Here is a 57671-nt window from a genome sequence, read left to right as displayed (position 1 = left end):
ACTCAAAACCGATAGCGATTAGGGCACCAAAGGTCAGGGTAATCAAGGTCGCGTCGATACCTAATGACAGATAGCGATTTAACACCTGAATACTGTATAACGATGAGGCCAATGCCAAAAAGTTAATGAAAAATGAACAGGCCGTCAGTTCGATAGCCAGGCTTGGGTATGCCCGTAAGCGTTGCCAAAATACGTCCACTAAATCCTCACAGGGATACGATTGATAACTAGGTATCAACGAATTAAATTGAGTAACATCCAACTGACTGTGTTAGCGCTTAACTAGAATTAAGCGCTAACAGCGCTGCCGTTTAGCATCGATAGGCTGTCAGATCATAACAGCCCATCGCATTAAGCTTAAGAGACCGCAATAATCATATCGTCCGGCGCGATATCAGCGTAATCCAATGTAGGTATCTCCGCCAGCTCAATCAGACCCGAGCCGTCGCTACCTTGAGCGGTATCCGCATCGAAATACACATGAGATTCACTACCGTTAGATACTACTAAGAATGCGCCACCGGTATGATTCCCAGACGTCATCGCCGCTTCCAGTTCATCCAACTGGCCGGCGATACCGGTACCGAAATCAAACACACCGGGATCAAATGCTACTTTATATAGGTCGCTATCAGGCTTATCAGCCAACTGACTCAATGTGGTGGTCAAATCTGTTGCAAAGCTCTGTGAGGCTGCAACTAACGGGCCGCTTAAACCACCAAAGCCTGCTGAGACAAAGCCAATCTGATCGCTGCCTGCAGTAAAGTCCTGTAGTACATCAGAACCTTCAGTAGGCGACTCATAGCGAAATAGATCTGCGCCAGCACCACCCAGCAAGACATCACCTCCTTCACCACCGGTAATCTGATCGGCTTCATCGCCGCCGCGAATAACATCATCACCCGCCAGACCATAGAGTATATCGGTACCACCGAAGCCATCCAGCGCATCACCACTGCCACTACCGACAACTTCATCTGCACCAGCACCCGCTGTATCATCATTGGTGATAGTCACATCGGCTGACCCAATTGCGATAACATTGCTATCTGTACTGGTGATTGTTGCGGTTAATAGTTCATCTACCTCAACCACCGCATCCTGATCAATCAGAATGGAGAATGAAACCGAAGTTACACCGACACCAAAGCTGACACTGCCAGTAGGTAATGTGTTGCCATCTATATCTGTCGCCACAATAGCCGCTAGACCTGAGCCGGTAACCGCCCAGTTGACGATTGTCGGTGCGTCACTAGTCGTGCGAGTAACATCGAAGAACACTTCAGTAGTGCCAACTCCTGTACCTTCCGTCACTACCGCTCTACGCGCAGCAATAGAAATACCATTGTCGTCATCCCGAATCACACCACTAACCGGCGAGCTATCGACGTTGGCTTCCGCTGAAGATAGAGTGACGATAAAGGCTTCGTCAGTCTCGACCGTATCATCGCCTTGCGCATTCAACGTCAGCAGTTGTGAGCTAACTCCAGCAGCCATAACAAACGTGCCAGTTAAAGGCGCAACAAAATCATTAGCATCCACCGCACCGCTGATCACGTATTGCACCGTTATTGCGCTATCGATCGGCCCTGAACGCAGCACCCGGAAAGAGAATGCCGCTTGCTCACCCGTTTCACCTTCCGCTCTATCATTATCTACAGCGATTAATACCACACCCACATCGTCGGTTTCGATAATACTACTGGCAGAATCGGCAATCGGATTGATAGAAACACCGGCGCCCGGATTCAGCAATTCAACATCAAACTGCTCATCCAGTTCGGTCGCAGTATCACCACTAACCTCTACGGTCACTATGACAGTGTCCTGACCTATGCCGAAATTAACGGTACCGTTCGGTAACGTACCACCGAAGTCATCGGCATCTGCCTGACTACCCCCGGAACCCACCACCCGCCAACCGATATCCGCAACCAGATCCAATTCGCCGGTACGAGTAACTGCGAAGCTGTAGTTGAGCGTGCCACTATCGCCTTCCACCTGGCTAGCATTCTGCGCGGCAACCGACACATGGTTATCATCGTTACGAATAACACCGTCCGCCGAGGTATTGATCAGATCCGCGCCAACATTATTCGACAATACCACTTCAAATTCTTGGTCAAAGCCAATGGTACTATCGCCTGCTACATTCAGAGTAATGGTTTTAACCGTTTCGCCATCAGCAAAAATCAGGCTACCAGAGGGGAAAACTTCACCGACAAAGTCACTGGCATTAGCCGGATAACTTCCCTTACCACCTACCTGCCAGTCCACTGAAGCAACGCCGGTACTCAAACCAAGCCGTTCAACCTGCAAGGTATATAGCGTTGTCTCGCCCGGCTGTCCTTCATACTTATCTGCATCCGTAGCGGTAATTCGCAGACCTGTATCGTCATTCGCAATCGTAGTTTCAGCACTGCCTTCCAGAAGAGTAGCGTTTTGAGGGTCAGACAATACCACCGAGAAGGTTTCATCATCTTCACCTACCGTATCCCCGATCACAGTAACCGTGATGGTCGCAGTGGTATCACCCACTCCGAAGCCGACCGCACCGGTCGGCAACAGACCGCCAAAGTCGAGCGCTGTCGCTGGCGTCGCGCCGCTATTAACCACGCTCCACAACGCGCTACTAGCGATACTAGTATCACCACTGCGAGTAACGGTGAAGCTAAACTGCTGTTCCTGGCCTTCGTTTGTTTCTGACAATGACGCCTGATTAGCACTGATACTCAGTACTGCATCATCATTCAGCACCGTCGCCGTCGCCGGGCTACCGATGACGGTCGAGCCTGTCGCCGGATTCTCCAATGTTACGCTGAAAGTCTCGTCGTATTCACCCTCGGTATCGCCCTTCACTGCAACACTGAAGGTTTGGCTGGTCTCACCATCAGCAAAACTGACCGAACCGGTCGTGGCAACAAATTCGTTGCTATCTAACGCATAACTACCGGAACCTGCAGCAGACCACTCCACCGAGGTGGCCCCAAGATCGGTACCGGTCCGGTTAACCTGGAAGGTATAAACGACCGTGCCGCTATCCCCTTCAATTTTACTGTTATCGATTGCAACCACCGCTAGCTGGTCGTCATCATCCTGAATCGTACCGGTCAGATCGTTACTGGTAATATCGGCATGGGCCGATACAGCATCAAGGTGTAATTGAAAAGACTCATTACCTTCATACTGGCCATCATTTTCGATAGCCAAGGTGATGGTTTTACTGGTTTCCCCAACCGCGAACAGGACATTGCCACTCGGCAAACCGCCATTACTGGTCAGTACATCCTGTCCCGTAACAAAATCAGCCAATCCGGCAGTTCCAGCTACAGCAGTCCAATTTACAGAGGTTGATACGGAAGTATCACCACTGCGAGTTAGAGTAAAAGTGATTTCATTGCCATCGCCTTCTGTGACCGTACTGGTCGCGAGTGACAAAGCCACATCCACATCATCATTGCGAATAACGCCGGCCGCGTTCGCTGCACCACTATCGATGGTACTGCCCTGCCCCGGATTAGTTAACTCAACCGAAAAGGTTTCATCATTTTCTAGCACCCGATCACCGATCGTATTCACAAAGATCGTGGCGCTACCTTGGCCATCGATAAAGCTAACTGTACCGCTGATTGCTGCGAAATCACCAGCATTCGTGGTGCCATGTACTATCTGCCAATCAACGCTCGAAGTACCATCCACAGAGCCGTTCCGGGTTACGGTAAAGCTGTAAACGCCCTGACTACCAGTCCCTTCAGCGGCATCGGAGGAGAGACTTACAATCGCCATCTGATCATCATCATTGATGATGGTTTGTTCGATGCTTTGAGTCGTAAAACTATGCTGCCCTGTACCTGCTGGGGCATTCAAACCTATGGTAAAGGTTTCATCCAATTCCAGCAGGTTATCGCCATTAAGGGTAACGGTAATATCTTGACTGGTTTCACCATCGCCAAAGCTCAAACTACCATTCGGCAGCAGTGAACCGGCGAAGTCAGCCGCTTCTGCTGCATTGACGCCACTACCTGTCACTCCCCAGCCCACTGTCGCGGCGCTCAAGCCACCACTGCGGCTGATTCGGAAGGTGAAACTCGCCGCAGCATCGCCCTCTTCGGTAGGCGCACTGATCACTTCAAGATTCCATAAAGTGTCGTCACTGGTGATCTCACCGGTGGCATCAGCTACTACGATATCCGCGCCAGCTGAAGCATTACTCAAGCTCACCGTAAAGTCTTCATCGGCTTCGATACTGTCATCGCCACTCACTGTGATGCTAATGATCTCTTCATTATCATTCGCATTAAAGTGCAGAGAGCCTGATGGTAGGGTACCGCCGAAGTCGGCCGCATCCAAGTCGCCTAATCCAGCTACTGCCCAATCAACATCAGTCGCCAATGATTCATTACCCGTACGGGTAACTCGGAAGGTATAAACGGTACTATCGCCGTCCTGACCTTCGGCTTTACTAGAATCTAAAGTTTCGATCCGCAGTGACGCTTCATCATCGGTAATCAGTGCATCGGCGCTATCATTGGTAAACACCACCCCATCGGAACTAGTCAGCGTTAGACGGAAATCTTCATTGGCTTCACCGCGATCATCGCCGGTCACCGGCACCAGTATAGTCTGAGTAGTATCACTCGGATTAAAGGTTACAGTGCCGGTCAGCGCATCAAAATCATCCGTACTGGCAGCATTCGCTCCAAAGCCTGCAACAGTCCAGGTTAACGTCTGTGTACCGGTCACATCACCCGTGCGAGTAACGTCAAAGGCAAAGTTAGTTGTAGCCCCAGTATCACCTTCAGATTGAGTGACTGGTGCCGCAACACTAAAGACCACATCGTCGGCCAAGATACTGCCACTGGCAGTCGCCGTGGTAATAGTTGCTCCAGCACTCGGGTTTGATAATGTGACATCAAAACCTTCAATCAACTCAGCTGTTAGATCTCCACTTACCAATACCGTAAAGGTTTCACTATTCTGTCCAGCAGGAATAGTCCAGGTTCCGCTTGGCAAGGTACCACCAAAATCTGCACCATCAGCCGGGTTAGCACCCGACCCAGTGACCGCATAATCGCCTGTCGCTGCATCTCCGTTATAGCCGGTACGGGTCACTGTAAAGGTAAAGGCTGTAGTGCCATTATTACCCTCCGCAACACTTGCATCCGTTGCCGTAATAGCCAACGTCGAATCATCATTGGTAATCGTCGCATTCGCCGTAGCAGTATTAATATGCGCATCAGTTGCGTTAGAAAGTGTGATGGTAAAGCTTTCATCCGCCTCCACAACAGCATCAGCCACAACTTGTACCGTTATAATCTGGCTAGTTATTCCATCGGCAAAATTCAATGTGCCACTCGGCAAACCGCCGTTAGTGGTAAGAATATCCTGACCTGTTGCAAAATCTGCCGCCAGCGCACCCGAGAGCGCCCAATCCACTGAGGCTGTACCCGAGCTGCTGCCACTACGATTGACTGAAAAAGTAAAATCAGTAGTGCCGCTATGACCTTCCAATCCTGTCGCCTGATCGGTCAAGATATTTAACGTGGCATCATCATTTAAAATAGTTCCGACCACAGCATCGGTAGCAATATTATCACCTGCTGTACCGGCCCCTAAGGTAATGCTGACATTATAGGTCTCATCGGTTTCTGCAGTGATATCGCTGCTTGGATTAATGGTAATCGTTTTACTCAGCTCATTACCGGTAAAGGTCACCGAACCCGAGGGGAAACTGCCTCCAAAGTCGGCGGTATTCGCGGTATCCGTACTCACCGCCCAGTTAACGGTTTGATCCTGTACAGTTGCTTTAGTTCGGCTGATACTAAAGGTTTGGCCGACGCCATCTTCTTCACTTGAGGCAGCCAGCTGAGCGATACTGAAAACCGTATCATCGTTGGTGATAGTACCTTCGCCGACAAAATCAATCGCGTCATCGACACCAGCAAAGTTCGACAACTGTAAGTTAAAGTTTTCTGCGTCTTCTACCGTGACATCACCTACTACTTGGATGGTAACGGTTTTAGATGACTGCCCCGCGGTAAACACCAAGGAACCTGAAGTAGAACCGGTCACATCGGCAGCATCAGTTGTGCCATGTAACAGCTCATAATCCATAGTACTGGTACCCGATAAATCACCCGAACGGGTAACGGTAAAGGTCAGATTGGTAGTACCTGAATCTCCTTCATTAATCACAGCATCATTGATGCTGATGCCGGTATCGTCGGCCAAAATAGTCAAGTCGGCACTTGCAATACTGTGGCTATTGGTAATATCTGGATTGGGTGTAGTGAGAGTATCCTCAAAAAGCACAACCCGGAAAGCTTCATTATTTTCGGCAATGATATCGCCAGCAACCACTACACTGAACTGCTGGGTCAATTCGCCATCGGCGAAAGAAACGCTGCCGCTAGGCAGCCCGCTGTTCGTACCTAAAGAATCATCCGTGCTGAAGTCATCCCCATTGGCAGGATCACCACCGACGGCCTCTACTTTCCATTTCAGCGTAGCTGCTCGTGAATAACCCGTACTAGCTCGATCAACAGTAAAGGAATAGGTCTGGTTAGATCCGTCATCAGTCTCAACCAAGCTGGTACTGGCCGGGGTCAGCGTGTAGGTAGTGTCGTCATCGTAAAGGGTTCCGGCAAGATCCAGTGTCGTAGATTTTCCGCTGTAAGCATTATTCCAAGCACTTGTATTAGTCGCATAACTTTGGAAACGCACCGACGAACCAGCAGTATCGCCAGGGGTAGTTAAACGCAGGGTAAAGGTTTCGTTCACTTCTACAGAACTATCATCACCCAGAATATCAGCCAGAGAAATATTATAGGTAAAGCTATTACTATAGGCGTTGGCTTGAGCAGCTAAGGTAAAAGTACCCGTGAGTGTATCGAAATCACCATTAACGGCTGAACCATTGGTAATAATCTCATAGCCAACCTCTACATCATTATCCATCCGGCCTGCACGAACGACCGAAAATGCGAGTGGGTTACCTTCATAAGCATCAACATTCAGGTTAGTGTTATAACCGCCTGTATCGCTACCGTTAGTATCCCAGCCATCTATCCACAAGCGCACATCATCGTTTTTGATGGTGACCTGTTGTTGTATATAATTGCTTTCGGTACTGGTATCTAAATTGGCAGGGCCATAACCATTCTGCTCCGCAACTCCGCCGTAGACATCATAGAGCCAAGACTCAGCTTGATCCGCCTCCATCAGGCGGAACGTCAGGGTTTCATCATTCTCGACAAAGTCATCGCCGTTATAGGTGATGGTAATCTGCTTTTCTGTTTCGTTGTCCGCAAAATACACATTGCCATAGGTTGACCCACTGTTATATTCATAAGCTCTATTAACAGTGCCGTAATCCTTAATATCTCCATAATCGCTTCGATTAAGGTTACTGCCTGACAAGTACCAACCCACCGTTGACGAGTAATCCAGCGCATCACCCTGCTGATCAGTTCGGGTAATGGTGAAGGTTACCGTATTGCCGGTATTCTGATCATTATAAAGAGAATTGGCGGCGGTCCCTTCAAACACTGAAGTACTATCCACCGATAGAGTCAGAATCGGATCTGGTTCATTATCATATACCTGTGCTGTGTCGGTATAACCGGTTGACGCGGTCTCCAGGTCATGATTCACCTCACTAACATCAACATTGGTCGCATTCGACAAGATAATGGGCAGGTTTTCCTTCCAAGTTTCAGGCAGATTATCATCGATAGTCTGCACTGTAATCGTCTGGGTTGTCTCTCCATCGACAAATGTCAGGGTACCACCCCAGGTTAACGTCCCGGATACATAGGTTGCCGTACCATTACTTGGAACCGGATCGTTGACATCAGAAGGATCCAACTTATACCAGCTAGTTTCATCGCTGGTGTCTTCGTTGGTCGTTTCGTCACTCGGAAAAACAAGTGACCAATCCACGGTATCAGTCCCTCGTGCATCACCATCACGAGTAATTGTAAAGGTTAGCACGCCACCTTCTGTCACATCATTTACCGATGCATCAAAACGCGTGTCATCATTAGTAATATAACCAAAATTATATGGCGAACCTACTTGATCATCAGATGTATTAATACTACTTCCGCCAGACACGCCATCCAGATAAACATGGAAAATTTCATCATATTCGCCTAGGTCATCCGGTTTGGTGTAAATAGTGATATATCCCCATTCCTGACCATCAACAAAATTGACGGTCCCTGAGGCAAGCACTCCGCCACCAAGAGTACGAGCATCTGAACCATCGGCAAAATCGTCGGCACTGGCGTTACTATAATTGACTGCGCGCCATGTGACCCACGCATCACCAGCTGTCGCAACAGTTCTTTGGACTGCGAAAATATGGGCGACTAAATCATCACTTCCACCATCCGCTGAGGTATCGCCTTCTAGATGTGAAGAAAGAAGGGCATGGTTTCCTTCTGCAGTTACCTCTTTATCCAAAACACTAAATAAACCTTCATCTCGCTCAATAGAGCTATAAATATAATTCGTATTTGATGAAACACCATTACTTGAGCTGCTTACAGCCGTATTGTCATAGTAATAATTACTAGAATAATAAGTCCTGAAAAGCTGAGCACCGTCGGCTTGATCGGGATTATCATAGACGACATTAATTTCATCATAACCACTTGTTGCCGTTATTTTCGTATGAAACCACTGATCATCCTCAGCAACATCATCACCTGAGATAGTAACTGTAAATGTATCTGTCACTTGATTCGCAGAAAAGGAACCACTGCCTGAAGGGTAAACATTGCCTGAAAAATCATCAGTTCCCGCTGGATACTCAAAAGTATTTCCATCAGAAAGGTCATATACATAACCAGGTTGACCGGTCTCTGCATTGGTATTATTAGCTAACCAGGTATAACTTGTTGCACCACTAATATCACCTGTACGTGTCACTGTATAAGTATAAGTAGTTGAGCCACCAGCTACTGCTTCAGCCTTACTATAATCATCCACACTCAAGGTCAACATCGTATCATCGTTGACAATTGTACTGTCAAATGACGATGTACTGCCTATCGAGCTGCCCTCATTCGAATTACTGAGCTGAACACTGAACGTTTCATCATCCTCGACACTCCCCGCGCCAGTATCACCATGGGCATATACAGTAATAGTTTTCGAGGTTTCACCAGAATTAAAGGTCAAAGTATTACTAGGATTAATATTGGCGTTGCTGCCGTTACTGAAATCGCTTTGATCGGTAGTCCCATGGGCAACATCCCAATCGACCGTTGTGACTTGGTCGGTATTGCCTGTACGGGTGACGGTGTAGGTGTAGGCAACTCCAGTACTATGTCCAGCATCGCCTTCTATCAGTGAGGCTGTTCCAGCAGTGATATTCAGTTCAGCATCATCATTACGTACCACACCATCGGCACTCTCGGTAGTAATCGAGGTACCGGCAGAACTATTGGAAAGCGTAACACGAAGCGTTTCGTCGGCCTCGAGCAGATTGTCACTAACGACATTAATAGTAACGACTTTGCTAACCTCACCTGCAGTAAATGTTAGGCTTCCACTAGGCAACCCTCCGTTGTCACCTAGAATATCGCCACCTGCGTCAAACTCCGACGCTAAGAGTGGATCAGTGCCTCCCCCCACTCGCCAATCGACAGTGGATACCTGATCTGTATCCCCCGAACGCGTTACGGTGAAGGTGAAAGGAACTAGTGTTACCGCTGGCACACTAACATCGGCACCAGGTGTCGTTTGGTCAGCGACTTTCAAGGTGTAGGTCCCTTCGTAGCCACCACCCGCGTATGAAGCTGCAGATATAAAATAGATACCCGAAGTATCAGGCGTAAATGTTGTTTCGGCTGTATATTGGGGACTGCCCGAAAAAGTATCGGCTGAATAGCCTAAAGATGTACCGTCCTCAGCGTAGATCCCATCTATTCTAGGGGGAAGCAATGTATTACCACCACTTCCGGAACCTTCACTCCTAATCAGATAAGAATGCCCCTCCGTCAAATTAACTCGAAACCAATCCTTATCTCTCCAATCAAGGCCATCATCACCAATTTCCCCTTGATAATCGCCATCTGCCCCAACCGTAAATACTGAAGTGTTATCCTGAGGGATTTCACCAGAAGCAAGGGTAGTGTTCCCTTCATTTTTATCTGCAAGCAACGGTGTAATAGCCAAACTAGCATCGTCGTTAACCAATGTGGTTGTCGCAGAATTTGATCCTATAATCGAGTTGTTAGGTGCACCCGATAAAGTAACGGTTAGCGTCTCATCTGCCTCAACTGTTGAATCACCAGAGATCGAAACCGTAATGGTTGCTGAGTTCACGCCATCGGCAAAAGAGACCGTTCCGGACGGTACACTACCACCAACAAAATCATCGGCTGATAATCCAGATGCAGCCCAGTTCAATGTTCGCGCACCATCTAGCGATCCAGTACGCGTCACGCTAAAGGTGACATCATGATCGCTATTCGCCTCATCCAGGTTGGCGATATCGGCGCTGATATCGAACTGATCATCATCGCTGAGCAATAACATACTGTCTGTTTCATCACCGGACTGGATAGTGCCAGCTGTGGGCGTATAGAGCTCAATGGTTAAGGTTTCATCGGCCTCTAGCGTAGTATCACCCGCAACCGCCAGGCTGATGGTTTTGCTGATTTGGTTGTTAGCAAAACTCAAGGTACCGCTCGGAAGCCCTGCATTGGTTCCTAGCACATCTTGATTACCAACAAAATCCGCAGTCGTTAATCCTGTCGCACTTAATAAGCGCCAAAGTATATCCGTTGCACCACTGGTATCACCGGTCCGTTGGACCGTATATTCCACGGTGGTAGTACCACTTTCTCCCTCTGCCTGATCCACCGGAGCGGTGATTGCGTAGTTGATATCATCGTTTATAACCGTCGTTGTAGCATTGGCCGTAGAGATAAAACCGGTCGACTGATTGCTCAGCGTCAAGGTGAAGTCTTCGTCGTTTTCAGCCAGCGTATCGCCATTTACATCAACAGATACAGCCAAGATCGACTGCCCCGCCGCAAACGTTAACGTACCGCTCGGCAGGCTACCTATAATATCGCTGTCCACCGCACCATTGGCGCCGGTCATCACATAATCAACGGTAGCTTCGGCACTACTATCACCGCTACGGGTAACGTTAAAACTCACTTGAGTGGTGCTACTATTGCCTTCTGTGATAGTACTGTTAGCGGCGGCAACAGCAAAGCTTTGATCATCATTGCGAATCAAACCATCGGCGCTGTTATCAACTATCACTTGCGCGGTAGTATCGGTCAAGCGAGCATTAGCTATAGTGACTTGGAAGCCTTCGTGCTCTTCCACTGTTGTATCACCATTAACAATGACGTCTAGCGTTACGCTGGCTTCGTTGGCATTGAAATTTAGCGTACCACTCATCACACCAGTAAAATCACCGGCACTCGCAGCCGCATCAGCACCAGTCACCCCTGCGGCACCGGCTACCGACCAATCCACTAAGGCGGCATTAGAGATATCCCCCGCCCGGGTAACGGTATAGGTATAAGTTGTGGTGCCCGACTGCCCTTCCAGTTGATCGCTAGTCACGGCAATGATGGAAAAACCGGTATCATCGTTCTGAATTACACCGGCCGCCGATGGCGTGGTGATCTCATTGTTGCTGGTCGGGTTATCCAACACTACATTGAAGTTTTCGTTTTGCTCGACTTCGCCATCAGTCGCAACTCGCACTCGGATCTCTTGGCTCGTGATGCCCGCAGCAAAAGTTAAACTCCCAGACGGCAATCCGCCATTCGTAGTCAAACCATCCTGCGCAGCGCTGAAATCACCGATATTGGCATCGGCGAGACCGCCGGGCAATTCTACGCGCCAGTCGATAGTCCCCTCTACATTCGTATCGCCGGCACGTGTAACGGTAAATACATAATCGGTTTCACCAGTATCACCTTCGTCCAAGGTTGCATTGGTTGCCGTAATTGCAAACTCGCCATCGTCATTGGTTACCACGGTGAAAGCATTGTCAGTAATCAGTGCCGTGTTGGCGCCTGGATTGCTGAGCGTTACTGTCAGCGTTTCATCAGCTTCATTTTCCATATCACCTAATACGATGATACTGATGGTTTTAATCAATTCGTTCGCAGCAAAAGCCAAGCTGCCTGATAACGGTGAAGACCCGCTGACATCAGCAGCACTCAAGCCTGTCGCAGTCCAATCCACTGAGGTAGTTGAAGCGGTATCACCAGTACGAGTAACTGTGTACTCCAAAATATTTGTGGTGCCTGTGGCCCCTTCAAGAACGCTAACAGCACCTGCCGTAACCGTCAGTGCAATATCATCGGCAATAATACTACTGGTCGCCGCATCTACCTGAATATCAGCATTATTTGAAGCGTTACTCAAAGTCACCGTAAAGCTTTCAGTCGACTCGACAGTGGTATCACCAAGCGCTTGAACTGTGATCACTTGGCTGCTTTCATTAGCAGCAAAGTTAACCGTACCTGATAACGCGGAGAAATCGTTGACATCCGTCGCCCCGGTGATTGTCCAATCGGCGGTGGTAGTGCCTGACAAGTCGCCAGTACGGGTTACCGTAAAGGTATGGTTCTGACTCCCAGCATCATCCTCAATCAGGTCGACACTGGTAGCAGCAATTAATAGCCCGGTATCATTATCACGAATAATACCCGCCGCTGTCTCGGTCGCTAATTCTGTTCCTGCGCTGGCATTAGATAAGTTGACGTTAAAGCTTTCGTCATTCTCTTGTAATAGATCACCTAATACCGATACGGTAATAATCTTACTAGTTTCGCCTGAAGCAAAAGAAAGCGAGCCGCTGGGTAGGGCTCCGCCGACAAAATCTGTCGCTGCAGCTGGTGCACCACCACTACCCGCAACATTCCACTCAACGCTAGTAGCTTTGGCTAGATTACCCGTGCGTGTCACGGTAAAGGTAAAGTCACTACTCGTATCACCCTCGTTGTTGTCCGCACTGGTTGCGGTAATCGAAAGGCTATCGTCATCGTTGGAGACAACTACACTGGCCTGGTCTGCTGTAATGGTACTGCCGGCGCTGGGGGTTGCTAGCGTAACCGTCAAACCTTCATCAGTTTCTAGTATCCCATCCCCTTGTACTGCAACCTCAATGGTTTGACTAGCATCCGTTGGGTTAAACGTTACTGTGCCTGTTGGATAAACCCCTCCGACAAAGTCATCTGCAGATACGGATGCTCCGGAAAGTGCGTCGCTAACCGAAAAGTTAACCGTATCAGTGCCGCTTAGATCGCCACTACGCAACACCGTCAAACTAATCACAGTTGTGCCTGAGTCTCCTTCCTGCACGGTAGAACCAGGCTGCAGAGCAAAACTAGCATCATCGTTACGAATAACACCGGAAACGTTATTAAGGAGTATCTCCGTGCCTCCGGAAGCCCCACTCAACTGAATACTAAAGCCTTCATCAGCTTCGATAATTTCATCCAGACTGAGTGGAATAGTTACTAACTGGGTTTGTACACCGCGAAGAAAATCAATGGTGCCAGACGGCAGCACACCGCCATCGAAATCACTACTGTCCACTCCGTTAACGGAATCTGCAAGCAATGCCCAGTTCACAGAAGCAGACTGGGTTAAATCACCACTGCGACTGACGCTAAAACTCAACTGCGAAGTATCGCCAGGGTTACCTTCAGGACGGTCTAAATTTGTCGCCAGTAATGTCAGGCCCATATCATCATTCAAAATGGTACCGTTAGCTCGGTCAGTGGACAGCACTACTCCATCCTGTGCCGTAGTCAGTATCACCTGATAGCCTTGATTACTTTCTAATAGTTCATCGACACTCGGAGCGAAACTAACCAACCCTTGCGTATCACCGCTGTTAATAATCAAAGTGCCACTGGGCAATGTTCCGCCAAAGTCGCTGGCATCGACAGGCGAACCTCCGTTACCCACTACTTCCCAATCAAGTACAACGGCTGCATCCAGGTAACCGCCTCGGGTGACGATAAAGCTGTGTTGTTGCTCTTCACCTACAGTCGAGCCCTCTTTACGAATCGCATCCAGGCTGGCGATGACTATAGCAATATCATCTGGTGCTATCGTGCCTAACGCGGTGCCAATACCGATAATGGTGTTCTGAGTTTCAGGCACTAGATCGAAGCTAAAGTGCTCAATACCTTCAATTAAGCTATCACCTTCGAGGTCAACAAATACGCTTACACTGGCTTGCCCCGCAGCAAAGACAACACTACCCGACAGATCTTGCGCGGCTGCAAAGTCAGCCGTATTTACAGGACTCTCACCGTAGCCATTAATTTGATAGCCTACATTCGCAGCGCTTTCTATATCACCCTGGCGAGTCACCAGAAATTCTAGCTGCCCACCGGTATCGCTGCGATTTCCTTCAAGCACAGAACCGATGACCGCACTCACATCAAACGACATCTCATCAGTCAGAATCTCACCAAAGGCTTCGCCGTAGACAATAGACGCTCCAGCAGGCGGATTTTCCAACAACACTCCAAAAGCCTCATTCGGCTCAAAGGTCGCATCACCAGAGATACGTACCGTCACCGCTTTACTGGTTTCACCAGCGCCAAAGCTAACCGTCCCGCTCGGCATACCCCCGTTATCACCTAAGCCGTCCTGACCTGCTGTAAAATCTAACGCATCGGCCGATGACGCACCTAAGCCAATAAGACGAAAATCAATATCCATCGCCTGGTTTAAGCCTTCTGATCGCACCACATGGAACTGTACCAGCGCTTCACTACCGGTACCGCCCTCGACGAGCGTCATCACATCACCAATTAAACTGAAGCCTGAATCATCGTTAATCACAGTGATATCAGCGCTCGCCGTTCCCAGCGTCATATCGCTACCGGGGTTCGACAAAGAAACCGTCAGCGTTTCATCCGACTCAATATCCCGGTCGCCATCGATGATGATACTAATTTGCTGACTCAGTTCGCCAACAGCAAAATTCAGCATGCCTGACGGTATCACGCCACCATCAAAATCAGTGGCGTCCAAACCACTGGCACTCCAGTCAACCTGTGACGCCGATAACGATCCACTGCGACTCACCGTGAAAGTGACAACCTGACTGCTGCCCTCGTTGCCTTCGACAACAGATACCTGATCAGCAACGATCGATGCTAATGAATCGTCATCAATAACCCTTGTGGTATTGGAGCTGACTCCTCCTAGATTTAGATCATCACCGGGGTTACTGAGGGTAAAAACAATACTCTCATCTATCTCTATAGTTTTATCCCCAATCACCTCCAGAGTAACGGTTTTTGAGGACTCTCCCGCAGCAAAATTGACTGTACCACTCAAGGCCTGACCCACCGCAAAGTCACCAATATCAACGAGGCCTGTGACTGACCAGTCAACACTACTGGCTGTCAAAGTATTATCACGGCTCAGGGTGTAGGTCAGTACTTGAGAAGTACCCTCCGAACCTTCATCAATAGCGCTATGATCAACGCTCACGACAACTTCTCCATCGTCATTTACGACGGTTGTTGCGGCACTACTGACGGCTCCTAGATTAAGGTTGTCACCAGAGTTACTCAGTGAAACGACCAGATTCTCGGTTGCTTCAATAGTTTTATCGCCCAGCACCTCTAGTGTAATGGTTTTGCTGGTGTCCCCAACGGAAAAAGTAACAGTGCCGTTTAAGGCTTGGCCTCCAGCAAAATCCGCGGCATCCATTCCCGCAACGGACCAGTCCACGCTACTACTCGTCAAGGTATTGTCGCGACTGAGAGTGTAAGTCAGTACCTGGCTGGTACCCTCACGGCCTTCATCAATACTGCTTTGATCAACGCTAATAACAACTTCGCCATCATCATTTACGACGGTTGTTGCGGCACTGCTGGCGGTCCCTAGGTTGAGGTTGTCACCAGGATTACTCAGTGAAACGACCAGATTCTCGGTTGCTTCAATGGTTTTATCGCCCAGCACCTCTAGTGTAATGGTTTTGCTGGTGTCCCCAACGGCAAAAGTAACAGTGCCGTTTAAGGCCTGGCCTCCAGCAAAGTCCGCGGCATCCATCCCTGCAACGGACCAGTCCACGCTACTACTCGTCAAGGTATTGTCGCGACTGAGAGTGTAAGTCAGAATCTGGCTGGTACCGTCACGGCCTTCATCAATACTGCTTTGATCAACGCTAATAACAACTTCGCCATCATCATTTACGACGGCTGTTATGGCACTGCTGGCGGCCCCTAGGTTGAGGTTGTCACCAGGGTTACTCAGTGAAACGACCAGATTCTCGGTTGCTTCAATGGTTTTATCGCCCAGCACCTCTAGTGTAAAGGTTTTGCTGGTGTCCCCAACGGCAAAAGTAACAGTGCCGTTTAAGGCCTGGCCTCCAGCAAAATCCGCGGCATCCATTCCCTCAACGGACCAGTCCACGCTACTACTCGTCAAGGTATTGTCGCGACTGAGAGTGTAAGTCAGTACCTGGCTGGTACCGTCACGGCCTTCATCAATACTGCTTTGATCAACACTAATAACAACTTCGCCATCATCATTTACGACGGTTGTTGCGGCACTGCTGACGGTCCCTAGGTTGAGGTTGTCACCAGGGTTACTCAGTGAAACGACCAGATTCTCGGTTGTTTCAATGGTTTTATCGCCCAGCACCTCTAGTGTAATGGTTTTGCTGGTCTCCCCAACGGCAAAATTAACGGTGCCGTTTAAGGCTTGGCCTCCAACAAAACCCGCGGCATCCATACCCGCAACGGACCAATCGACACTACTACTCGTCAAGGCATTACCACGAGTTAGGGTGTAAGTCAGAATCTGGCTTGTACCTTCATTACCTTCATTAACCGAGTCTAGGTCAACACTGACTTGAACATTACTATCATCATTTAAAATAGTAGTATTAGCCTGTGGCTTCAAAATCACAAAATTAACATCGTTACTATCGATCGAAATTTGCAGCTGTTCAATCGATTCATTACTGCGATCGCCTGCAATATCAATCGTGATAGTTTTTTCACTCTCCCCCACAACAAAAGACAATGTTCCACCAGGAACGACTGCTCCAACAAAATCATCACTACTCAACCCTGATACGCTCCAAGACAAATCACCAGCGGCAATAGGGTTAGTTCTACTCACGACAAAACTAACAGTGGTAATCTCTCCATCAGAGCCCTCGACAACGCTAGCCACCATTGCACCAATGGAAAACCTACTCTCCAAATTCAGCGGAGTCGGAGGGAGTACTACATTTTGCGTTGGGCTAGTTAACGCAGTTAACTCCTGCGTAAGTAAAGTCGTTTCTGGGGTGCCCGAAGATTGTCCTCCGACATTATCTAGAGTGAGGCCTGTTACTTCAGGTCGAGGTAATGACGGGCTACTGCTGTCAGAAGAATCCCGTGTTAAGCCAGTTAACTCAGGGTGATTAAGTGGGTTAGGAGGTGTTGGAGGCTCATTAACATAGTCAACGCTCTCGCCTGCATTTGGCGAGTTTATACCTGGCAAACCAGATTTATCCGTCCCAGACTGTGATGGCTCATCACTATAGTCGGAGGCCTCGCGCAGTATTGGAGCAGGAAAGGACTGCAGCGCAGTATTAAAATCACTACCCACTTCATTCATCTGGTTAAAAATAGCATCCAGCAAGGTAGCAATAGACAGGCTTTCTGCAGGAATACCCGCAGCGATCGTTTTCAGTATTATTATTAACTCTTGGATCTGGTCTGCCGTCCATCCCTCTTGCAGCAATGTATCAAACGCTTCAGACATATCCAGCAACTGAATATTTGATGCATCTAAACTATCGATAGACTGAACTACCTTAACAATAACTTCTGAAATTTCGCTCTGCTGAGTCAAACTGTTCTGGTCTACCATGTCTATCACCTTGCTTATGACCGCTGTGCCCAGTGGTCCCAATATTATTGCCGCCTAACTTATTCCACACCCCAAGCCACATCGCTCGGCTTATACATCTAATGGGGCTTCATTGTTAAATCAACTGCGGCAGCCTGACTATCTCGGCTGCTTTTTACACCATTTATGGGCCTGATCAGTCGTTGTTCGCTAATGGTCGGAACGAGTTCTCTTTGAACAGATCTAGAGACATTCCACCAACTGCTCGCAACAGACGAAAAGCTGCAATTGACTCATCAACCTTTGCCTGCACTGCATCACTTTGTGCATTAATAATACTGGTTTCACCACTGAGGATATCAAGTAGAGAACGTTTACCCATATCCCGCTCTTTACGCGCCAATTCAAGAAATTTCATTGAAATAGCTGCCTGTTCGTCTAGTAAAGCCCCTCGGTTTTTTGCCGAATTCCAACTAACCCAAGCGTTTTCAACTTCTTCAACTGCCTGAACATAGGTATATTCAGCACGCTCTTGCGCTGACGCAAAACGATGGCTTGCGCTTCGCTGCGAACTCGACACCTTCATACCTAGGTTAAAGTTCCATCGTAGTTTCAATTCAGCTTTCACATCCTCTCGATTACCGAATGCTCCATCCAGCTCAGAGTAGTTATTCTGACCCAAGGAGAAATCTAACCTCGGCGATAGTTCGCTCAATCGCGCAACGTCTATTTGAGCTTTTTCGATGTCAGCCCGGCTCTTCGCCGCCTGGATGTCCGGGTTATGCTGGCGCAATAGGCTGACTGCATCTTGAAGGGTGTCCGGCATCACTGAATTAGACACCGTCAAGAAATCAAGTTGACCTGGGTCTACCGGCAATTGACCATAAACCGCCTGATAGCGACTCAATGCAATATCTAAACTACCTTGTGCAGCCACCCCTCGCGCTTGAGCGGAAGCTAATTGTGAACGGGCTTGTAAGCTATCGGCCGCATAACCTCTACCCGCTTCAATACGCGAACTTTCAAGCCTAGTCTGGCGTTTAATATTCCGAACAGATGCTTTAGAGAACTCGACAGTTTGCCGCGTTCTCACAACCTGAAGATGAGCCTCAACCGCCGCCAACAACAAATTCTGTTTCTGAAGGTCTCTTTCTTTATCTTCTTTGTAATAGACATTTTTTGCAGACTGAATACGACTATTGGTCAGACCAAAATCCCATACCAATTGTTTTAATTCTATCGATTGTTCAGTAGGTTCAAAGTCACCACTAGTACCCTGATCCCTTTCAATGTCATGCTTACCCTGAGATAGATTGACCGATAACTGTGGATACCAAGCACTTCGCTCAATATCAACACCCTCAGCAGAGGCTGCTACGTCAGCGTCAACCATTCTAATCAGTCTGTGCTGGCTCAAAACCGTTTCCAGTCGTTCAGCAAGCGTTTCAGCCTGCAGCCCTTCCGACATCATCCCCATCACAAGCAAAGCACTTAGCATTGAACTTCGAGCAGCATAAGACACACAAAATATCTTCATATGAGGAACCTCCATTTATTTATTATCTGATGTCCAGAAAAACTTAACATAGAAACATTGTACGAGACTTATACAATTGGAAGTATGATCAACGTCATCGAACAGAGACAATTAGGGCCAAATTACAAGTAAACATCTCAATTTGTGTAGCGATTTATATACACACCTAGCACCAAGCAGAAAATTCCTCTAGGCCTAGAGCACTATCACTCCACTATAGGTTTTAAGGACACGACTCAGAAGAATCGATCATCGTGTAATGTACATACTTGGGTTCAATCGATTACCTATACCGACTCTTGTAAGTATGGAGCTTTTCAGCGGGTACTGGCGGCGAAATCCCCTGTAGAAGAGCGTTGTGAAAAGGGTAAGAACCTCCTTTCCGAAATAACAATAACTGCTTGAGGGATTAAGCTGAAACGGAAGAGTTATGCAGTATTTTTGAGTAGAGGTTGTGGCGATCTGGGAATTCTATTGGGGTTGAACATTGAGAGTCTGACCAATCGCAAAGAGGAGATCGACGCTGCAATTCGTCTCTATAAGCTACTCAAAGCAACACTGGATCTAAACCTGGCAGAGCAGGAACTCAACTAAGCTGAGCTACTGAATAGCTTACCAAAAAATAAAGCCCGCTATTGCGGGCTTTATTCATCTGGAAGCGTGATTTTAGCAGATTCAACCTGAAGCACTTTCAGCTTCTCTGCCGCCAGTTGCATCTGTTTATATTCACCCGGGCTCCAGACAATCTTACGTTGACCGTAATCTATTTCGTAACGAACTCTTCCCAGAATATCCATGCCTAACAAGCCACTAAAGCCTGCACTACCACTGTTTTCGATGACGGCAGTGGATTGATTTTCAAAATCATAAGGGCCAACGCTTACCCTATCGAAAACCACTCTTTCGGTTTTAATCAGTCCACCACCCGCAACCTGGGCATAACTGCTATCCCGACTAATCGTATTCAGCGAAGCTATTGAATCCTGATGCAATACCGTCACTGAGGCTCCGGTATCCAACAGTAAGTTAAGTGTTCTTTTACGGCCACGCCAGTTTACTTCAACAGGAAGAATAACCTGACGCCCCCTAAGTGTTATAGCGGTCTCCATCTTAGCCAGTGTGGTTTCAAGTTTGCGCAGCTGTCGCTTTAGTTCTTGTCGCTTGCCAGCCAGATCGCGCATAGTTTTACGATCCTGCAGCTCTTGTTCGGTCAGCTGCTCTACGGCTATTGCTCTGGTGTCATTATGATCTCTGTAACGCGGGGGGATTTTATGCTGACTATCTACGTATATTTTTCGCCCATTACTATCTAAATAGGAAAATATCTCAGCACTAGCGCTTAAACTCAGCGCACATAACAAACTACAAATTAAACAACGCAGCATCATAACTTTATTCATTTTCGAGCTCCCTATTCAGGAAATTGGCATCCTGCCAGATGAGGTTCTAATTCAAAAAATGGTAGAACCCATTCATTACAAAAACAGCGACTATTGCAAAAAAAAGTAACATAAAACGCATGACCCAACAAAATGTACAGACCTTCTTAGACTTAGACTTTTTTTCTGCCACCTCAGCCTCCCGCTAGCTTTACGGTATAACCATGTTTTTCTAATAACTGTTTAAGCTTATCCCGATGATCTCCCTGAATTTCGATTACGCCATCCTTTAGTGAACCGCCGGTACCGCATTGCTGCTTTAGATTTTTCGCTAAGGCTTTAAGCTCTTTTTCAGCTAAAGGAACACCGGTAACGGTTGAAACTCCTTTACCCTTTCGACCGGACGTCTCACGGCGTATGCGAACAACTCCATCCAGCCCTTCTAATCGGGTCTGATCGGACAGCTGGTCACAAATGCAGCTGTCTACAGCTTCTTTACAACCTGAGCAAAGCGCTCCTTTCTCAGTGGAAAAAACCAGATTACTTAACTGATTACGCATCGACACGGATAGATACCTTTTATTTCAATCTTTACTTAATTAACAGACATACCACCTATCTGACGCGCCAGATAAGCCGCGTAATTGTCCGTCATTCCGCCTATAAAATCGAGTACCCGCATATAGGATGGATATAGACGCCAATCAGGTTCAGGGCTATGGATACCCATCAAACTAATTATCTTCTGACTTCGATAGCTTAGCTGATCACTCCCCTGCGTATGCTGTTCATAGGCAGCTTGGCAAAAAGCATCTAATAGAGATCCCAGAGTGGTGTAAGCCCCCACTTCAAGTTCAGCTTTACGGTTATCTGGAAACACCCTTTCACGGGCCAGGTTTTTTGCATTCTGTAAACCCGTCTGAACGCCTGGATCACCATCCGCCAGCAATTCCCCCTTATACTTCCCGCTCATGATCAACGGTAGATTAGCCATAAAGGCAGCGACTACAGACTCCACCATATTTTCCATCGCCATACCACGTAGCGCTGAAACTTTACGTCGAGCAGATGCCTGAGTAGAAAAGATCTCATCTTCATAGTTAAGATCACCACACATCTGCAACAAAATCGGTTTTATATCATTAAAGCCAAGAATGTTTAATTCGATAGCATCTTCAAGATCCAGAATTGCATAACAGATATCATCAGCTGCTTCGACCAAGAAAGCCAGAGGATGTCGACACCAGTAGTCTTCACCCAGCGGAATCAGGCCAAGCTCGCGCCCCAGTGCATTCAGTATTTCCCGCTCAGTGCCAAAACAACTGAACTTGCCCTTCTTCCCGGCCCGCTCAACCGTCCATGGATACTTTAAAAGTGTCCCAAGTGTTGGATAAGTTAACCGTAACCCTCCATCAAACAGGTGATTCTCAATTCGGGTAACCACTCGAAACCCTTGAGCATTACCCTCAAAAGTCTGCAAGTCCAACAATTCATCCGGCGTGAGTTCCTCAAGATAATGCGCAGGGGCTTTATGCTTGAACCAGTCACGGATCGCATACTCTCCCGCATGACCAAAAGGCGGATTGCCGATGTCATGGGCCAGGCAAGCAGATTGAACAATGGTTCCTAGATCATGGGGACTAATCCACTCAGGTAGCTGGTCCTGTAGCAATTCCCCCACACGAATACCCAGGCTACGGCCAAGGCTCCCCACTTCGATACTGTGAGTCAGACGGGTGTGAATATGGTCATTGAGTGCAAGAGGATGAACCTGGGTTTTTCGCCCAAGGCGGCGAAATGCACTAGAGAAAATAATTCGGTCATGATCTTTATGAAAATGACTGCGGCCTACCTCTTCAGGTGTCAGACTTTCATGGCCATAGCGCTTAGTTGTAAGAAGCTTATCCCACTGCATCATTGAGTTCCGGAATACTCTGTTTTTGTCAGTGTGAGGCATCAATTAAGGCAAATCAATCATTTAAATACTTGCTGTTAGATCCCCTAAAAAGAATACTAACGCAAGCAGCACTAGGCAGGGTTATTACCCTCTGCCTCTTTATTCAACATAACCAGAGAAATATCTTTATTGGTAAAGATAAAGCAACTCTCACAGTTACGACATTGATAGACTTGAGCAGCTGGCTTATTTAACAGTGGCTTTAAACTATGATGTGGCTCAGTGATGAGCTTGGACTCAATCAGAAATTTACAATCCCGACAGTGTGGATGCATGTAACCCCCCCACGAGCTAATGCCTAATCATCAAGAGTATAGGTTCATTCTCTTAAATACGCGCACCTTTCATACATTATATTTTTTTAATTAGCGTTAAAAATCAAATAAAGACGTTATTTTTGAATAGGTTAAATATTTATAATCGTTTAGATTTAAAACAAATATCTATATGTTTTTCAGTTTTATAGAATAATCAGTCATTTCACTGTTCCACTGTTAATGCGACAATTTGCCACATTCAGATCCTTTCCAGGATCGGTGACAATTCAATGCAAAGGAAATACGCATACATGGCACAACCTGAAGCTAAAAAAAGCACTTCCCAGTATCTCTATCTACTTCTTCTGGGAGGCTTTATTCTGGCGATCTGGCTGGGGGCATCCATGTTCAGCCTCCCGAATGAAGAAAGCCCAGGGTATACCAGTGACTGCGATCTAAGGCAGCAGAGTTGCAAAGTCGATATGGGAGAGGCCAGCCTCACCCTTGATATTCAGCCCCGTGAGATCCGCTCACTGACACCTTTGAGTTATCGAGTCAGCATAGAAGGAACAAACGCTAGCCAGGTAATGATAAACCTGCAAGGCAGCGAGATGTATATGGGTATTAACCAGACCGAACTTTCCCCAGTCGCAGGTAAACCTGGCGTATTTGAAGGCCAGGGAGAGTTAGCGGTCTGCACTACCGGGGAAATGAAGTGGCGATTAACGGTTTCAGCAAAAACCGAAGCCGGACAATTAAATACATGGTTTGAATTCAGAGCAAAATAATGGCAAATAACCTGACAACTCTCCGTAATCTGTTACTTCTGACGCTGGCACTATTGGGAGGAATTGTCACAGCCTACCTCCTCTCTCCACGCCCTAACACGTCAAACCAGTCGATGCTCCAGACACTGGGAGGTGATTTCACCTTGCAAGGCATTGACGGCGATGTATCCCTCCATGATTTCAACGGTAAAGTGGTGATGATCTATATTGGCTATACGAACTGCCCCGATGTCTGCCCTACCTCTCTGGCCATAATGTCCCAGGCAATAAAAAACATGGATACAGAGCAACAAAAACAGATTCAACCTATCTTCATCAGTGTCGACCCTGAACGAGACACTCCCGAAAGACTAGCGGAATACAGTAGTTTCTTTCACCCCTCAATTCTGGGTATCACTGGTAGTCGAGATAGCATCGACACTGTCGTCAGACAGTTTGGTTCGTTTTATCGAATGGTGGATATGAAGGACTCCGCAATGGGCTATGCGGTAGATCACTCATCCCGAATCTATCTGATCGACAAACAGGGAAAACTCAGTAAAACGGTGATGCATGGCACCATGCCCGATCAATTAGTTACTGAGATTGAAGCCCTGCTTTAAATAAATTATTTTTAACTTTCAAAGAACTGATACTTGAACAAATAAGGACCGTCATGAACAAAGTAATCACACTGATCGCCGCGCTTACACTGTCTGCTTCAGCTTTTGCCGAAGTTAAAGTTGACCAACCTTACGCCCGCGCTGTGCCACCAGGACAGCCAAATAGCGCTGCCTTTATGTCCCTGAAAAACAACAGTGACACAGAGGTTTCACTAGTATCAGCTTCCAGCTCTGTTTCTAAAGTTGCTGAGCTGCACGCCCACACCAATGAAAACGGTGTAATGAAAATGCGTCAGGTTCCACAGATAACCCTGAAAGGGAATCAACAAGTTGAGCTCAAACCCGGTGGCCTACATATCATGTTGATCGGTCTGAAGCAGAACCTGGTAAAAGGCGAAACTGTCGATCTAACACTAAATTTCAGCGACGGCAGCTCTAAATCATTGGATATTAATGTCAAAGATGTGATGTCGGGTATGGGTCAGATGAAAATGCACAATGGCATGCAGAAAAAAGCGCAAGATCAGTAAATAGCTACCCTAATATGATAAAACCGGCATTCGCCGGTTTTTTTTATTTGCCTATAATCTTTTTTACTTACCAACTAAAGAGAACCGATCAGAGGTAAGAGGCTCTATTCCGTAATAACTCTGGAACACCTTGATAAGGCTCGCTGGACGCTCAGGAACACCATTTGCAAGGTAGTTTTGCACTTGCCGGAATACATTCTCCTTAAATTCCTCACTGGCGCCGATATCACTACCTAGATTATCAGCACTGAAATGAAACTTATGACCTGCCGCTTCCGACAGCATCCATTCCAGAGCCTGAGGCTTAACCTCAACCTTTTCAAATTCTGCCTGCTCTTCGGCGGTTCGTCCATCTGGCTTATACCAGTAACCGAAATCTATCAGCTGACGTCGCTGCTCACCGGCAACACACCAGTGACTTATTTCGTGTAGTGCACTGGCAAAAAAACCATGTGCAAAAACAACTCGGTGCTGAGGAAACTCTGTATCAGCAGGAAGATAGACAGGCTCATCATCCCCCCGGACCAAAACCGTATTCAGTGTTTCACTGAATAAATCATTAAAGAGTCTCGTCAGGCTTTCAGTAGTACGTTCTGTCATAATTTATCTTTGATATTACTGCTGATATTTAACCCAGGTCTTTTGATTCAACCACCAGGTATCGCCACTATTTTGATCAACACGGGCTGCCACATAACCTTTCACGTCACCTTTTGCCGGCAATAGTTGCACCTCATAAGAAGAGATAGTGGGTGTTAATTCTTCCGCCAGAGGCTCCCAGCTATTTGCAGTAGATATCCAGCTCTCACCAGAAAAGCGATTGTAACGAATTAGTTTCCACTCTCCTTTTGCTGAATAACAGGTCGCCAGTTTAAATGGATCTCCGCCACCGAACTCAGGCGCAAGTTGCTGCAACTCAAGCAATTGCTGGTCAAGACGCTGCATCATTTCTGAAGTATCAGCAACCGGGGCCTGATTGACTTGTGTCGGGGATTGCTTCACCGCCTGGGCCAAGACTTGAAACTGAGTTAATAACAACTGTACCCGCTCAGCAACCGCGCTATTTTGGACCTTAAGCTCTAGAAACTGCTCTTGCAGCCGGGTAATACGCCCATTAAGCTGTTCAAACTGAGCAGCCTGATCAAAAGCAGCAACAGGCGCCACTACTGGCGTTTCGGGCATCGTAGCACTCTGATCAGGCTGAACTCCTGCAGCATTACAACCAGCTAATGTAAAGATACTCAGCAGAGCAAGCATCGCGATTCGGTTCACAGTTATACCCTTCATACAATTATCTTAAACCTATCCCTCAAACTTGTGCGCCCATTCTAGCGGATGCCCTCAGAGAGTAGAACCGCTTTCACCTCCGCCCTGATAAGAACCATAAAAAAGGGGAGCATATAGCTCCCCGTTTAAATCTTCAGCTATCTATCTCATCAGCTGTAATCCATGATGCCTGGATTACCCGCTACATTTTTTAGTTTAGGGGTATTGAGTTTATCAATACTCGCAACCTTTCGGTCACGCAGATGAGTTGCCACAACATCCCAGATATCAGCACCCTCTGAACGAGACCCCACCGTTGCCCAACCAGATACTTTATAACTTTTCGAGGCCTCAACCTTCTCACCGTTATCCAGGGTCATCTCGCTAATTCGCTTACCGATCGATTGAGTCGGATCACAGACATAATCGAATCCGCCCACCCGTACCATGTCTCCACCTGACTGCAGATACGGATCAGGATTGAATAGGTTATCAGCTACATCCTCCAGAATAAGCTTCAACTCCTCTCCTTTCATCTCCCGGACGTAGGTTTCCGGATAAGTCAGGCAGGTTTGATCCAGAACATGCTCCATCGTTACCATCTGACCTTTGAGTACGGTTGTGCCCCAGCGGAAACCAGGTGATAGAGAGATATGTGCATCATTCACATTACGTAATGCATCACAGATTACCTGATCAAAGGTGCCGTTAAAGTTACCTCGACGGAACATTAGTTCATCAGCCACCGCCAGTTCCTCACTTAACCAAGGCATATGCGGTGCTCGAATATCTTCGATTAATTTAGTCATTTGCGAATCAGCGGGAATCAGATCTGAGAACACTGGCAGCAAACGATAACGGAAATCCTGTACTTTGCCTGCACGAATATCCAGATCCATCACCCCGACAAACTTACCGTTGGAACCGACGTTACAAACCAGCGTCTTACCGCCATTATTTTTAACAATCGTTGGCGCAGGTATCCCGTCATGGGTATGGCCACCCAGAATCACATCGACTCCGCTGACCCTACGGGCCATTTCCAAATCTACGTCCATACCATTGTGAGAAATGACAATAACCGCATCCACTGATTCCGATCCACGAATTTCGTCTACCAGTTCCTGCAAGGAATCATCATAGATATCAAAGGTCCAATCAGGAATAAAGCGAGCCGGATTAGCAATTTTTGTCCGCGGGAAGCACTGTCCAATAACAGCTATACGTGCACCACCCATTTCACGAATGGTGTAAGGCTTAAATACACGACCCGAATCCTCATCATGGATATAATCATCCGCTCCTTCAAACAAAGCATCTTCCGTAATAAATACGTTCTGAGCCAGAAACTCACCATTAAAAGCTTTGATGTTTTTCAACACCTCTTCCTGATGATAAGTAAATTCCCAGTGACCCGTCATAATATCAACACCCAAATCATTGGAGGCTTCAACCATATCCATTCCCCGGGTCTTATATGCAGTTCCAGATCCCTGCCAGGTATCCCCGCCATCCAACAACAGGGTATTTTCACTGCCATAACTCTGCCGCAAACGATTTATCAGAGTCTTGATGTGAGCAAAGCCGCCGACCTTACCGTATTTCAGCGCTGCGCTATCGTAGTTAAGACTAGTAAACGCATGAGCTTCCAGTGAGTTAGCCCGAATTCCAAAATGATTTAGCAGTTTATCACCAACCAAATGAGGAGCATTTCCCCGTGCTCCACCGATACCCAAATTCACATTGGGCTCACGAAAATAGACCGGCATAAGCTGAGCGTGACAATCAGTAATATGCAGTAGTCTTACATTACCAAAACTCGGAACTTCGTAGAGCTCTGAAGACTGTTTCTTAGCAGCAAAACCTTGTAGCGGAAGCATTCCGGCTGCACCAGCCAGCCCCATCAACTGGGCAAATTCACGGCGTGACATTGACATAGCTAATACCTGAATAGATACAGATTAAGTTCTGCGGCCTAGTTGGCCGCAGTTTTGAAATGGCCGCTTTATTGAGGGACCGAAAGCTGCCAGCTTGACTGAGCGTAGTGATACTGTTTGATACCCATCCGTGCATGGTATTTAGCCTGCGCAGCCAGATCCAGAGCCTTGCGATATTCTCCAGCAGTTAAAGCCGATTCTGCATCCTTGATAATCCCTCGGGTAAGTTTCCACTCAAACCCTAGCTCGGCTACTTCTTTATTTTTTGCCTTTGCCTTATCAACCATCATCTGAGCATTCTCAGCCGTTGCTGCAATATCAGCCTCTACTTCCTCCTCGTGAACAGCTGCATACTGTTTACCATTCCACTCAAAAACAGCACCCTGGCCATACATAGCCCGTGCCTGTAAATATGCATTTTCAAAGCTTTCCGCAGCAACGAAAGTCGGAACCAGCGTCAGTGCAGCAGCTAAAATAAGTGCCTTTTTCATGATTCGTTCTCCTTTGAGTTACTTACGCGCACCAGGGCCGTTTATAGCCAGACCATTATTCATATAACTCTGAAAATACTCCAGATTACGGAAAGTTTCAGTCTGCGGCTTAAGTGGGTGGGAGCGGGAATCTTTATGACAACCCGAATAGCGACGATGCAGAGTACCTAGTTCACCCCATTTAGAACGAAATACTGGGAAGTGGCTTGTATGCCCAAGTTGCGGACTTGGCAGGTCAGCACGAATACGAATATTTGCACCTTGTACATGACAATTAGCACAGGAGAGATTTAACTGACCACGCTTGGCGTAAAAGAACTTTTTACCATCCAAATAAGCCGCCATAGCGCCAGCATCATCTTCGGGAAGCTTAATATCGATGACCTGATCGCGAGAGGTCCAGGCCATATATGCTGAAACTTTAGCTATATCCCCTTTACTCCATTTAAGTACTTTCTCACCATTGGCTTCACGGCACTCATTGATCTCCATCTCAAGAGTTTTAACTGTGCCTTCCTCCTTACTCCAGTAAGGGAAATTCTGACGAATACCTATACCACCATTTTCGAAGCAGTCGGCATAACCTTTGCCATTAGCGAATGTCGTATTAAACAGAGCCTCACCCTCCTCAACCGCAAACTCGTATGGAGGAAACTCTTCTATCTCTTCCCACTGCTCTCTTGAATTAGAATCAACGGCATAGATACCATTGACGTAATCATTCAATTCCGCATCAGGAAAACGCTTTTTAAAGTAATTTTGCAGGGCAACGCGATCTGCCTCAGGATTAACAGTTTCCAGAGTAAAACCGGAATCAGCAGCCTGAGATATCTGAGCGCTCAAAACAAGCCCCACGCCGAATGCCATCGTTTTTATTATTTTCATCAACACACTCCACAGCTGTACAGGTAAGGAGAATAGGGATTCAGACTTTCCGCGAAGCCTTCCCCTAAATCATTTAATTGCGGCAGTTTCAGAGCCGGTCTTACCTGTGCTTTCAACCCAGTTAATGGTTAGCTCTTCACCCTTAGCACCACCTGCAAAGGTAAATGCCAGGTATGGGTTTTTTGATACAGCAGTCCCAAGATTAGCCTCAAACACAGTTTTACCACCATGCTGAACGGTTATCCCTTGCAAAAACATTGCAGGGATCGCTTCTCCAGTTTTTTTATCTTTACGCTGACCGCTTTCCATAATGTGCTTAGCCATCAGTTTGACGCTAGTCATCTCTTTTTTTGACTTAGCCTTAACTTTCATAATTCCAGCCATGATTCTTTCCTCTTCAATAAAGCCTTAAATTATCCGCCACAACCACCGATAGTCACTTTAGTCTCCTGAGATGCACTCAGAAGCTGCCCATCAGCTTTCACTACTGCGGTAATATTGGAAGTTTTGCCCATACGAATACGGGTAGATACTTCAGCTTTAGTACCTGCCGGAATCATAAATTCCGCCACCAAAGGTGTTGGGTTGCCCTCAACAAAAATACTGATCGACTCAACATTTGCTACTGCGGTCTTAACGGTAACAGGAACAACAGCCCCGTTTTCAGCAATGCTTGGTGCTTTAAGGCTGACGTCTGCGCTCGCTGCCGGCTCAGCGCCCAACAGTGATTTCATAGCCATCCCCTGATTCTCTGAACCAAAGGCTTCTTTGTTCCATCCTGCTAAAGCCAGACCTGGCATCAACACACTTGCGCCAATCAAAGCGCCACCGGTGGCGAGAGCTTTAATTACTTTACGACGATTCATCATTCTTCAAATCCTCTATCTATCGGTGCATCTGATTATTCTTTTGCACAATCGGTTAAAACTGGTAAACATACTCGACTACAGCATCGATCTCTGCTTCTGAGAGAATCCAGTGCTTACCCAATGGGGGCATTATGGTGATTGGGTTATTAACAGTCGCATCCCACACTTGTGCACGCAGCACAGCCTTATCTGGGAAGCGCTGTTTCATTGCCACTATAGGTGGCCCCTGGTTACCTGCCTGAGTAGCATCAGGGTCATTGATCTGGTGACAAGATACGCAGTTACCTCTGGATTTATTCAGATATACCGCTTTACCCATCTCGATCATTTCCTCCTGACCTGCAGCCTGAGCAGAACCTGCTGACAGCATCGCCAGTAAACCTGTCGCACATAGCAAGGTTTTCAGCTTACGCATTCGCATTCCTCCGGAATTACCGTTCTCATTTTTTGTTATTTTTATACTAAAAACGGCCTCTTCGAGACCGCGTTTAATCCTCTACTACTGGCTTGACTCCACCATATAAGTAACCGCCTGATTAACCTGTTCGTCAGCCAAATCATTCCGGCCACCTTTAGGTGGCATAATACCGCTATTACCAGTAAATCCATTAATAGCATGTTCTACAAGTACCGGTATACCTTGTTCAATTCGTACTTTCCAGTCAGCTTTATCTCCAAGCTTTGGAGAACCCGCAAGACCAGAAGCATGGCAGGCCTGACAGGCATTATCATAAGTTTCACGCCCAGCTTGAGCAGCTTCAGACAGAGCAATCGCATGTGTGGTGTCTTGCGCAACGTCTTCACCCTGCATCTTTCGCTCTTTAAGCTCCTGACCATGATGTGACGCTGCAGGCGCATCAGCTCCTTCGACAAAGTGCCCTACCGGAGTAATACCTGCCACCGTTCCGACGATATTTAGCTTAGAAGGATCAGCACAATTCTCCATACAGCGCTCATTCTTTACATCAGGCCGTGGATCGACAAAGAAACCTTCTCGATTAGGCATTTCTACCTTTGCCAGCGTGTCCTTATTAGCAACAAATTCCTCATCAACAACTTCATTCAGATAAAGCACATAGGCGGCTAACTGATAAGTTTGATCATCACTCAATGAACGAGGCGCCGTAAACGGCATTGCCCGCCGAATGTAATCATAAAGAGTGCTCGCATAAGGCCAGTAACTACCAACCGTTTTTACTGGACGATCCTCTTGCAGAGTGTCTTCACCACCTGCCAGCACTGGCCAGCGCCCTTCACCTTCACCAAACAATCCGTGACAGGTAGCACAGAGCTGTTCATAAAGCTCTTCTCCATCAGCTACAGATCCTTCACCTTTCGGAAGGCCCATTCCATCAGGACGAATATCAATATCCCAACCCTGAATTTCTACATCGGTAGCGGTCTTACCAAAACCATATTTTTCAGCCGCATTCACTACACCTGAAGCCATCAGAAGAGCTGTAGAAACAGCTGTAATCTGGAGAGACGTTTTAACTAATCTGAACATTTTTAACCTCTCCGTTTGCTTCGATTTTCCAGGTATGGATTGAGTTCTTATGGTAGATAGAGTTCGTGCCACGAGCCTCTCTTAACTGACGCAGAGTAGGCTGCACATAACCGGTTTCATCGACCGCCCGACTCTGCAGCAACCAGGGCTGCCCATCCCATTTTGTAACTAGGCTAAAACGGGTTAGCGCCTTATCGAGCACCAAACCTTTTAGCTTTGCAGGCACCCAGCTGATACCGCCATCAAAAGAGATATCAACCTGTTTGATCTTCCCTCTGCCCGTCCAGGCAAGGCCTTCAATCTCGATTAATCCACTCTTTATAATCGGTTTTTCCGGACATGGGCTGGTAATAACTGAGTTAGTTTCCTGCACAAAGGTAAACTTGCGTGCACGTCCATCTGCCATAAGGTCGGTATACTTAGAGGTTTCTTCGCGCTGGTACCAGGGCTTATCGCCTACTTCAATTCGACGCAGCCACTTAATTGAAGTATTGCCCTCCCAGCCCGGGTTTAACAATCGTAACGGATAACCCTGCTCAGGCCGAAGCATCTCACCATTCTGAGCGTAAACAACCAGGGTATCATCTAAAGCTTTTTCGATAGGGATAGAGCGGCTCATGTGGGAGCCGTCAGCCCCTTCCGCCAGTATCCATTTACCTTCAGGTTTTACACCTGCCTCTTCGAGCAAAACCCTCAGTGGAACACCAGTCCATTCACAACAACTCAACATACCGTGAGTAAACTGCAGTGCCTCCATCTGTGCGCCTTTCCACTCCATACCACCGTTGGCTGGACACTCAATAAATTTGATCTCGGAAACCGATGGAAAACGCATCAGGTCTTCCATTGTGAAAATGATGGGGCGATCAACCAGACCATGAATCATCAATCGATGTTCTTGCGGGTTTATCTGCGCTACACCTGCGTGATAACGTTCAAAGACCAGACCATTTGGCGTAATGATTCCTTTCAGGTCCTGAATTGGGGTCATACTGATAGAGGCAATAGATTCGGCGGTTAGCCAGGGAACAGTTCGACGAACTACCCCACTTTCATACTTCGATGGCTCGCCATAAGGCTTATCGATGACACCAGCACCCAAACGACGCCCCCACTCAGGTTCCATTGGCGGAAGGTTTTTAGCATCAGCTGCGCCAGCCAGACCACTAAATGTCGTTGCGGTCATAGCACCAGCAGCAAGCATTCCATGTTTGAGAAAATCCCGACGATCGGAAATTGATAAACCTTCAGATTCTTTTGCTAATTGAGCCATTAGCTCGCGGGTCGACAGATTCTTAATCCGATTGGACATCCACGCCTCCAGACAGTTTGTTCAATATGCACAAAGCATAAGAACACTTTTATATTATTATTTGAAATAACCTTATAGAGAAAAGAAATATAAGAAAACTCGACCAATGTCTAGCCGATATTTTGAGCGTCAGGCTCTATATTCAATATTCATTGATTAGAACCTTATTATATTTCTTATTGTTATAAGCTTATTACTTTATGCAAATATAATAACAGAGTCTGATCGAAATGCGCCACCTGTTCGACTAATAGATAATCACAGTGCAAAAAAAACCGCAGAAGAATCTGCGGTTTTTTTTCAAGAGTTTTTTCCTCAACGATGCTGCCAATCTGGCTTACGTTTATTGATAAAAGCATCAATACCTTCACCTGCATCATGGGTCATCATATTTCCAGTCATCACCTGACTGCACTCTGTATATGCTTCACTAAGAGTTTTATCGATTTGCCGCGCATAAGCCTGTTTGCCTATTGAAATCGCTTTACGGGAACTGGCTGCAATTTTTCCTGCCACTTCCAGAACTTTCTGCTGCAACTGCTCTTCCTCCACAACCCAATTAACCAAACCCATCTCCCAGGCTCGCTCGGCACCAATCATATCGCCAAGTAATAGCATTTCCATCGCATGCTTTTTACTGACAGCCCGGCTAAGCGCAACCATTGGTGTCGAACAGAACAAACCAATATTTACTCCGGGGGTAGCAAAACGGGATTTTTCACTAGCCACAGCCAAGTCACAACTGGCTACTAGCTGACAACCAGCAGCTGTTGCAACTCCGTGGACTTGTGCAATCACAGGAATAGGCAGATTGACAATACGCTGCATCAACGCAGAACAGGTATCGAACGTACACTGGTAGTACGCTTCTTCCCCCTCACCCAGCATCTGTTTCAAATCATGACCAGAACAAAAACCACGACCGCCACCCTGTAGCACCACTACTCGTACAGAAATATCTTCAGCGATATCATCTAAGGTGGCGATAAGCGCCTCCATTAACTCCATAGACAAAGAGTTATATGCACCAGGACGGTTAAGCGTCAGTTGGCAGACTCCGTCAGAGTCTTCTCGGATAAGAAGTGCGTCGCTCATAGCAACCTCAGTTATTATTATTTAATAACCAAGAAGGTAGAACAAATGAGAATAAAAATAAAGGTTTTCCCCTATTCCCTCACCAAAAACACAATTTAGTCAGAACAATAAATAGGGACCTGTTAACTTATCAGGAATTAACTGCGAAGGTGCTTCGAAAGAAAGCGATCAAGCTGATTAGCAAACAGCTGTCTATCCTGCTGCCCCAACTTACCTGGCCCACCGGTATCAATGCCGGAACTTCTCAACTGGTCCATAAAGTCCCGCATATTGAGCCGTTGGCGGATATTTTCAGGCGTATAAAACTCCCCGCGAGGATTCAATGCGTGGCACCCTTTATCCAGTACTTCAGCAGCAAGCGGAATGTCCGCGGTAATAATAAGATCGCCAGGCTGACTTTTTTGCACAATATAATTATCAGCAACATCAAAACCCGCTGGCACTTGTACAGCACTAATAACCTTTGATGGCGGCGTACTCAAAAACTGGTTAGCCACTAGGGTCATCTCTACCGCCAAACGTTCTGCTGCACGGTAAAGAATATCCTTCACCACATTAGGACAAGCGTCTGCATCAACCCATATTTTCATCAGCTATTAGTCCCTATCTTAGGAAAAATTCTTCAATAAAAACATTGCTCATAGAGAAAGAATATCGATCATTTCAGGGACAGGACCTGCAGCCTCGCTGTTTACAGCAGCATTATGATCTGTAATTCCATGGGGATAACCCCGTTCTAAGCTTTTAAAATCAAACAGCTCAGTATCGACCAAGTGAGAGGGAACTACATGCCTTAGAGAACGAAACATCGTTTCAATGCGGCCCGGATGGTTTTTATCCCAACCCTGTAACATCTCTTTGATAACCTGACGCTGCAAACCATCCTGAGAACCACAGAGGTTACAGGGAATAATCGGAAATTCACGTAGCTCCGCGTAGGCAGCTATATCTTTCTCCCGAGCATATGCCAATGGCCGAATGACCATATTCCTACCGTCATCACTCACCAGTTTTGGCGGCATCGACTTAAGTTTACCGCCATAGAACATATTCAGGAAAAAGGTTTCGAGTATGTCGTCACGATGATGACCAAGCGCAATTTTGTTAGCGCCAATCTCTTCAGCAAACCCATATAGGGTTCCACGACGAAGACGTGAGCAGAGTGAACAGGTAGTTTTCCCTTCTGGCACTAATTCTTTTACGACAGAATAGGTATCTCGTTCAACGATATGGAAAGGTATGCCGATTTCAGCCAGATACGCTGGAAGAATATGCTCAGGGAAGCCTGGTTGTTTTTGATCCATGTTAACCGCAACAATCTCAAAACTGATTGGCGCGCTTTTTTGGAGATTCATTAGGATATCGAGCATTGCAAAGGAGTCTTTGCCACCAGAAAGACAGACCATAACCTTATCGCCATCTTCGATCATATTAAAATCTGCGATGGCACGTCCGGTTTCACGACGCAGGCGTTTCTGGAGTTTATTAACCCGGGTTTTCTGCTGCTTTGCCAGTTCTTCGCTCATGTTCACATTCAAAAGGGCTGTTAGAAAAGGCGGCGATTATAGCGGATTTTAATAGAATTAGCAGCTTAGATTACAAGGGGAATATTGCTGTAGCCTACCGACTACAGCAATATTAAGTCTTACTTCTGAAGATAAGCGATCTCTTCCTGCTCTTCACTGGTCAGAATAGATTCACGGTTCAAATTCAATACTGTCAGCAGATCACCCATAGCATTCAGTACCCGGAACTGGGTCAGAACACGATCTTTATCTGCCTCAAGCAATTTCTGACGAGATTCAAAAAGTTCATTTTCAGAATCTAGCAAATCCACCAAAGTGCGACGACCTAGTTTGAACTGCTGCTTATAAGCATTAAGTGTTTTTTCAGCTTCGATCACATGAGCTTCAAGAAACTCCATTTGACGTTCCAACAACTGATAAGCATTCCAGGAAAGACTCATCCCTTCAGCTACTTCACGCTGAGCACGATCACGAATCGCGCTTGCTTCCATCAACTGATAATAAGCTTCTTTCTGGCGGTGTGTATCTGCATTACCATTGAAAAGGTTATAACGCATGCGGATCATTGCGGTCATATCATTGCTATAACCAACCGCTCCGTCGAGATTATTATTAAAGGTTCCACCCAGTTCTAAACGGACATCAGGGTGGAAATCAGAATCTTTTATTTTCAGTTGAGCAACCGCAGCATCCATATCCCACTGCGCAGAAAGCAGAGTAGGGTGAATTTTACCGGCCCGTTCCAAGGCCTCCTCATAAGAGGGAGGCATAGATTGATCAACAGCATCAGGTTTTTTCAGACCTAATGGCTCCTGACCTACAACTTTGTAATAGCGTGTTTTAGCATCAAGAACATTATTATCAGTCGCCAGATAGTTCGAATGTGCACGACTCAAACGACCTTTTACCTGAGAAAGATCGGAAGCTGACCCAAGACCGTGTTCAGAACGCTTGCGAATACCATCCAGAATTTCGATGTGCGCTTCAAGGTTCTCCGCCGCCAATACAGATGCTTCCTGAGCATGAATCACTGTCATATATGCATCAGCAACTTCAAGGGTAGTATTTTCTGCTGCACTCCATAGCTGAAAGCGCTGTGCTATAGCCTCAGCTTGAGTACGATCAATATCATTCTTCGTACGTGCGTAGTCATAGAGAAGCTGACTCATCGTCAGTGATGCTTCACCTCGCTCCAAATTAACAAATTTAGAACCACTCGACGCTGCCGCTGCTCTGGTTGAAGGACTGTTTGTACGCTCTCCACCCCATCCAAGAGCAAGATCAACCGTAGGTAGATAACCCGCTTTCGAAACACCGATCTGCTCAACTCGAGCTAAATACTGACTTTTAACAATCGCCACATCAGGAGAACTCCCTACTGCGTAGGATGCTGCCTCAATCAACGTTTGTGACGAAACTGTGCCCGACCATACCAACAAAGCCAGCGTGCCGAACTTATAAATTTTTCCCATTGAACCGTTCCCCCCGGATAAAGTCCATTTCAACGTTAACGTTCTCGTAATGCTTGCTGCTGAGCCTTAAAAATTGGCTTGAGCAGATAATCTAAAACACTTTTTTTACCGGTCATGATATCAACAGTAGCCATCATACCCGGAATAATTGGCAGAGAGTTAGTTCCTCTACCCAGATCTGTATTGCCAGTTCGCACCCTGATCAGGTAATAGATATTTCCCTGCTCATCTTCGATGCTGTCCGCACTAATATGTTCCAGCGTTCCTTTCAGCCCACCGTATATTGAAAAATCATATGCCGTTAATCGAACCACCGCATCTAACCCCGGCCTGAGAAAAGCGATATCTTTAGGAGAAACTTTCGCTTCAATTAAAAGATGATCCTCAGTAGGAACAATCTCAACCAGATCCATGCCTGGCTGTATAACGCCACCGATAGTATTGACTGAAATAGTTTTAATTGTTCCGTGAACTGGCGAAACCACTGTCGTTCGATCTACCCGGTCTCTGAAGCTAACCTGAGATTCAGTTTTCTGCTTAAGTTGCGCCAGACTTTCATTCAGTTTTTGCTGGCTTTCACTGCGTGCATTTAACGCGATTTCACGACGTTTCGCAACAGCCTCTTGTATACTTAGGCGAACTTTAGGTAACAACAGCCTGGCACCTTCCAGCTCCTGTTTGTAACTATTGACCTCCCTTTGCAGTTTGATCAGCTCAATTTCAGGAATAACTCCCTGATCAGCTAAAGGGCGGGTCATCGCCATCTCTCTCAGACTGAGTTTATAAGTACGATTCAGGTAACTTATTTTAGAATCTAGCTCTTTCTCTTCCTGATCACGTTGCTGAATCTGCCTACCCAAAATATCCAACTGGTTCGTTAGATTCCGTAAATACTCTTCAAGCTGCGCTTGCTCCCGCCCTAACAACTCTGGATTACGCACTTGCCACTCAGCTCCAACACTAATCGGTTGAACCTCAACCCTGGCCTGTTCCTGCCAATCGCCATTTGCAGGGTCGCTACTAATCAGAATACTGGCCAGTACAGCTTTATGCCGAGCAACTGATATCTCCAGATAAGCCTGTTCCTGAGCCTGCCCCCGGTAATCCGATAAAAATTTAGTTTCATCTACGAGAAGCAGAGGCTGATTTGCCTCAACCTTGTCACCCTCTTTAATAAAGAGTTCTTTAAGTATGCCACCCTCAAGATACTGAACTATCTGTATCTGCTGTGAAGGAATAACACTCCCCTCTCCCCGCGTTATCTCATCTAACTCAGCAAAATATGCCCAGACAACCGCAATAATAACAAAACAGACCACACCCCATAAAAGTATCCTTGAGCTTTGAGGTGTATCCAACAAAACACTGGCAGCAGAGTTATCTATGAAATCATGCAACTCATTATCGACAACAGGCTGATCGTGCTTTGCATTTGCCATCGCACTCAAAGCATCTTTTGCCTTCGAAAGCCCATTTTCTGGTGATGACTGAACCTTATTGATAGATTGCTCACTCATCAGGAGTTTTCCTCCCTTTTAGCATTCTGCTGATTAACACCGTCACGAAGCCAGTTAACAACCTCTGCTTTAGGACCATCTGCGAGTAATCGACCATTCTCCAATACTATAATTCTGTCCACTGCATCTAAGAGGCTCGATTTATGGGTACTCAGAATCACCGTTTTACTTCGATCAAGCTCTTTCAATCGATTGATGAGCCGAAGCTCAGACTTACGGTCTAATTGGCTTGTCGGTTCATCCAGCAGCAAAATTGGTGGGTCCATCACCATCGCCCGAGCAGCTGCCACTGATTGTCGCTGACCACCGGAAAGCTGACGTCCGCCCTCACCCACCTGACGCTCAAGCCCTTCAGGATCATGATTAGTAAACTCTGTCACTCCACCCCATGTAGCGGCACGCAACAGATGCTCATCACTGGTAAAAGGAGCACCCATAACAATATTATCGCGGATACTACCGAAGAAAAGATGGATATCCTGAGTCACACAACCGATGTTTCGACGCAGATCAGCAGAGTGCAGTTGTGCGATATTAACTCCATCAATGCGAATATCCCCTTCAGTGCACTGATATAACCCAAGAATCAGCTTTTCAAGCGAACTCTTACCTGCACCGATTCCGCCAATAAGAGCAACTCGTTCACCCGGTTCTATGGAAAAACTAATATCATTGAGTGCGTAATTTTGTTGGTCTGGATAAGCAAAGCTAACTTTATCAAACTCGATTTTGCCTTGAAGCTTTGGACGACTGACATAGCTCTTACCTTCCTCTTGCTCAACCGGCATCTCCATGATCTGATTAATAAGACTCATGGAAGCCTTGGCCTGATTATAACGTGTCGCTAACAACGACAACTGAGCCAGCGGCTGGACTGCCCGTCCACCTAGCATTACAGATGCAATAATCCCGCCCATGCTGAGTTCACCGGCAGCCACCAGGTATACACCCATCACCACCGTACCCACGGTCATCATCTGCTGCAGAAAACCTGACAGAGACGAAGCCCCGTTCGCGAGTTTGCGCGTCTGGATATCATGCTGCCCCATTTTACTAACCGCTTGCTCCCAGATAACCTGATACTGACTTTGAGCCCCATTAATTTTAACCGCTTCAATACCCGTCAGACCTTCAACAAGCGTAGCCTGTTTCTGAGAAGCAATTTTTGATGTCATCTCAATCTGTTTGGCTAGTGGTTTCTGAATGTAAAAGCTATACCCCACCAAAATAATCATCACAACCAGTGGCACAACTACCAGCGGACCTCCAACAGTCCATATAACCAACAGAAATAACAACGCAAAAGGTAGATCAATGAGCGCACTCATAGTCGCAGAGGTGATAAAGTCACGTATGGACTCAAAGGATTGCAAATTGTTCGCGAACGCACCGACAGAGATCGGTCTAGATTCCAACCTAATACCCATTACCCTGGCAAATATCTTTGCCGATAACTGTAGATCGAGCTTTTTACCCGCTATATCTATGAAGTATGAACGAAGGTGCTTCAGTACAAGATCGAAAACAAAAACTATTCCTACCCCAATTGCCAACACCCAAAGAGAATCAAATGCGAGATTAGGCACAATCCGATCATAGACGTTCATGACGAACAAGGGAGAAGCAACAGCAAATAGATTAATCAACAGAGACGCAATCAGCACATCTCTGTATATAGGCATTGCGCTACGAAAGGTGCCCCAAAACCAATGTCCCTCCTGCGTATCCAAAACATCGGGACTACGCTTATCAAACTGATATTTCTTGCGGATGTAGAACAGATGACCAGAATAAAGCTCATCTAGTTTATCGATTGGAAGTTCGATCTCACCGTCACCACTTTCCGGTTGTAATACCCGAGCAACGCCCTCTTGATTGTCGATAGACATAAGGATGCAACAGCTTCTATCTTTTAATAGCAAAACGCAGGGAAGTAGCAATTCATGGATTTGAGATAAAGGCTGATCCGCAAGCCTCGCCGATAGGCCCGCCCGTTCAGCGGCTCTGGGAAAGAGCTCAACGGTTAAACGGTTTTCAACCAGAGGCAAGCCACTGCTAAGAGAATCTTCAGAGGCGGGCATACCATAGTACTTACTGATAAGCACCAGAGCATCCAGCAAAGGATCAACAAACTGTTCACGACTAGTACCGAAAATCCAGTCCGACTGTGATTGTGTCACTGTATTGTTCTGCCTTTATGAAAAAATTTAAGTCTAAAATTTTATCTTATCTATCTAAATCAGTGTTTATATTAAACGTTTGTTCGCTATCTTCAGCCAAGTAAAAAAATGGGTAGCCTTAGAAAAGGGCCACCCATTTCTTATCAAACAATCAGCTTAGTATCATTAATCAACTGATTCAGCAGATCATTATTGGTTGAACCCGGATCCATTGACAGATCAGTTTTAAGATCCTGAATACTGACATTATCGAGAACAATCTCCTGCACAACACTGCCTCCGGCACTGTCCTTAACACTAAGAACCGCTTCATTGGTAGCATTCTCAGTCAAACTAAGATACGACTCCACGACCCCTCCTGAGCTAGTAAACCCAAGTGAATCCAGCATGTCTGATAGATCAAGCTTATCATCAGCTACAGTAAAGTCCTGAACATGATCGCTGGCTGGTGTTGCTATTGTTCCTTCATCTCCGCCATTCCAATCGAAGAAGTCGGTTCCTAATCCACCCATCAATAAATCGTCACCAGCGCCTCCGATCAGAATATCGCTACCTAAGCCTCCATCGAGATCATCGTTACCAGCGGTACCGTTGATAGCAGTCACTGACTCATCATAAATAGTTACATCAAGAGTCGATGTATATTCAGCTCCACCAATATCAGACACAGTATAAGTAAAGCTATCGACAACAGTCGCACCTGACTGTGGTGGGCCAGTAATAGTAAAGTTATCAATCACAGCCTGCTCATCACTGGCTGTTGAATTAACTTCTAGGCTAACCAAAGCACCACCAGAGCTATTAACTGGAACGTCAATTTCATAGGTATAACCGGTAACGCCGCCGGTACTGTAATCATCAGCACGAACAGCTTCATACTCAGTACCGTCTACAAAAACTCTGAAGTAATCTGTGTAGTTCTGACTACCGCTTTCCCAATCACCAACAATACTCATATCAAAGCTAACAGTAACTGTGTCACCGTTGTTACCCAGGTTAGAGAAGTTTTTGCTTACAGTTTCATCTTTCTGAATAAGCATAGAGCCGCCCTGAGACGAGGCATTACTCCACCCACTCACACCAGAATCAAAGTTCTCTGACACTAAATTAATAGGTGCTGAATGATCAATTTCATTATTGAGTACATAGGTATATTCACCTGTAACTTTATCAACCGTCAACGTATTCCCTTCAGCAGTGGTAATCGTAATAATATCTCCACTTACTACTGTAGTCCCGCCACTGATAGCCACATCAGTCAACGCGAGACCACTCGGGATAGTATCGTCTGAAAGAATATTTCCTGAAGCAATTTCTCCGTTTCCTGAACTATTACTACCGCCTGCCATATCCGCCTCATAGACATCATCAGCATTGGCATTCAGTGTCGGAACTGGTTTCGATTCACGACTGACATTCAAAGTAACCGTACCATCTGTTATGTCACCATCCATATCCTGCATGGTATAACCAACAACTTCATCAAAGCTGGTTACAAAAGCGGGGTCAGCCTGATAAGAGTATGCCCCGGTCACCATGTCAATATACATAACACCATTAGACAATGTCGTAATAGAGAAAGAACTTGCTGTTACTACAGTACCAGTAGCCTCATTAGTAATAGTTCCAGCATTTGCATCATAGGTATAAGTAACTAAATCAATTGTGACGGTTCGTACGTGACCATTGCCATCAGCACCAAAGCCACCTGTTGCCAAGGAACCGAACAGATTTCCAGGCAAAACGCTCGCAACAGTCGCTAGTAAGGCATCTGTCAGGTTAGTACCTGCGGCTGTAGCATTGATAGCAGGCCTTTCTTCAGCAACGGGAGAGGCTGAACCATCATAGGCGATAGGCTCCAATGCAGCGACATTTGCGCCGGCAAAGCCCACTGCAAAAGAATCAATATTGTTGTTATCAACAAAGGTTTCCCAGTTAGTTTGATCTGTAGTTGTATCAATTTCACTACCTGAGGTGGGCGAACCATCTGACAGGAAGTAAGATATGTTCTTACCACCTGCGATGTAACCACTAGTTTCAGCGAATGCTGTCTGGGCAGCTGCTAGAGCGGCATCATAATTCGTAACACCACCCATATCTGCATCAGTCAATCCAGTAATGTAAGCCTTAGCATCAGCAACACTAATCCAACCACCATCACCAGGGATATTGGCACTTGAAGCGAAAGTAACAATCTGTACTGCCGCATAGCCAGCGTTATCGTATGAATCCAACATCGACACAACTGCAGTTTTCATATCGATCAACTCTTGGCCCCGCATACTGCCGGAGAAGTCAAGAATCAACATCACGTTCGATAAAGCCAATGGCACTTCAATCGCGCTATTTAGATTACCACTGACAGGCCGATCATCTTCAATCGCAACATTAAAACTAGCACTTGCAGTATTAGCCCCATCAAAAATGGATACTCCGAACTGGAGATCCATGATGTCCTCGGTACTGTTTACAGGATGATCAACAGGCGCTAATAAATTAACCGTGTATGACACATTATTGTTTGGCCCCGTACTAGTAACCGGATCAAGCGTTATGGTCAGAACATCTGTGCCCGTGGAAGTACTACCAGTAAGCGTCTGACTAGAAGCATCCCAGTTCCAGTTATCAACATCATCACCATTAGATTTAAGGCTAATTGGATTATTATTAGATGTAACACTAACCGACTCAGCCAAAGAAAGAGTAAAAGAGCTACTATCTGCGTCGGTGAAGTTTATAGAGCCTGTTGCGAAAGCATCATCTGCGTTATCAACAGGATCCCCCGTACTGTCAATCAAGCCTCCTAATAAGCCTTCTTCGGAAACAGTAACAGCACTAATCGAGGAAATCGTTGGAGCATGATCATCATTTATAATCGTACCAGTGCCTTGAGCAGGCGTGTTGTTCTGTGGAGTTGATGCGTTCAGAATGATTGTCTCATCACCCTCAACCTTAGAGTCTTCAAATGTTGGAATACGAACGACCAGACCAGTTTCTCCCGCCGGAAGATCTACACTGAAGGTACCATCAAGATTAACTACTACAGTTTGGAATGCACCTCCACCGATTGAAACCTCGATTGGTGTTTCTGTATCGATACCGTAAGTACCGGTACCACTATCAAAATCAAGATTAACTGTTGTTGCAAACTCACTTGGATTGCTCAAGATTACAGTGTAGTCAAGTACATCACCTTCATTGGCTGACGGGCTAGAAACACTACTCACTGTTGGTCGATCATCATCGGGCGTGCCCGGACCGGTTGGATCGAATGGACCTGGGCCTGTGCCGTCATCCAGAATCGTACCCGTTGCCGTGGCATCCGTAATACTGCTGCCCGCTGAGTTGTTGCTCAACGTGGCGGTAAAGGTCTCGCCACCTTCAAAGATCCCATCTTGTACGGTCTGTACGGTGAAGGTCTGAGTCGTTACACCGGCCGCAAAGGTCAGCGTACCGCTCTCACTGCCAAAGTCTGTCGCTTCGGCACTATCTGTCCCGGCAATGCTGGTCGCAAAGTCGATGGTCTGATCCGCTTCGGCATCGCCTGAACGGCTCACGGTGAAGGTCATCAAGCCACCTTCACTGATGCTCATATCACCGATGCTGAACAAGGTAGTGTCGTCGTCGGGAGTCCCTGGACCGGTTGGATCGAATGGACCTGGGCCTGTGCCGTCATCCAGAATCGTACCGGTGCTAGTGCCGTTCGTAGCACTCACCGTTGCACCCCCTGTTGGCGTATCCAGTCCAACGGTAAAGGTCTCGGCCCCTTCATACGAGGAGTCTTGTGAAGTCTGTACGGTAAAGGTCTGCGTCGTGACACCAGTCGCGAAGGTCAGCGTACCGCTCTCACTTGCAAAGTCATCTGACTCAGCGCTATCAGTCCCGGTAATGCTGGTCGCAAAGTTAACACTCTGATCCGCTTCGGCATCGCCTGAACGGGTCACGGTGAAGGTCATCAAGCCACCTTCGCTGATGCTCACGCTATCAACACTGAATTCCGTGGTGTCATCATCGGGCGTGCCCGGACCGGTTGGATCGAATGGACCTGGGCCTGTGCCATCATCCAGAATCGTACCGGTTGCCGTGGCATCCGAAATACTGCTGCCCGCTGAGTTGTTGCTCAACGTGGCAGTAAAGGTCTCGCCACCTTCAAAGATCGCATCTTGTACGGTCTGTACGGTGAAGGTCTGAGTCGTTACACCGGCCGCAAAGATCAGCGTACCGCTCTCACTTGCAAAGTCATCTGACTCAGCGCTATCAGTCCCGGCAATGCTAGTCGCAAAGTCGATAGTCTGATCTGCTTCGGCATCGCCTGAACGAGTCACGGTGAAGGTCATCAAGCCACCTTCACTGATGCTCATATCACCGATGCTGAACAAGGTAGTGTCGTCGTCGGGCGTGCCCGGACCGGTTGGATCGAATGGGCCTGGGCCTGTGCCGTCATCCAGAATCGTACCCGTTGCCGTGGCATCCGTAATACTGCTGCCCGCTGAGTTGTTGCTCAACGTGGCGGTAAAGGTCTCGCCACCTTCAAAAATCGCATCTTGTACAGTCTGTACGGTGAAGGTCTGAGTCGTTACACCGGCCGCAAAGGTCAGCGTACCGCTCTCACTACCAAAGTCAGTCGCTTCGGCACTATCTGTCCCGGCAATGCTGGTCGCAAAGTCGATGGTCTGATCCGCTTCGGCATCGCCTGAACGGGTCACGGTGAAGGTCATCAAGCCACCTTCACTGATGCTCATATCACCGATGCTGAACGCAGTGGTGTCATCATCTGGCGTACCTGGACCGGTTGGGTCGAATGGGCCTGGGCCTGTGCCATCATCCACAATGGTACCGACACCGGCGCCATCAATAATCTGGCTGCCGTTCGTTGGATTTGCCAGGTTGACACTAAAGGTCTCATCACCTTCATAAGAGGAGTCTTGTGCGGTCTGAACCGTGAAGGTCTGGGTGGTGACACCGGCTGCGAAGGTCAGCGTACCGCTCTCACTGCCAAAGTCTGTCGCTTCAGCACTATCGCCCGCGGCAATACTGGTCGCAAAATCAACTGACTGATCCGCTGCGGCATCGCCTGAACGGGTCACGGTGAAGGTCATTAGACCGCCTTCACTAATCTGTACATCGTCAACACTAAAGCCGGTACGGTCATCATCTGGCGTACCCGGATTAGCGGGATCAAATGGACCTGGGCCGGTGCCGTCATCCAGGATAGTACCGGTGCCAGTGCCGTTCGTAGCACTCACCGTTGCGCCCCCTGTTGGCGTATCCAGTCCAACGGTAAAGGTCTCGGCCCCTTCATACGGAGTATCTTGAGCAGTCTGTACGGTAAAGGTCTGCGTCGTGACACCGGTCGCAAAGGTCAGCGTACCGCTCTCACTTGCAAAGTCATCTGACTCAGCGCTATCAGTCCCGGTAATGCTGGTCGCAAAGTTAACACTCTGATCCGCTTCGGCATCGCCTGAACGGGTCACGGTGAAGGTCATCAAGCCACCTTCGCTGATGCTCACGCTATCAACACTGAATTCCGTGGTGTCATCATCGGGCGTGCCCGGACCGGTTGGATCGAATGGACCTGGGCCTGTGCCGTCATCCAGAATCGTACCCGTTGCCGTGGCATCCGTAATACTGCTGCCCGCTGAGTTGTTGCTCAACGTGGCGGTAAAGGTCTCGCCACCTTCAAAAATCGCATCTTGTACAGTCTGTACGGTGAAGGTCTGAGTCGTTACACCGGCCGCAAAGGTCAGCGTACCGCTCTCACTACCAAAGTCAGTCGCTTCGGCACTATCAGTCCCGGCAATGCTGGTCGCAAAGTCGATCGTCTGATCCGCGGCGGCATCGCCGGCACGAATCACGGTGAAGGTCATCAAACCACCTTCACTAATGCTCATATCGCCGATACTGAAGCTGGTTGTATCATCGTCAGCATCAGGACCCGGACCAGTACCATCATCAAGGATCGTACCTATGCCGACACCATCAACAATTTCGCCATCTTCAGATGGATTACCCAGGGTTACAGTGAAGGTCTCTGCGCCTTCAAAAATCGCATCCTGAGTGGTCTGCACAGTAAAGGTCTGGCTAATTACACCTGTATCGAAGCTCAGGGTGCCACTGGCAGAAACAAAGTCGTCACTCTCAGCATTATCGCCAGTTTCAATACTGGTTGAGAAATCAATTTTTTCTGCAGATGCACCATTTGTCCGCGTCACAGTGAAGGTCATCAAACCACCTTCATTTACCGTCACATCGGCAACACTGTATCCAGCTGGACTGAAAACCACCTGCTCGCCCTCATACTCGGGAAAGTCTTCTAGATCACGTTCATCCGCACTCGTATCAAATCCAGCTCGAGCGATAACCTCTTCTGCGGTACGATCAACTGTCTGAAAAGCAGAGAAACCTGAACGAGTAGGGGGAGTATTGCCCGCCGCGGTTTCTTCAAGAATTTCAGTTGGATCCTGACCTGCCAAAATAGCTTGCTGAACATCAGTAATATCTAGTCCTTCAGGCCCTACAGAATGCAGAACAAGAACAATTTCACCGGTATTAGGATCAACTTCTAGAATTGCAGCAGTATCAGCAGGCACGGTCTCAGTCGAATCTTTGCCAAGATCCAGCTCAGCAGAAGCATCAGTACGTACAATAATCATGTCACCAGACGCTAACGACTCACCTTTGACTAAAGGCCGCTCGACGCCTTGAGCATCTACTACGACCACTTCACCGGTTATATTTACCGCTGACACTTTTGTAGCTTCTACATTATCCATAACTTCCCCCCAGAAGATTTTGTCTGATTTCAGCTCTGTTTCGCACAGCTAAAATAAAGAAATAAGGCTGGATTATTCCAGTTAGTAAATTTGCGAGACTCAGTCTTCAGCTATATTTACTTTTAATATTGTTTCAATATTAGCACACATAAAATAGCCAAAATACCCTTACATACAAGCAGATATACCCATTTAGTGGATATTTAAAATCCGTTAATATCGTTTAAAGTGACATCATTCAAACAAGAGATAAACACTCAAATAATCAACACACAAAACACCTAACGCTTTGATTACAAAGACTTTAAAGCTAACCAGGCTCTAGCTCCTCAAAATCCCACATAAGAAATAACTTGTTTCATCCAAACTATCGGCGCGCAAAACCACATACTCATTATGGGTATTAACCAAGCAGCTGTTGACCGTCGCGACCTATTCACATGCTCAACCAACCAATTTCATCCGCTGTCTTATCACCGACAACAACATCATCCAAGCTAAGAGGCATTACCAGCCAACCAGGTGAGACCTTTACTCGACCACCCATAATTTCTGCTCTGACTTGAGGCAGCAAAGGACGTTGTTGAGGATCAGCAAAACCATCGGGATAGATTGGCTCATTAGTTTCAAGATCGTACTTGTCTGATGCTCCGAATGTATGCATCAGCTCATGGGTGATTACGAAGTTATTTGTCGCTATATAATCAACACTGGCAAAACCATTCACCAACCCGATCATACCCTTTTGAAGCCCTAACGAATGAGATAACACCTGCTTTTTCTGTGGAGAAAAATATTGCAGGTAAATTCTTACATCAGGCTCAGGCCCTGGCCAGTTATCGTTTTTCCACGACCACCAGCGCATCTTTAAGCTCCAGAAGATACTTTCAAAGACCCCTGCTTCAATGTCAATTTCAGGGGGTAACGCCACCAATGGAGTCGAGAGAAAAACTTCTGCTATTGATTGCCCCACCAGTCCGTAACGGTGCGCTTCTCGTTGCAAAAAGCGCTCTACGTCCTCGAAATGCTCTTCGCTAAGTGCATTAATATACGCCTGAGTATCAGCCCTTCCATCTGCATTAATTGGATAAAGAACAACCCAGACCGGACGACTCCATGACTGAATACGTGCACTGGAAAGCCAGGCATTCATTGCAACAACAAACAGAGTAATCAGTAATACAGTTATCCGCAGCGACCGAAACCAACGAGATTTCAGCATAGCTCCTCCGCTCTCAATACTGACTAATGACTTATTCCTAAGCCCAAACTATATCAGCTAACAGCTAGAACGATTAGTGAGTAGCGCAAGGTTTTACCAACGCAGATCAGCATCAGCGAATAAAACAGATGACATCGTACCCAACCGGCCGCCAAACATAATGGATCACCAATCAAGGGCAACCAGGAAAACAACAGAGATAAAACCCCATAACGCTGCACCCAAACCAAAGCTTGTTTTTGCCTTTTCTTTTCAGGCACTTTTAGCGGCCAGCGAGAACTAATCCACCACCCCATAGCATAGGTCAAAATACCACCCAGACTATTACCGGCAGTAGCTGCAATTAACAGTTCTATCGAACTAAATTCAGACTGAGTCAACAGATAGGCTAATAACACCTCAGAGCCACCAGGCATTAGTGTTGAGGAGATAAAACTACTTAGAAACAACCCCCAGAGGCCAATATCTTCCACGACGATTAATCACCTCGCTCTACACGTTCCATATCGGCACGTATACAACGCAGAACACCATATTCATATAGCCCATCTAACCCCTCATACACCGGCTTTAGTGCAACACCAAAGGATTCCATGCATTCACACATCAACTGTTGAACCTGTCGTAACTGATCTGCGCTTAGCTCTACCACATCTGACAGAATCAATTGACCTTCAGCTATACCATCAGCCAGATGATTGTAAATAACATTTTCAGACAGGTGCTGCTGCCTTGCTACCTGCGTTACCGTCATTCCGGTGCGATAAAGCGTTACCGACTCCTGCACCTGCAGATCTTTATCCTGTGGGTTCTGCTGCTCCGCCTGATACTCACGAATAAGCTCAAGAAACTGGTCGCCGTATAACTCAAGCTTTCGCTCACCGATGCCATTAAGACGCCCCATCTGCTGATGCGTCAATGGCCGGTACATTACCAACTCCATCAAAGTTGCATCATGGAAAATGACATAGGGTGGCACATCCTGCTGCTTGGATAACTTCATCCTGAGAGCCTTGAGTGCATTCCATAAGCCATAATCTTCTGAATCAAGCTTTTGCTGAGGGTCATTTCGCTTACTAAACGACTCCTGCTTACGCTTATCCTGACGCATCTCTATCTGCAGTTCACCTTTCAACAAGGGTCGACAGCTGTCAGTGAGATAGAGGACTCCGTGACTGTTCGCAGCAACACTCAGATAACCACGTGCCACCAGCTGCCTGAATACTGAGCGCCACTGATTTCGATCCAGCTCTTTACCGATACCAAAAGTACTGAGCTGATGATGCTTTAACTCAAGCACCCTTTCACTGGACTTGCCCGATAACACTTCAATAACATGATTGACGCCAAAACGCTGTCCACAGCGGTACACACCTGACAAAGCCTTACGCGCAGCATCGGTTGCATCCCAAACTGGCACAGGCTCTAAGCAGGTATCACAGTTGCCACAAGGCTTAGACTCTGACTCGCCAAAGTAAGTCAGTAGCGTCTGTCGGCGACAACTGGTGACCTCACACAACCCCAGCATCGATTCCAACTTCTGCCGCTCGACGCTTTTGTGTAAGTCATCCGCTTGAGAACCTTCCAGCATCTGCCGAAGAAAGATCACATCCTGAAGCCCATAAACCATCCAGGCATCAGCAGGCAACCCATCCCGTCCGGCACGTCCGGTTTCCTGATAATAAGCCTCGATACTTTTTGGCAGGTCTAAATGGGCCACGAAACGCACATTAGGCTTATCAATCCCCATACCAAAAGCAACCGTAGCTACCATTAGAATATTTTCTTCTGTCAGAAAACGATGTTGATTATGATGGCGCATCTCCTGAGGCAGCCCTGCATGGTATGGCAAGGCGTTATAGCCCTGCTCTTGCAGCCACTGCGCGGTATCATCAACTCTCTTACGAGACAGACAGTAGACAATACCTGTGTCACCGGCATGCTCTGCTTTCAAGAATTTTAGTAGCTGTTCTTTAGCTCGATGTTTCTGGCCGATTCGGTAACGGATATTTGGTCGATCAAAGCCCTGAATGAATTTCCGGGCATTTTCCAGCCCAAGACGAGTGCAAATTTCTTCACGGGTTCGCTCATCAGCAGTCGCCGTCAGTGCAATTCGCGGCACATCGGGGAAACATTCTTGCAGATAACTAAGTTGAAGATACTCAGGACGAAAGTCATGCCCCCATTGAGACACACAGTGCGCTTCATCAATGGCAAATAGCGCCAACGGACATTCCGACAACATTTTGAGCGTGCGGGGCTGAAGTAAACGCTCTGGAGCAACATAGAGCAGGTCTAACTCTCCGCTGCGCAATTGGTGCTCTACCTCCTGCGCCATACTGAAGTCCATCGACGAATTCAGATACCCGGCATTGATACCCCACTGGGATAACGCCTGTACCTGATCCTGCATCAATGCAATCAACGGAGAAACAACCACGGCAACGCCTGGCCGAATAAGCGCCGGAAGCTGGTAGCAGAGTGATTTACCACCACCAGTAGGCATCACCACCAGCGCATCGCCGCCGGCGAGCAGAGTCTCGATCACCTCCTGCTGAGGTTCTCGGAACTGGTCGTAACCAAATATCTGTTTTAGGAGTTGCCGGGCCTTTTCTATCATGGCCGGCATTATCCGGGATGAGAGCCCCAGTGTCATCCAGATTTATCTAATTACGGCAGATAAACACTACGCATCAGCCATCATCGCTGTTAGAATCTGCACACTCTTTTTTTGCCGGATCCGAACCTATGCAAAACCCAATGTTAAACACCCCCCTTACCGATGCTGAACTGGATGAACTTGAAGCATTTATGTTCTCTGATGCCGTATCCGAGGACGCTCTGGATCTGGTGGGCACCCATGGTTATTTCTGTGCGCTGAACATCAGCCCGGTCAAAATCGCTGAAAAACAGTGGCTTCAGGAACTTTTCGATGGCCTACCTGCCTACAGCTCCGAAGAACAGAAAGCTCGCATTGAAGACCTGCTTCGCCGCTTCTATTTCAGCATTGGCAGCGACCTTTACAACGATCAGGATATGCTGCTGCCTTGCGATCTGACTCTTGAAACAGAGAATGATGAAGAAGAACAAAGCGCTATGACTTCATGGGCTCAGGCCTTTATGGAAGCAGTCTTCCTTAAAGAAGATGAGTGGTTTAACCATCAGGCAGAGGAAGAGGTCGCAGAATTTATGTTACCGATTATGATCGCTTCAGAACTCTTTGAAGAAGATGAGTTTCTGAAAATGCGTGAAGATACCCGCCTGTGCGACGAAATGTGCCGTAGCATCCCGGATCTTCTAGTCGACCTCTACTTGCTATTCCACGCTCCTGCAGACAAGAAATAGCCATCTAAGCAAACGATCAGGCACAAAAAAGCCCGCATCGTAGCGGGCTTTTTTACAGCTATATTTAACGTGCTATTCGTGCAGTACCACCTTGACGAAGCACTCTCACCCGCTCTCCCGGCTGGAAGAAACCATTATTATCAACTTCCTGAACCACTGAAATCGTTTTACCATTCTCAAGCGTGACTGTAATTTCTTGCCCCTGCTTTTGGGTAACATTTTTTTCAACCTTCTGGCCGATGATTCCACCAGCTACGGCACCAATAACAGAAGCGATACTGCTACCTTTACCACCACCCAGAGTACTACCCGCTATACCACCAACAACAGCACCGGCACCGGCGCCTAGCGGACTATCAGTACGACCCTCTATCACCACAGGCGTAACCGTATCGACCCAAGCAAATTCAACATTCTGAACCCGTCGAGCTTCACTTCGAGAGTACGTATCACCGCTCAGAGAAGACGCACAACCCTGCAACATCAGCACAAACGCTGTAAAAGTTATAACCATAGCCTTGTTCATAAATAAATCCTGAATACCGTTTAGTAATTAAGAATACTTTTTATCTGCCAAGAAGGATAAAATAAGTCCAATGCGCACTCTGAAAGCCGGAGAAGCAGAAGACCTGTTCATATATTATCTAAGTATAACCTGAGCAATTTAACCCTGCTAAATATTAGTTCAAGTGTAGGCGCTGTTAGCTTAACGGATCTTTAACAGAAGCTGACACAGTAACGACCAGCCCGCCTCCCGCAACTTCTGATACCAGGGACGACTACGCCATTGATCGTATACAACCTCTTCACTCTCTTCCATATCACTCCTTAGCAACGTTTCGACAGCTGCCGCCAAGCTAGGTTCCACCACTTCGAGATTAGCTTCAAGATTCCAGCGCAGGTTCCAATGGTCCAGATTACAAGATCCTGCAGACACCCACGAATCACAGAGCCCCAGTTTGGCATGGAGAAAAGCGGGCTGGTATTCGTAAATTTTGACCCCTGCCTTAAGCAACCGTCGATAATAACGCTTAGATGCATGGTAAACCCAGGGATGATCCGTGTTAAGACTGGAAACAATAATTCGCACATCAACGCCACGCTCAGCCGCTTGTCGCAAACTACGACGCACCGAAAAAACCGGTAAAAAATAGGCTGTAGCTAACCATACCCGGTCAGTAGCATGATTAATATGCTGCACAAAACTGTGCTTTATTTGTTGCAACCTAACACCCTGAGCTTCTGTCACTCTCGACATAGCATCACCTACCCGGGTGTAATCTGGAGGCATTACATTAAATAGTATTTTCCCACCGCAAAGACACCACTGACGAGTAAACAAACGCACCATATCACTCACGACCGCACCTTCGACCCCCAGCATGATATCGTGCCAGGCCAACGCTCCCTCAGCCGGCTTCTCTCTCAGATACTCATCACTAATCCCAGTCCCCCCGATATAACCCAGTTTCTGGTCAACAATCATTAACTTTCGATGGTCACGAGCCAAATTTCGAGCCAACTTTGCTAGACGAAGACGATTATAGAATTGCACCTCTATACTCGCCTTTGCCAGCCGTTCTCGGTCCTGCTGATGGAATTGACGCCCACCAAAATCATCGATTAACCAGCAGACTTTAACACCACGTCGCGCAGCCTTAATCAATGCTTCAATGAATAGATCAGCTACATTGCCCGAACTGACCATATAAAACTCAAGCAACAGTAATTGGCGAGCCTCTGTTATCGCTTTCAACATATGGGGTATAAACTGCTCACCCTCAACCAACAGTTCAACCCGATTACCGCCTGACCAGTGATAACTGCCAGCCATAAATCACTCCATCAATGCTGCTGATGCTGTCCATATAAACGAGCATAGAGACCATTCTGTTTTAATAACTGCTCATGGCCACCCTGCTCAGCAACCTGACCATCTTCAAACACATAAACATGATCCGCTTGTTTAACCGCACTCAGGCGGTGAGCCACTATAATAGTGGTGCGCCCTTTAAGAAAACCAGCCAGATCACGGTGGAGGTTATATTCGGTTTCAGCATCAAGCGCCGATGTCGCCTCATCCAGCACCACCACCTTTGGATCAGCCAAGACCATTCGTGCAATCGCCAATCGCTGTCGCTGCCCACCAGACAGGCGCACACCTTGTCGACCAACCATCGTATCCAACCCCTCACCCAACTGATTAACAAAGGGCTCTAACTGCGCTACAGCCAGTGCTTGCCACAATTGCTGATCGGTATATTCTCGTCCCAGGGTCAAATTGCCTCTGATTGAGTCATTAAACAACGCCGGATGCTGCAACACTGTGACGACATTTTCCCGAACCAGATCCAGACCAATCTCTTCAACAGGAATATCATCGAATAACACTCCCCCTTTTTGGGGCTGATACAATCCAAGTAACACCTGTACCAAGGTTGATTTCCCCCCACCACTGGCACCAACCAAAGCGATCTTTTGCCCTGCTTCAATCTTTAACGACAGCCCCCGAAGAACTTCCTGACCTGCAATATAGCTAAAGTGAATATCTGCCAGTTCAATGGCTACTGACGATTTTCCGGTGAAAGGATTGTTGATATGAGGATAGTCCGGCTCCTCATCCAGATCAGCTAATCGATTAACCCGCTGTAAAGCAGCCTTTGCACCGTAGAACGCGTACTGAATACCCAAAACTTCCTGAACGGGCCCCATCATGAACCAGAGATAACCAAACACTGCCATCATCTGACCAATACTCAGGTCAGAATAGACCACCATTACCATAGACAACGCCCGAAACAGGTCAAAGCCGATGAGAAACACCATAAAGCTAAAGCGACTAGCCGCTTCAGTGCGCCATTCAAAACGCGTGGAATGATCACGTAACGAGCGCGCATCTCCCACAAGCCCCTGGAGGTAGTGATTTTCACGATTAGCAGCACGAATCTGATAGATAGCTTCAAGCACTTCAGTCAAACCACCCTGAAACCGCTCATAAGCTTTGTTTTCTCTTGATTTAAGCTCTTTGACCCGTTTACCAATAGTCATGGTCAGCCAAACAACAAACGGATTGAGCAGCAGAATAAATAACGCTAATTGCCAGTGCATCCAGATCAACACGATCGCAGTACCGATGATAGTCAAAAGCGCTATCAGCATCCGACTGAGCGAGGCGCCAACAAAACGATCCACTGTATCGAGATCAGTAACAAAGTGAGAACTGACGGCACCGCTACCCAACGACTCATACTCCGCCATCGAGATCCGCTTCAAACGTTGTAGCAATCCCTCTCTGATTCGAAATATTACTTCTTTAGAGATAATGGAAAACTGCCGGCCCTGCCAGACATTCAACACTAAGGCTACTGCCCGTAAAAACACGGTGATCAATAACACAGCAGTGATATATAGCACCGGCCCCTGCCAGTCATCTGGGAATAACTGATCGCTCCATCGTACCAAGACACCGGGCTGATTTAACAATACTTCATCAACAAGCAGCGGCATCAACAGCGGCAACGGCACACTAACACACGTCGCCAACAGTGCGATGAGGTTAGCCTTAATCAACAAAGGCCTATACTCAAGTGCTATATTCCAAATATATCCCCAAGTGTAATGAGGAGTGGATCTAGATTTATCCATAACGCGGGGTAGCTCTCTATTTCTGCCAAACCATTTAGTCAGATACTTTAGTCAAAATGCGTTACGCATAATAGCGTAAAGTGGATGCATACTTCAGAGCCCAGAGACAAAAAAACCCGCTAAAGCGGGTTAGAACCGGGGGAGGTTCAAATCAGATCTGTTTAACCATCGTAAACAGCTGATCTTTTAGGTGTAAACGTTTCAGCTTCAACGCCTCTTCGGTTTGAGTACACACCGGCTCTGCCAGGCCTACCATTTTTTCAACCTGTTTGGTTACGTCATGATACTCATCAAATAGTTTAGCAAAATGGTTATTTGTTGTTTTCAACACATGGATACGTTCGCGGTGCTCAGGAAGCTCATGTATCAGGTCGTGATGTTCAGTAGGCATAAAAAACGATACTCCTGTAAAGATTGAGGGAGAAAAGTAGCGGGCGGTCACCCCTGCCCAGTACCTAGTTATAGTCTCTGCCTGATAGCACTATCGAACATTGATTAAGATCAATCTAATGACCGCTTTTAGAGCCACCCATGCAGTTAGGTGATAACGGAATATCACCGTTCTGCTCTTGCCACTCAACTGCAGTATATAAATGCAGTGATAAAGCATGTATCGGGTTATTCATAAGCTCTGATAAAGCCCCATAGATCAGCTGATGCCGGGCAACTGGACGCTTACCGGAAAAATCATCTGCGACAACTGCCAACTTAAAATGGCTCTCTGCGGCCGGACCACTATGCATATGGCTTTCATTTTCAATGACCAGGTGCTGTAAAGTCAGCGCCTGCTTCAGCCGTTGCTCAATCTCTATTGCAATACTCATCTTATTAATGCCTTTCTAGTCTTTATCTGCCGAATCAGCAGCCAGCTTACTAAATTTTGAATGAATCCTTCGGGTAACCAACGCCACAGCTACAATAATTAAGGGCATAGAGATACCCAGCGTGAGACTTTTATCGATCTGTAGCCCCTGATCATAGAGCACTCCGATAAAGATCTTTACCAAACCAATGGCATAGTAACTTATCGCAGCAACCGACAGCCCCTCAACCGTATGCTGCATCATAAGCTGAATCTGAGAACGCCGATCCATAGAGCTTAACAACTCCTGGTTCTGCCCTTGTATCGACAATTCCACCTGCGTCCGCAACATATCACTTACACGATCTATTCGTCGAGAGAGGTCTTCTAGTCTTTCAGCCGTTGCCTGACATGTTCGCACCGCCGGCACCATTCGTCGAGTGATGAACTCATTCAACGTCAGGTGGCCTGAAACCTCATCCTCCCGCAAATCAACAAGCCTGGACATGACCAGGTCTTGATACGCATTGGTAGCATTAAAGCGAAAAGTCGAACGTGCCCGATAAGCCTCTACCCGCGATGCCAGATGCGTTAACCGTCCCAGCAACAGCCGCTCATCACAACCACCGACATCCTCTGATTGCTCAACAGACATTACCTGAGTCAGTTCCGCCAGCTGCTGATCCATCTGCTGTAGCTGGGGGCTTATAGTACGAGCCAGCGGCAAACTGATCAGGGACATCAAACGGTAAGATTCAATCTCTAGTAGACGCTGCACCAGTCGACCCACCTGGCTGTCACTCATCTCACGGTTATAAATCAAAAACCGCCCAAAGCCGTCACTGTGCACCTGAAAGCTAGTCCAGATCTGCGCAGCCCCCTGGGAAGGCTGACTCCCCACCAGACGCATCTCGA

General features: G+C 47.1%; 37 protein-coding genes (1 of these 37 running past the window's edge). 5 read left to right on the top strand and 32 right to left on the bottom strand.

Annotated elements, in window-relative coordinates:
- The 3 genes from QZZ54_RS13000 to QZZ54_RS12990 all read right to left on the bottom strand — a co-directional run.
- A protein-coding gene (locus QZZ54_RS13000) for an ATP-binding cassette domain-containing protein (protein WP_290703119.1) crosses the window boundary here: on the bottom strand, positions 1-199 show its beginning. The gene continues 1496 nt to the left of window position 1, outside the view; the window shows 199 of its 1695 coding nt (coding positions 1-199); it begins with the start codon at positions 197-199; its stop codon lies off the left edge, out of view.
- Positions 200-357: 158 nt separating this feature from the next.
- The gene (locus tag QZZ54_RS12995) at positions 358-17883 is read right to left on the bottom strand and encodes a Calx-beta domain-containing protein (RefSeq protein ID WP_290703118.1); all 17526 of its coding nucleotides are present in this window, start codon (positions 17881-17883) and stop codon (positions 358-360) included.
- 175 nt (positions 17884-18058) lie between these two features.
- Positions 18059-19399 (bottom strand): TolC family protein, encoded by a 1341-nt coding sequence (locus tag QZZ54_RS12990; protein ID WP_290703117.1) that lies wholly within the window; start codon positions 19397-19399, stop codon positions 18059-18061.
- A gap of 441 nt (positions 19400-19840) precedes the next feature.
- Between QZZ54_RS12990 and QZZ54_RS12985 the strand changes: the two genes are divergently transcribed.
- Complete coding sequence (locus QZZ54_RS12985) at positions 19841-19993, top strand: hypothetical protein (RefSeq protein ID WP_290703151.1); 153 nt, start codon at positions 19841-19843, stop codon at positions 19991-19993.
- A 50-nt stretch (positions 19994-20043) separates the two neighbouring features.
- On the opposite strand, the gene QZZ54_RS12980 is transcribed toward QZZ54_RS12985, so the two are convergent.
- The 3 genes from QZZ54_RS12980 to QZZ54_RS12970 all read right to left on the bottom strand — a co-directional run bounded on the left by QZZ54_RS12980 (position 20044) and on the right by QZZ54_RS12970 (position 22696).
- A complete protein-coding gene (locus tag QZZ54_RS12980; protein ID WP_290703116.1) occupies positions 20044-20799 on the bottom strand; it encodes a retropepsin-like aspartic protease in 756 nt (251 codons plus the stop codon).
- A gap of 173 nt (positions 20800-20972) precedes the next feature.
- Entirely contained in the window at positions 20973-21338 is a 366-nt protein-coding gene (locus tag QZZ54_RS12975; protein WP_290703149.1) for a translation initiation factor Sui1, read from the bottom strand.
- Positions 21339-21373: 35 nt separating this feature from the next.
- Positions 21374-22696 carry a deoxyguanosinetriphosphate triphosphohydrolase gene (locus QZZ54_RS12970; protein WP_290703115.1) on the bottom strand — a complete coding sequence of 441 codons (1323 nt, stop codon included), beginning with the start codon at positions 22694-22696 and terminating at the stop codon, positions 21374-21376.
- 607 nt (positions 22697-23303) lie between these two features.
- On the opposite strand from QZZ54_RS12970, the gene QZZ54_RS12965 reads away from it, so the two are divergent.
- Genes QZZ54_RS12965 through QZZ54_RS12955 form a run of 3 tightly spaced genes read left to right on the top strand, consistent with a single transcriptional unit; the run spans position 23304 to position 24912 of the window.
- Entirely contained in the window at positions 23304-23780 is a 477-nt protein-coding gene (locus QZZ54_RS12965; RefSeq protein ID WP_290703114.1) for a hypothetical protein, read from the top strand.
- Complete coding sequence (locus QZZ54_RS12960; RefSeq protein ID WP_290703113.1) at positions 23780-24382, top strand: SCO family protein; 603 nt, start codon at positions 23780-23782, stop codon at positions 24380-24382. The genes QZZ54_RS12965 and QZZ54_RS12960 overlap by 1 nt, the downstream gene beginning before the upstream one ends.
- 53 nt (positions 24383-24435) lie before the next feature.
- On the top strand, positions 24436-24912 hold the full coding sequence (locus tag QZZ54_RS12955; protein ID WP_290703112.1) for a copper chaperone PCu(A)C: 477 nt from the start codon (positions 24436-24438) through the stop codon (positions 24910-24912).
- A gap of 63 nt (positions 24913-24975) precedes the next feature.
- Here the strand turns inward: QZZ54_RS12955 and QZZ54_RS12950 are convergent, their stop codons facing one another.
- From QZZ54_RS12950 to recQ, 20 genes are all read right to left on the bottom strand, one after another.
- Positions 24976-25512 (bottom strand): elongation factor P hydroxylase, encoded by a 537-nt coding sequence (locus tag QZZ54_RS12950; RefSeq protein WP_290703111.1) that lies wholly within the window; start codon positions 25510-25512, stop codon positions 24976-24978.
- 15 nt (positions 25513-25527) lie between these two features.
- Positions 25528-26199 (bottom strand): hypothetical protein, encoded by a 672-nt coding sequence (locus QZZ54_RS12945; protein WP_290703110.1) that lies wholly within the window; start codon positions 26197-26199, stop codon positions 25528-25530.
- 149 nt (positions 26200-26348) lie between these two features.
- Entirely contained in the window at positions 26349-28115 is a 1767-nt protein-coding gene (soxB, locus tag QZZ54_RS12940) for a thiosulfohydrolase SoxB (protein ID WP_290703109.1), read from the bottom strand.
- Positions 28116-28183: 68 nt separating this feature from the next.
- Positions 28184-28606 (bottom strand): hypothetical protein, encoded by a 423-nt coding sequence (locus QZZ54_RS12935; RefSeq protein ID WP_290703108.1) that lies wholly within the window; start codon positions 28604-28606, stop codon positions 28184-28186.
- Between the two features lie 18 nt (positions 28607-28624).
- Positions 28625-29491 carry a sulfur oxidation c-type cytochrome SoxA gene (gene soxA / locus QZZ54_RS12930; RefSeq protein WP_290703107.1) on the bottom strand — a complete coding sequence of 289 codons (867 nt, stop codon included), beginning with the start codon at positions 29489-29491 and terminating at the stop codon, positions 28625-28627.
- Between the two features lie 69 nt (positions 29492-29560).
- Positions 29561-29875 (bottom strand): thiosulfate oxidation carrier complex protein SoxZ, encoded by a 315-nt coding sequence (gene soxZ, locus QZZ54_RS12925; RefSeq protein WP_290703106.1) that lies wholly within the window; start codon positions 29873-29875, stop codon positions 29561-29563.
- A gap of 29 nt (positions 29876-29904) precedes the next feature.
- A complete protein-coding gene (gene soxY / locus QZZ54_RS12920) occupies positions 29905-30360 on the bottom strand; it encodes a thiosulfate oxidation carrier protein SoxY (protein ID WP_290703105.1) in 456 nt (151 codons plus the stop codon).
- Between the two features lie 52 nt (positions 30361-30412).
- Positions 30413-30775 (bottom strand): sulfur oxidation c-type cytochrome SoxX, encoded by a 363-nt coding sequence (soxX, locus tag QZZ54_RS12915; RefSeq protein WP_290703104.1) that lies wholly within the window; start codon positions 30773-30775, stop codon positions 30413-30415.
- An 84-nt stretch (positions 30776-30859) separates the two neighbouring features.
- Positions 30860-31867, bottom strand: coding sequence for a c-type cytochrome (locus tag QZZ54_RS12910; RefSeq protein ID WP_290703103.1), 1008 nt, complete (start codon positions 31865-31867; stop codon positions 30860-30862).
- Positions 31851-33179, bottom strand: coding sequence for a sulfite dehydrogenase (soxC, locus tag QZZ54_RS12905; RefSeq protein WP_290703102.1), 1329 nt, complete (start codon positions 33177-33179; stop codon positions 31851-31853). The genes QZZ54_RS12910 and soxC overlap by 17 nt, the downstream gene beginning before the upstream one ends.
- A 315-nt stretch (positions 33180-33494) precedes the next feature.
- Positions 33495-34274 carry an enoyl-CoA hydratase gene (locus QZZ54_RS12900; protein WP_290703101.1) on the bottom strand — a complete coding sequence of 260 codons (780 nt, stop codon included), beginning with the start codon at positions 34272-34274 and terminating at the stop codon, positions 33495-33497.
- 137 nt (positions 34275-34411) lie between these two features.
- Complete coding sequence (locus tag QZZ54_RS12895; RefSeq protein WP_290703100.1) at positions 34412-34864, bottom strand: YaiI/YqxD family protein; 453 nt, start codon at positions 34862-34864, stop codon at positions 34412-34414.
- 48 nt (positions 34865-34912) lie between these two features.
- A complete protein-coding gene (ttcA, locus tag QZZ54_RS12890; protein WP_290703099.1) occupies positions 34913-35800 on the bottom strand; it encodes a tRNA 2-thiocytidine(32) synthetase TtcA in 888 nt (295 codons plus the stop codon).
- 119 nt (positions 35801-35919) lie between these two features.
- Positions 35920-37272: a TolC family outer membrane protein gene (locus tag QZZ54_RS12885; RefSeq protein WP_290703098.1), complete on the bottom strand. Its 1353-nt coding sequence runs from the start codon at positions 37270-37272 to the stop codon at positions 35920-35922.
- Between the two features lie 35 nt (positions 37273-37307).
- Entirely contained in the window at positions 37308-38789 is a 1482-nt protein-coding gene (locus tag QZZ54_RS12880) for an HlyD family type I secretion periplasmic adaptor subunit (RefSeq protein ID WP_290703097.1), read from the bottom strand.
- The gene (locus QZZ54_RS12875; RefSeq protein ID WP_290703096.1) at positions 38789-40969 is read right to left on the bottom strand and encodes a type I secretion system permease/ATPase; all 2181 of its coding nucleotides are present in this window, start codon (positions 40967-40969) and stop codon (positions 38789-38791) included. Before QZZ54_RS12875 ends, QZZ54_RS12880 begins: the two co-directional genes overlap by 1 nt.
- Positions 40970-41112: 143 nt before the next feature.
- The gene (locus QZZ54_RS12870; protein ID WP_290703095.1) at positions 41113-47742 is read right to left on the bottom strand and encodes a retention module-containing protein; all 6630 of its coding nucleotides are present in this window, start codon (positions 47740-47742) and stop codon (positions 41113-41115) included.
- A 436-nt stretch (positions 47743-48178) separates the two neighbouring features.
- A complete protein-coding gene (locus QZZ54_RS12865; protein WP_290703094.1) occupies positions 48179-48964 on the bottom strand; it encodes a hypothetical protein in 786 nt (261 codons plus the stop codon).
- 53 nt (positions 48965-49017) lie between these two features.
- On the bottom strand, positions 49018-49437 hold the full coding sequence (locus QZZ54_RS12860; protein WP_290703093.1) for a YqaA family protein: 420 nt from the start codon (positions 49435-49437) through the stop codon (positions 49018-49020).
- A 5-nt stretch (positions 49438-49442) separates the two neighbouring features.
- On the bottom strand, positions 49443-51584 hold the full coding sequence (recQ, locus tag QZZ54_RS12855; RefSeq protein WP_290703148.1) for a DNA helicase RecQ: 2142 nt from the start codon (positions 51582-51584) through the stop codon (positions 49443-49445).
- Positions 51585-51712: 128 nt separating this feature from the next.
- Between recQ and QZZ54_RS12850 the strand changes: the two genes are divergently transcribed.
- A complete protein-coding gene (locus QZZ54_RS12850) occupies positions 51713-52309 on the top strand; it encodes a YecA family protein (protein ID WP_290703092.1) in 597 nt (198 codons plus the stop codon).
- A 64-nt stretch (positions 52310-52373) separates the two neighbouring features.
- Here QZZ54_RS12850 and QZZ54_RS12845 read toward each other — a convergent pair whose 3' ends face one another.
- From QZZ54_RS12845 to QZZ54_RS12820, 6 genes are all read right to left on the bottom strand, one after another.
- A complete protein-coding gene (locus QZZ54_RS12845; RefSeq protein WP_290703091.1) occupies positions 52374-52835 on the bottom strand; it encodes a glycine zipper 2TM domain-containing protein in 462 nt (153 codons plus the stop codon).
- A gap of 180 nt (positions 52836-53015) precedes the next feature.
- Positions 53016-54143: a phospholipase D-like domain-containing protein gene (locus QZZ54_RS12840; protein ID WP_290703090.1), complete on the bottom strand. Its 1128-nt coding sequence runs from the start codon at positions 54141-54143 to the stop codon at positions 53016-53018.
- A gap of 11 nt (positions 54144-54154) precedes the next feature.
- Entirely contained in the window at positions 54155-55954 is a 1800-nt protein-coding gene (locus QZZ54_RS12835) for an ABC transporter ATP-binding protein (RefSeq protein WP_290703089.1), read from the bottom strand.
- Positions 55955-56105: 151 nt separating this feature from the next.
- Positions 56106-56345, bottom strand: coding sequence for a DUF465 domain-containing protein (locus tag QZZ54_RS12830; RefSeq protein ID WP_290703088.1), 240 nt, complete (start codon positions 56343-56345; stop codon positions 56106-56108).
- 115 nt (positions 56346-56460) lie between these two features.
- Positions 56461-56778 carry a BolA family protein gene (locus tag QZZ54_RS12825; protein ID WP_290703087.1) on the bottom strand — a complete coding sequence of 106 codons (318 nt, stop codon included), beginning with the start codon at positions 56776-56778 and terminating at the stop codon, positions 56461-56463.
- A gap of 15 nt (positions 56779-56793) precedes the next feature.
- Positions 56794-57671, bottom strand: an 878-nt coding sequence (locus tag QZZ54_RS12820; RefSeq protein WP_290703086.1) for a DUF3422 domain-containing protein, incomplete at its 5' end; no start/stop codon positions are given.

This window comes from Amphritea sp. (assembly GCF_016744155.1).
In the GTDB taxonomy this organism is placed as follows: Bacteria; Pseudomonadota; Gammaproteobacteria; order Pseudomonadales; family Balneatricaceae; genus Amphritea.
The sequence above is the reverse complement of the archived record's forward strand: the minus strand, read 5'-3'. Positions and strand labels throughout refer to the sequence as shown.

Bases quoted from the DNA above. Each gene is read 5' to 3' on its own strand.
- QZZ54_RS12900 (WP_290703101.1), bottom strand. From the start codon at position 34,274: ATGAGCGACGCACTTCTTATCCGAGAAGACTCTGACGGAGTCTGCCAA.
- recQ (WP_290703148.1), bottom strand. From the start codon at position 51,584: ATGATAGAAAAGGCCCGGCAACTCCTAAAACAGATATTTGGTTACGAC.
- QZZ54_RS12840 (WP_290703090.1), bottom strand. From the start codon at position 54,143: ATGGCTGGCAGTTATCACTGGTCAGGCGGTAATCGGGTTGAACTGTTG.
- soxC (WP_290703102.1), bottom strand. From the start codon at position 33,179: ATGTCCAATCGGATTAAGAATCTGTCGACCCGCGAGCTAATGGCTCAA.
- QZZ54_RS12955 (WP_290703112.1), top strand. From the start codon at position 24,436: ATGAACAAAGTAATCACACTGATCGCCGCGCTTACACTGTCTGCTTCA.
- QZZ54_RS12825 (WP_290703087.1), bottom strand. From the start codon at position 56,778: ATGAGTATTGCAATAGAGATTGAGCAACGGCTGAAGCAGGCGCTGACT.
- QZZ54_RS12895 (WP_290703100.1), bottom strand. From the start codon at position 34,864: ATGAAAATATGGGTTGATGCAGACGCTTGTCCTAATGTGGTGAAGGAT.
- QZZ54_RS12880 (WP_290703097.1), bottom strand. From the start codon at position 38,789: ATGAGTGAGCAATCTATCAATAAGGTTCAGTCATCACCAGAAAATGGG.
- soxX (WP_290703104.1), bottom strand. From the start codon at position 30,775: ATGCGTAAGCTGAAAACCTTGCTATGTGCGACAGGTTTACTGGCGATG.
- QZZ54_RS12835 (WP_290703089.1), bottom strand. From the start codon at position 55,954: ATGGATAAATCTAGATCCACTCCTCATTACACTTGGGGATATATTTGG.
- QZZ54_RS12910 (WP_290703103.1), bottom strand. From the start codon at position 31,867: ATGTTCAGATTAGTTAAAACGTCTCTCCAGATTACAGCTGTTTCTACA.
- soxY (WP_290703105.1), bottom strand. From the start codon at position 30,360: ATGATGAATCGTCGTAAAGTAATTAAAGCTCTCGCCACCGGTGGCGCT.
- QZZ54_RS12865 (WP_290703094.1), bottom strand. From the start codon at position 48,964: ATGCTGAAATCTCGTTGGTTTCGGTCGCTGCGGATAACTGTATTACTG.
- QZZ54_RS12975 (WP_290703149.1), bottom strand. From the start codon at position 21,338: ATGCGTAATCAGTTAAGTAATCTGGTTTTTTCCACTGAGAAAGGAGCG.
- QZZ54_RS12960 (WP_290703113.1), top strand. From the start codon at position 23,780: ATGGCAAATAACCTGACAACTCTCCGTAATCTGTTACTTCTGACGCTG.
- QZZ54_RS12970 (WP_290703115.1), bottom strand. From the start codon at position 22,696: ATGATGCAGTGGGATAAGCTTCTTACAACTAAGCGCTATGGCCATGAA.
- QZZ54_RS12850 (WP_290703092.1), top strand. From the start codon at position 51,713: ATGCAAAACCCAATGTTAAACACCCCCCTTACCGATGCTGAACTGGAT.
- QZZ54_RS12830 (WP_290703088.1), bottom strand. From the start codon at position 56,345: ATGCCTACTGAACATCACGACCTGATACATGAGCTTCCTGAGCACCGC.
- QZZ54_RS12965 (WP_290703114.1), top strand. From the start codon at position 23,304: ATGGCACAACCTGAAGCTAAAAAAAGCACTTCCCAGTATCTCTATCTA.
- QZZ54_RS12845 (WP_290703091.1), bottom strand. From the start codon at position 52,835: ATGAACAAGGCTATGGTTATAACTTTTACAGCGTTTGTGCTGATGTTG.
- QZZ54_RS12950 (WP_290703111.1), bottom strand. From the start codon at position 25,512: ATGACAGAACGTACTACTGAAAGCCTGACGAGACTCTTTAATGATTTA.
- QZZ54_RS12995 (WP_290703118.1), bottom strand. From the start codon at position 17,883: ATGGTAGACCAGAACAGTTTGACTCAGCAGAGCGAAATTTCAGAAGTT.
- soxB (WP_290703109.1), bottom strand. From the start codon at position 28,115: ATGTCAATGTCACGCCGTGAATTTGCCCAGTTGATGGGGCTGGCTGGT.
- QZZ54_RS12935 (WP_290703108.1), bottom strand. From the start codon at position 28,606: ATGAAAAAGGCACTTATTTTAGCTGCTGCACTGACGCTGGTTCCGACT.
- QZZ54_RS12870 (WP_290703095.1), bottom strand. From the start codon at position 47,742: ATGGATAATGTAGAAGCTACAAAAGTGTCAGCGGTAAATATAACCGGT.
- QZZ54_RS12990 (WP_290703117.1), bottom strand. From the start codon at position 19,399: ATGAAGATATTTTGTGTGTCTTATGCTGCTCGAAGTTCAATGCTAAGT.
- QZZ54_RS12980 (WP_290703116.1), bottom strand. From the start codon at position 20,799: ATGAATAAAGTTATGATGCTGCGTTGTTTAATTTGTAGTTTGTTATGT.
- QZZ54_RS12945 (WP_290703110.1), bottom strand. From the start codon at position 26,199: ATGAAGGGTATAACTGTGAACCGAATCGCGATGCTTGCTCTGCTGAGT.
- QZZ54_RS12885 (WP_290703098.1), bottom strand. From the start codon at position 37,272: ATGGGAAAAATTTATAAGTTCGGCACGCTGGCTTTGTTGGTATGGTCG.
- ttcA (WP_290703099.1), bottom strand. From the start codon at position 35,800: ATGAGCGAAGAACTGGCAAAGCAGCAGAAAACCCGGGTTAATAAACTC.
- soxZ (WP_290703106.1), bottom strand. From the start codon at position 29,875: ATGGCTGGAATTATGAAAGTTAAGGCTAAGTCAAAAAAAGAGATGACT.
- soxA (WP_290703107.1), bottom strand. From the start codon at position 29,491: ATGAAAATAATAAAAACGATGGCATTCGGCGTGGGGCTTGTTTTGAGC.